Below are 57,671 nucleotides of genomic sequence, written 5' to 3'. Positions count from 1 at the left end.
CCAAGGAGTCGCCGCTCTATCAGCGCGGCCGAGCCTGGGTGAGCGAACACAAACAGGGCCCGGACCGTACCCGGTCGGACGGCGAACAGCTGGTCGAGGCGTTCCGCCGCGACGTCGCCGCCGGCACGCTGCCGCAGATCTCGTGGATCGTCACCGCCGCCGATCTTTCCGAACACCCGACCGCCGCGCCGGCCAAGGGCGAACATGTCACCGCCAGGCTGATCGAGGCATTGGTCGATCACCCGGAGGTATTCGCCAGCACCGTGTTCATCCTCAACTATGACGAAGCCGGCGGCTTCTTCGATCACATGCCGCCGCCGGTGCCGCCGGTGGGGCGCTATCGCGGCCATTCGACCGTGCCGGTGGACGGCGAGGCCAAGGACTATGCCGGCACCGCCCAGGCGGGCGGCGAGGCGCATCCGATCGGTCTCGGCATCCGCACGCCGGCGGTGCTGGTCTCGCCGTGGAGCCGGGGCGGGCAGGTCTGCTCGGAGCTGTTCGATCACACCTCGGTGCTCCGGTTCATGGAGCGCTGCTTCGGCGTCGCCGAGCCCAATATCAGCCCGTGGCGCCGCGCCGTATGCGGGGATCTTACCAGCGCGTTCGATTTCGCCCATCCCCAGGACGACCTGCGCCGCCTGCGCCTGCCGGGGACCGGCGATTTCCGCCAGCGTGTCGCGCGGTCGCACGCAGGGGCCGCCACCGCCATTCCCGCCAGCCAGCGGCCGACCGCGCAGATGCCGGCCCAGCGGGCCCACCGCCCCCTGCCCTATGCCGTGGACCTGCGCGTCGGCGCCACGCCCGCGGGCCTGTTGCGGCTCGAATTCGTCAACAACGGCGGCACCGGCGCCACCTTCACCGTCCACGACAATCGCGATGTCGAGGAACCCTGGCACTTCACGATCGGCGCCGGCCATCGCCACGCGCAGGAGGATTGGCGCGCCGACCGCCCCCATGACCTCACCGTGCGCGGACCGAACGGCTTCTGGCGGCGACTGGCGGGCGCGGCGGCGCCGACGCTGGACGTCGCACTGCTCCAGCTGCCGGCGCGCGGCGCGGCGGAACTGGTGCTGCACAACCGGGGGCCCGCGCCGGCGCAGCTCACCATCGCGATGGACGCGCGCTATCCGGTCAGCGGCGCCCGTACCCGGATGCTGACCCTCGCACCTGGCGAAACCGCCCGCGATCGCTGGCCGCTCGCCGCTAGCGACCACTGGTACGATCTCAGCGTGATGCTGGTCGGGGACGACGCCTTTCTGCGCCGCTTCGCCGGCAAGATCGAAACCGGGCAGGTCGGCCGCACCGATCCCGGCATCGGCGCGATGCAGGTGACGGCATGATCCGCGCACCGCTCGCAGCCGCCGCCCTGATGCTCGCCGCACCGGCGGTGCAGGACCAGGGCCCCTATCTCACGCCGGCGCAATATCCGGACGGAATGGCGATCCTGCCGCCCCCGCCGGCACCGGACAGCCCCGCCGCCGCGCTCGACCTACAGGTCTTCCGCGACACCCGCAGGCTGGAAGGCTCGCCGCGCTGGAAGATCGCGACCGAAGACGTCACCAACGACCCGCTCCGCCGCAACGCCTGCGCGCTCGGGCTGGCGCTCGATGCCGGCCGCGCGCCCGCGCTCGCCCGGCTGCTCGATCGCGCCGGCACCGGCCCGGTGGTGGGCCGGGTCAAGGCCGCCTATCAGGTGCCGCGCCCCTATCTCCGCGTCGAAGGACCGATCTGCGAACCGAAGACCGCGCACCTCGCGGGCAATGGCGATTATCCCTCCGGCCACACCGCCAATGGCTGGCTGGAAGCGCTGATCCTTGCCGAGGTGGCACCCGATCGCGCCACCGCGCTGCTCGCCCGTGGCCGCGCCTTTGGCGAAAGCCGGGCGATCTGCGGATCGCACAGCAAAAGCGCCGTCGAAGCGGGCTATCTCGCCGGCGCGGCAATCTTCGCGGTGCTGCACCGCGCGCCCGCCTTCCAGCACGATCTCGCCGCCGCGCGCAGCGAGGTCGATCGGCTGCGCAGCACCGCTCCCCGCCCCGATCCGGCGCAGTGCAAGGCCGAGGACGAAGTGCTGAAGGTGCGGCCATGGTGACGCGCGCCGCCCGCGACACTGCCTCCACGCCGGCCGTCCCGCTGTTCCTCGGCGGGCTGGCGGCGTTCGGCGCCTATTTCGCGATGTACGCCTTTCGCAAACCGTTCGCCGCGGCCACCTACGCCGATGTCGCCGGCTGGCATATCGCGATCGACTATAAATCCGCGCTGCTGATCGCCCAGGTGATCGGCTATGCCCTGTCGAAGCTGATCGGCGTGCGGATGATCGCCGAGGCTGGCCGCCAGGGTCGCGCGCGGAGCATCCTGGCGCTGATCGGCCTGTCCTGGCTCGCGCTGGTCGCCTTCGCGCTCCTGCCGGCGCCTTGGAACGTCGCCTGCATGTTCCTCAACGGCCTGCCGCTGGGGCTGATCTGGGGGCTGGTATTCAGCTATGTCGAGGGGCGACGCGTCTCCGAACTGCTCGGTTCGATGCTCTGCGCCAGCTTCATCCTCGCGTCCGGCGTGGTGAAATCGGTGGCGATGCTGCTGATGCAGGCGGGCGTGGCGGAGCGCTGGATGCCGGCCGCCACCGGCCTCGCCTTCGTGCCGCTGCTGCTGCTCGCCCTGTGGCACCTCGAACGCCTGCCCCCGCCCGACGCCCGCGACGAAGCCGAACGCGTCGTCCGCGTGCCGATGCGCGCCGCCGACCGCGCCGCCTTCCTACGGGCGCACGGATATACGCTAACGCTACTCATTATCGGATATGTCCTGCTCACCGCCCTGCGTGACATTCGCGACAATTTCGCCGCGGAGATCTGGGCCGCGCTCGGCCATGGCGGCGACGCCGCGATCTTTTCGGCCAGCGAGCTGCCCGTGGCGACGCTGGTGCTCGCGGCGCTCGCGCTGCTGATGCTGGTGCGCGACAATCTCCGCGCGCTGCTGGCGATGCACGGGCTGATCCTGCTCGGTGCGCTGCTGCTCGGCCTGTCGACGCTCGCCTTCCAGGCCGGTCTGCTCGTGCCCTTGCCGTGGATGGTCGTCACCGGTGCCGGGCTGTACCTTGCCTATACCCCGTTCAACGCGATGCTGTTCGATCGCATGATCGCCACCATCGGCACCGCCGCCAATGCCGGCTTCCTGATCTATATCGCCGATGCCTCTGGCTATGCCGGCAGCGTCGCGCTGCTGCTGGTGCACAGCCTGGGTACGCCGCAACTGGCCTGGCTGCCCTTCTTCACGACCTGCTGCTATCTGACCGCGCTCGCCGTCGCCCTCTGCACGGCCGTCTCCGCGTGGCACTTCCTGCGCGGCCGCCGGGCCGGAGCGTCGCATGTCGCGGCATGATATCGTCATCGTCGGCGCCGGCATTGTCGGCCTTGCCCATGCGCTGGCGGCGGCGCGACGGGGCCGCCGCGTGCTGGTGGTCGATCGCGATGCCGCCGCCAACGGCGCGTCGATCCGCAATTTCGGATTCGTCACGGTTACCGGACAAGAAGCCGGCGCGGTGTGGGGCCTGGCCCGCCGCAGCGCGCAAATCTGGGCGGAGATCGCGCCCGCGGCCGGTATCGCGATCGAGCAGCGCGGCCTGTTGCTCGCCGCGCACCGGCGGGAAGCGGAAGCCGTGCTCGACGCGTTTCTCGCCACGCCGATGGGCAGCGACTGCCGACGCCTGCCCCCCGCCGATCTTGCCCGGCACTGGCCGATGCTCGTGCCGCCGCGCGCAGCCTTGTGGAGCCCGCACGATCTGCGCGTCGAATCGCGCACCGCGATTCCCCGTCTCGCCGGCTGGCTGGCGGCGGCCCATGGCGTCGCCTTCGCGTATGGCACCGCCGTCCATGCCGTCGAAACCGGACGCGTCGAAACCAGCCGCGGCCCGATCTTCGCCGATCAGGTGATCGTCTGCCCCGGCGACGATTGGGCGACGCTGTTCCCCGATTGCTATGCCGAAGCCGGCATCACCCGCTGCAAGCTCCAGATGCTGCGACTTGCCGCCCCGGGCTGGCACCTCGCCTCGCCGGTGATGGGGGATCTCAGCATGGTACGCTATCTCGGCTATGCCGCGCTGCCCGAAGCCGCCGCCCTCCGCGCGCGGCTGGAGGCCGAACCCGCCGCCGCCGCCGCGCTCGCCCACGGGGTACATCTGATCGCGGTGCAGAGCGCCGATGGCAGCCTGGTCGTCGGCGACAGCCACCATTATGCGCCCACGCCCGACCCATTCGCCGCCGACGCCGTCGATGCACATATCCTTGCCGCCTATACCGAACTGCTGGGGCCGCCGCCGCCGGTGCTCGCCCGCTGGACCGGCACCTACGCCTCGGCCGCCGGCCACAGCATCGTCCGCGCGCCTGCGCGCGACGTGCGGCTGGTGGTGGTGACGAGCGGCACCGGCGCCTCGACCAGCTTCGCGCTGGCCGAACAGGTTCTCGATACGATGATGGGGGAGACGGCATGACGCAGCCGCTAAAGGCCGTGGTGTTCGATTGGGCCGGAACGATGATCGATTTCGGCAGTCGCGCGCCCGTGGTGGCGCTGTGCCGCGCCTTCGCCGCCGAAGGCGTGCCGGTGGAAGAGGCGGAGGCCCGCGCCGATATGGGCCTTGCCAAGCGCGACCATATCCGCGCCCTGCTCGCCCAGCCGCGCATCGCCGCCGCATGGGCCGATCGTCACGGCGCGGCGCCTTGCGAGGCGGCGGGCGACCGGATCTTCGCCGCGATCGAACCGATGATGCGCGAAGCCGCCCGCGCATGCACCGCGTTGATCCCCGGCGCCGCCGCGATCGCCGGCCGCCTTCAGGCCGCCGGGGTGCCGGTCGGCTCCTGCACCGGCTATACAAGGGCGATGATGGCCGACATCCTGCCCCGCGCCGCCGAACAGGGCTATCGGCCCGATATGCTCGTCTGCGCTGGCGATACGCCGATGGGTCGGCCTTCGCCGCTGATGCTGTGGAAGAACCTGGTCGAACTCGGCGCCTGGCCGGCCGATGCCTGCGTCAAGGTCGATGATGCCGAAGTGGGCATTGCGGAAGGACGCGCTGCGGGGGTGTGGACGATCGGAGTCGCGGCGAGCGGCAATGGCGTCGGCTTGTCCCAAAGCGCGCTTGCCGCGCTCTCGGCCGAGGATCGGGCGGCGCGAATCGCTGCCGCACGCGCGGCGCTGCGCGCGGCCGGCGCGCATGTCGTGATCGACAGCGTCGCCGATCTTCCCGCCGCGCTCCGCCAACTGCCGATCGACGCCCCCGCGCTGGACGGCTGACGCCAACGGCGGTCGGAGGGGGCGGCAGCGCGGGGACTTCCGATCCGCCGAGTGCGCCGGATATCGCCGCGTTCGCGAAACGGCGGCGTCGCCCCAGGCGTAGCCAATCCGTCGAGCCGGCCCGGCTCATCGCCCGGCGCGTACGTCGCTCCCGCCGACATCGGCCCGTGTGCACCGCGGCATCGGCCCGTGTGCCAACCGTGTCATAGACAATGAAGACCCGGCAAAGGCGGCAGCGCGCCGATCGCGAAACCGCGCCTGCCGCGGATTGCTGGTGGCCGCACCTCATCGTTCCTCGCCCGCCCAATCGTCCCATATTGGGACGACGACCGCCAGATAGCTGCCGCGGCAGGCCGCCGAACGTGGGAAAATCAAACAGATCATCCCCGAATGGCGGGGTGATGAAATCGATTTCTCTCATTGTGAGTAATAGAGATCGCGCCTCGGGCAGCGGACGCCGGCTGCCACGTGGCCACCAAGTCCTCGGTCATTTCCCGGCAAATGCAGGCGATTGCTGCCAATATCCGCCCCTGCCGCCAACCGTCGATAGCTCGCAACCGCAGCACGACAGATATCCCGCCCCGCCGATGCTTAACGTTTTCACCGGAAGACGATTTTGCGGCGGTCCGCCTATTATATAAATTCTCCAACACCAAAAAGAAATCTACGATTTACTATTATTCGGAAGAATAAATACCTCCGATCAAAGTGCGGAATCGAGAATGCCGCACATTGCAGGCGGGTCAACTCCGTACATTCCGAAAGGCTGAAGTTATGCGCATCAATACAACTGGAGATTAACAGCACATAACCCCCTTCACCCGCATTCCGGGCTATGATAGGGGTTGCTATACGTAACAGCCACTATTGATACTAAATTTGCAAACGATCTATATTGACATCATTGGAGTCGTTTGATGAACAACGAGATAAAATCGGGTTCCGTGGAGTTGGCCGCCCAGCTCACCATCGCCTGGCTTGGAAATGAGAATAATCGCGTGGCAGCGGATGAGGTTCCCGCCTTTCTGCGCAGCATGCACGCCACGCTGAACGATCTGTCGGAAGAGGCTGGATCCGGCCTTATCGACGACGAGGACGAAGCCGAAGGGGCACGGGGTGCGCACGCACCGGCAGTCTCGGTACGCAAGTCCCTCGCGTCGCGCGATCACATCATTTCGCTGATCGATGGCAAGCCTTACCGCACGCTGCGGCGCCATCTTGCCGCGCACGGGCTCACGCCGGAAGCATATCGCCAGCGCTACAATCTACGCGCCGATTATCCCATGGTGGCCGAAAGCTATTCGGAGCGCCGCCGCGCCTTGGCACAGGAAATCGGCTTGGGGCAACGCGGCCGCGCCGCACGTGCCCAAACCGGCGCGCGCAACGCACGGCGGCACAAGGGGGATTGATCCCTCGGCGCATCGCCGGCGGCTCGCTGCGATCAGGCTGCAGGTGCAACGAATACCCCGTTCGCCAAGCAGCGCGCTTTCGCAATCCGCGAAAGCGCGCTAGCCGCCTTCAAGGTCGGTACCCGGCCCCTGGCTATTGCAGCAGCGCCATGATCTCCGGCACGGCGCCTTCCGACAGATAATAACCTTCGCGGACCTTCAGGCCGATCGCGTCCTCGATGCCGAAACGGGCGACGACGCCGCGCAGTTCGTGCACGAACACCTTCACGCTCGATGTATTGACCGATTTGGTGCAGACGAGCGGCGCCAGGTCGCGTGCGCGGCGCGGCACACCGGGGCGAGCAAGCAATTCAAGCAGCAGCAGCGCACTGCCGCGATGGCGCAACCCCAGTTTGGTGCGGACATAATCCGCGCAGAGCTGCGATTCGGGCACCGGGCCGAGCAGCAGATCGAGCTTGAGCAGTTCGTGCGCAGCTTCGCGCAGCAGCGGCGCGCTGCCGACCGCCTGCACCGCCTCTTCCAGCAACCTGCGCGCGATGTCGCGCGTCCCGCGGAAGCGCTCCGTCGGGGGCAGGTCCGTGTCCAGTGGCCGCGCCATGGTTGCAACGGCGCTCTGCTGAACGACATGCGCCAGCGACGAATACATCATGGATTGATAACCTCGTTCGAAGTCGGGAAAGCGCGCGCGCCGGGCGCCCGGGAACAGGGGGCGGCGCTGCCGAGCGTTGCGCGCGCGTATGTCTCCCGCACAACCATCAGAACAGCTTGAAAGCCAGGAACGCGACCGCCCAGATCGGCACGCTGAGCACCAGGCCCACCAGCACGCCCTTCAGCGGCTCCGCATCGCCCTGCCGCGAGGTAGTGCCCTGGCCGTCGATCATCGGCCCGATTTCGGCCATCTGCGCATTTCGCAGATCGATCTTCTCGGCAGAATAATCCACTAGCTACCCTTTCCCACCTGAAATTGACGAAAATTCCCGAGCCGACTGCGCTGCCAGCGGCGTCGCAACGCCGCCGCCGCTCCTCGCCGCATGGCCCCCGCGCCACTGGCGACAGGCGGACGCCGCGCCCCGGAAATGCCCTTGCCGCCAGCACAGCCCGCCCGTCCCTCGGCCCGCCGCACCACCGCAGCGGGCACGACCTCGCCCGCCTGCCGCGCACCGGCAGGCCCGAAGGCATGGGCGATCGCGTCACTATTTCCGAAACGGCATGTGAATTTGGCATCAATCTCGGCAGGTACCGGGGCGGGGCGCACCGCCTTCGAAACGTTTACGCTGCTTGTATTGGATGTATATCCCTCTGCCAGCACGACGCACATCGCCCCTATCCAATGCAGGACGAACTTGACTCGTCGCCCTGTTACCCTTTAGCCAATAGTGTATCAGCGCAGAGAGCGATCATCGCTTTCAGTATAGCGGCGGATACTCCTGATGCGTGCCAATATGTTCTAGTAGGATATGCGTAATGGAATTGATGGTTTTCACGACCTGCGGTCACCGCAAGTATCTAACAAGCAAAGAACTTCAAAGCTTTGCTGAAACGGCGCGGCGGGCGCCGCTGGATGTGCGAACCTTCTGCTTAACCATCGCCAATACGGGATGCCGGATTTCCGAAGCGCTTGCCATGACGGCCGAAAATGTCGATTTCGAAGCCCAGACTCTAGTTATCAAGTGCCTCAAAAAGCGTGGTAAAACCATATATCGTGCGATTCCGCTTTCGCAGGGGCTGCTCCAGCAGCTGCGCCGGCTCGTCGATCAGATTGGCAGCGCATCGCAGCGGCTCTGGCCCTGGTCGCGCATGACCGGCTATCGCCGCATCTGCGAAATCATGGCGCAGGCGGGCATCGTCGGCGAGCATGCGAGCCCCAAGGGGTTGCGACACGGCTTTGCCGTCCAGGCGATCCAGGCCAACGTACCGCTGACGCTGGTGCAGCGCTGGCTGGGGCACGCCAATCTGAAGACGACGGCGATCTACACCGCCGCGATGGGCGCCGAGGAGCGCAAGCTGGCCGAGCGCATGTGGCTCGGCGATAATGCCGCGGAAACAAGCGCTTCCAACGAGCCGGCGGCGCCATCGCCGCTACGGGCTACGGGCGGGGCGGCCGCACGATGTGGGTCGCTGGCGCAGGATGCCGCATTTTTTCACCGGCCGAACTATCGTTTCTCCGTCAGTATTCCCGGCTCTATTCTGAAGCAGGGCGAACAGGGCCTTCCGCCCCAACGCCGCGCGACGGACGCGATCCCCAAAAAATCGCTGCTTGGCCAATTGCTCGATTGCGCGCTGTTACGCTTTTGGCTAAATCGTAACAGTAAAAATACTGATAATTCCTACACTTAGGATTTTCACCTAGATGTAGCCGCCAACCCCCGATGCCGTTGTATAAGCGATCAACCCGACTCTCGTTCCGCAACTGCTCACAGTTTGCCGCATTGCACACAAGACTCAGCGAACCACGCTAGCGACATCAGCCCTGTACCCGATCGCTGCATTCGCCTTATGGCGAAAAAAGCCTCTTTCCAACGGCGGCATCCTCGCGCAACGAGCGCGCATGGTCGAACGCATCCTGGGCATTCTTGCCACCTTCACCATCGGCGTCATTTCGAGCGGTGGCTATCTCGGCATCGCGCTGCTGATGGCGATCGAATCGGCCTGCATCCCGCTGCCGTCGGAAATCATCATGCCGTTCGCGGGCTATCTGGTCTCCACCGGCCGGTTCGATCTCTATCTGGCGGCCACCGCCGGGGCGATCGGCTGCAATCTCGGCTCGATCGTCGCCTATGAGATCGGCAAGCGCGGCGGCCGGCCGCTGGCGCTGCGCTGGGGCAAATATGTGCTGATCGGCCCGGGCGAGATCGACGCGGCGGATCGCTTCTTCGAACGCTGGGGCAGCATGGCCGTGCTGATCGGCCGCCTCCTCCCCGTCATCCGCTCGTTCATCGCCTTCCCCGCCGGCGTCGCACGGATGAAGCTGGTGCCGTTCCACGTCTATACCTTTATCGGTAGCTGGCCGTGGTGTTTCGGCCTTGCCTGGGTGGGCATGGTGCTGGGCGACAAGTGGAACAGCGATCCGCGGGTGAAGGCGGCATTCCACAGCGCCGATGCGCTGATCGGCGTGGTGCTGGTGGCACTCGTCGCCTTCTATATCTGGCACCGGGTGCGCGGCATGAAGCGCGGCTGAGCACGCTGCCCGCCGCGGCTTGCACAAGCCGCGGCGATCCTCTAGATACGATCCCCTAGCCAAAAGCGTGGGTGGGTTTGCACCGGTTCCTGGAAGGATCGGGCAGCGGACCCATGTCCGGCGGCGATTGACAGTTTCAAGCGAGGATGCCGCCCGTGGCGAAGACCAGTCCCGTCGAATTCGTGAAGCAGGTCCAGACCGAGACCCGCAAGATCAGCTGGCCCAGCCGGCGCGAGACGATCATGACCGGCGTGATGGTGATGATCATGACGACGCTGCTCGGGCTGTTCTTCCTCGGCATCGATTCGGCGTTTGACCTGATCGTCAACAGCCTCCTCCGCCTCGCGCAGTAAGGGACACAGCAACAACATGTCGCGCTGGTACATCATCCACGCCTATTCCGGTTTCGAGGGCAAGGTCCGCGATCAGATTCTGGCGGACGCCACCCGCCTGGGCCTGGATCGCCTCGTCGAAGCGGTCGAAGTGCCGACCGAAACCGTCACCGAGGTTCGCCGCGGCAAGAAGATCCAGTCGGAGCGGAAGTTCTTCCCCGGCTATGTCCTCGCCAAGCTGGAAATGAACGACGACGTCTATCACCTGGTGAAGAACACGCCGAAGGTGACGGGCTTCCTCGGCAGCTCGGGCAAGCCGCAGCCGATCAGCGAGGCGGAAGCCGCGCGCATCCTGAACACCAAGGAGGAGGCCGCGACGGCGGCGCCCAAGGCCAAGCTCAAGGTCGATTACGATATCGGCGATACGGTCAAGGTCATCAGCGGCAACTTCGCGACCTTCTCGGGCGTGGTGGAAGAGCTGGACTACGACAAGAACCGCGTGAAGGTGTCGATCTCGATCTTCGGCCGCGCGACTCCGCTGGAGCTGGGCTTCGAGGACGTCGAACGAATCAAGTGATGCGGGGGCTCCACCGGAGCCGACCAGATGGAGAACGAAAGAGCCGGGGTGGAAGCCCCGGCTTTTTTGTTGGCCGGTCCTCGCGCACAAGTCCGCCGCCTCCCACGCAACGTGCGCGCGGAAGGGCGCCCTTGGCCCCTGCCGCTGCCGACAGAGTGCCCGCGCCCCCATCTTCGCCCCCCCGGCCTTGCCCGGAAGCGGCAATACATGCCTGCCATACCAAGCTGCATGGACATGGGCTCATCCGGCTCCACGCCGTCACCCCGGCGGAAGCCGGGATCTATGCGCCTGTGGGGGTCAGCAAGAGCCGATAGCGAGACCTCAATGGCCCCCGGCTTTCGCCGGGGTGACCATGTGCAGCGCAGCGATGGGTTCTGATCAACGCAACACGGTGTCAGCTGCGCGGAGAAACGCCACGGGCAGGATTGCAATTCTCGTGGGGGAACTTAGCTTGTAAGCAAGGTGAGGAGGCAGCGATGAGTTTGTTCGTGAAGCTCGGTTTGGCTCCCAGCGAGCGCGATAAAAGGCTGAAGCGCCTTATCGATAACAGCTATCCCTCGATCCGCGTCGTTGGGCGTGGCACCATCAAGATCGATCCCAATGAAGTGCGCAGCACGCCCGAGTTCAAGACCGCGCGTGCCAGGGCAGAGCAGATCGTCAAACCCTGACCGCAGGCGGGGGGTATGCTTTTTCTGCTGATTTTTCCCGTACTCGTTGCGGGTTTCTTCGCCTGCCATATCCATCCGGTCGATTCCTACCGCCTACACCGGTACGAGGGGCAATATCTTTATCTGAAGAGCGCCGAACTCGGCATCAAGTGCTTCTTCATCGCCGGCCTGGTCGCGCTCACAATGCACCATGCACTTCCCGACGACATATCTCTATGCGGCCACCGCTTTTCCTGGAGGCTCTTGGATTGGCTGACCGAGCAGATGACGATGATCGGCGCGTCCCAACAAGGCGAAGCGCGCAAAATGGCTTGGTTCGTCGCGCTCTCCTTCCTGACCTTTTTCGCAGCCTTCGTACTCAAGTTCTGGGCGCATCTACAACTCTGGCTGCGGTTCCGGAGTTGGCAAACGAAGCTCTATGTTATTGGCGAGATCCTCGAAGACAGCCCGCTCGACAATCTCCTTTTCAACTTGTCACTCGACAAGGAGAAGAATGTGATGCTGACGATGGAAGATCGGAAGGTCTATGTCGGACGCGTCGTCGATCTTGGGGAGCCGACCGCCACTGGCGGCATGGACCAGGATATTCTCCTGATCCCGGTAATGAGCGGCTTTCGAAACAAGGATGATCTCAAGGTTACGTTCACCACCTTCTACAGCGAGGTGAAAGCCGATATTCTAATCTCGCTCCGGCAGGATAACATCGTCTCCGCGACCGAGTTTGATTTCGACGCGTATCACAAATGGAATCCGCCCGAGGCCAAGAAGCCCGAGGAATCGGATGCTGAATCCGCCGAGCAGGCGAAAACGACGGCGGATAGATCGCAGCGGAGCAAAGGCGAAGCAAAGCAAGGCCTGATTTCTCGCTTCTGGCGATGGATCTCAAACCAACCGCATTGATTGCGCCGACACGAAAAAAGCCGGGGCAACCACCCCGGCTTTTTCCTTTGTGTCCGGCTTCGCGTGCTCAGAGCACCGTCGGCTCGCGATAGGCGCGGCGCTCCCGCTCGATCTCGTCGCGGCTATAGGCCGGCGCGTCGCTGTCGAAGCGGGTCCAGCCCGTCTCCCGATAGGCCGCGCCACGCGTGCCGGCATCGACGCCGCGATGGCGGTGCAGCACCGCTTCCGCTTCGTCCGCCAGGCTGTCCGACACGCGGGCGCTCACCAGCGTGCCGCCGCGACGGACGCCTTCGGAATAGACGTTCGCCTCGTCCTCGCTGTGTCCGGCATTCTTCAGCGCGCCGACCATGCCGCCGGTGGCGGCGCCGCCGACCCCGCCGATCGCCGCACCCGCCGCCGTCGATGCCAGCCAGCCCGCCGCCACGATCGGCCCCAGGCCCGGTATCGCCAGCAGGCCCAACCCGGCGAGCAGGCCGCCCACGCCGCCCAACGCCGCCCCGGTCGAGGCGCCACGGGTCACGTCGCCATGGGCGTTCACATCGGTCACATCGTGGTCGCCATGCGCATTATTGGCGACGATGCTCAGATCGTCGTGCGGCACGCCCAGCCGCTCAAGGTCGTTCACGGCCGTCTTGGCGTCCGCATAATCGTCGAAAAGTCGCGTGATGGTCCGGCTCATGCTCTTGCTCCTGATAATGGGTTGGTCGCGGTGCCGGGGCGTCAACGGGCGGTGACGTTGCCCTTATAGTCCAGCGTCACCGTCACGCGCTTGCCGTCCTTCATCGCCGTACCGCGCCAGGCGCCGCCGTCCGTGCCCTTCAGGTCGCTGACCTGGGTATAGCCGGCCTTTTCGATCCGGCCCCTGGCCTGCCCTTCGGTGAACGAGCTGCGGCCCTCCGCCGGCCGTTTCACCATATGGGTGCTGCTATCCTTGACCGCGGGGTTATGGTCCTGCGCGGCAGCCACGCCCGTCGTCGCCAACAAGGCCGTCGCGGCCAATAGGGTCAGCTTCATCGTGCATCCTCTCATATCGTTCTGGTGCTCGCTGGTCGGCCCATCCGGCGCGACCAATAATAACTAAACCATTGAAAATCCTAATAGTTCATATCGATAGCGTATCGAGGTGAAAGTATCGCGCCGGACCGCGCTTGCCTGGCGCGCGCGGCCCGGCCACAGTCGGCGGATGATCGATCCGCAACGCACCCCCACCACCCCTGCCCAGACCCGTGCCCGCGTCGTCCTTGCCGTCGCCATCGCCGCCGCGGCGCTCTGGATCGGCATGGCGTTCGTGCCGGCGATCCTGTGGGCCGGCGTGCTGGCGATCGCGATCGATCCCGTGCGGCGCTGGCTGATCGATCGGATGCCCGGCCACGGCCTGGCCGTCGCGGCGTTGCTGACCCTGGCGGTGCTGCTGGTGGTGATCGTGCCGCTCAGCCTGGCGGTGTCGCAGGCGGTGGTGGAGGCGCAGACTGCCTTTGCCTGGATCGCCGACGCCCGCGCACACGGCGTGCCGGTGCCCGACTGGGTCGCGCGGCTGCCCTGGGGCTCGTCGGAGCTCACCGCCTGGTGGACACTCCACCTCGCCACGCCGGAGGCTGCCTCTGCCGAACTGGGCCGGCTGGATCACACGCTATGGCGCAGCCATTCGCAGGCGCTCACCCACAGCCTGGTCCGCCGGGTGGTGGTATTCGCCTTCACGCTGGTGGTGCTGTTCTTCCTTCTGCGCGACCGCGACGCGATCGTCCGCCAGCTCGAACGCGGGGCGACCCGGGCGTTCGGCGATGCCGGCGAGCGGCTTGGCCGCCAGATCTTCGCCGCGGTGCGCGGCGCGGTGGACGGCATGGTGCTGCTCGGGCTGGCGCAGGGCATATTGATGGCGATCCTCTATGCCGTGGGCGGCGTGCCGCATCCGATCCTGCTCGGCCTGTTCTCCGGCTTCGCCTCGATCATCCCGTTCGGGCTGGCGGTGGTGCTGGTGCTGGCGGTGCTGCTGTTGCTCGCCAAGGGCGCGGTGGTGGCGGCGATCACCGTCGGCGCGATCGGCTATGCGCTCAACTTCGTGATCGACCATTTCCTCCGCCCCGGCCTGATCGGCGGCACGACGCGCCTGCCCTTCGTGTGGGTGCTGATCGGCATCCTCGGCGGCGTCGAGACGATCGGTCTGCTCGGCCTGTTCGTCGGCCCGGCGGTGATGGCGGCGCTGGTGCTGCTGTGGCGCGAATGGGTGGCCGATGGCGATATCGGCGGCGCGGGGGCGGGGCAGACGGCGGAGCTGCACCCCTGACCCGCATGGCGTGCGAAGCCCAGCGGGCGCGATGCGGAGACAACGCCCCTAGCGCAGGCGCCGGGCTCGTCGAGCTTGCCTCGCGCGGCCCGGCCTGGAAAGGTCGTGGGAAACGGAAACCCGTGTCAGGAACCGTTCAGCTGATCGCAGCAAAGCTCCGCGGCAGCGACTGGACGGTCACTGCCGGGCCGGTGATTTGAGGAGAGTTGTACATGCTGAACCTCGCCTTGCTTCTCGCGCTGCAAGCCGTTTCGAACCCGCCGACGCCAAGCGCGCCCCAGCATGAGTTGAAAGTGGACATGCAACTGGATGCCGCCTTCTTCGCCGCAGCGGACAAGAATGGCGACGGCGGGCTGTCGCTCGATGAGTTTGTCGGTGGCATGGATCGCCGCATCGATGCCGCGATCGCCACGAACCCCGCGGCGCAGAAAAAGATCACCCCGGACCAGCGCGCGGCCATCCGAGAAAAGATGCTCGCGCCGGCGTTCCGAAGCTTCGACAAGAATTCCGACGGCATCCTCACCCTGGCGGAGATCACGGCTGCCGGTAAGGCGAACGAAGGTGCGGCGAACTAGCCCTTCCAGGCTTTGACGCTAAGACCACCCCTGGGGCGGTTGCCGACACCCAGCCCCCTTGCTTCCACGCCCCCTTTCCGCTAAGGCCGCGCGCTTCCAAGCAACCAGCTCGGGAACCATGCGGGAGGCGGCCGATGGCCGTCGCTTGTACCGCTCGACTTGAAAGAGAGTGACATGGCAAAGAAGATTACCGGCTATATCAAGCTGCAGGTGCCAGCCGGCGCTGCAAACCCCTCGCCGCCGATCGGCCCTGCTCTGGGTCAGCGCGGCGTGAACATCATGGAATTCTGCAAGACCTTCAACGCGCAGACCGGTGACGTCGAAAAGGGCACCCCCCTGCCGACCGTCATCACCGTCTATGCGGATCGTTCCTTCTCGTTCGTCACCAAGACGCCGCCGGCCACCTATCTGCTGAAGAAGGCCGTCAACCTGAAGTCGGGCTCGAAGGAGCCGGGCAAGGTCGTCGCGGGCAAGATCAAGCGTTCGCAGCTGGCCGAAATCGCCCAGGTGAAGATGAAGGATCTGAACGCCAACGACATCGACGCGGCGACCAAGATCATCGAAGGTTCGGCCCGCGCGATGGGCCTCGAAGTGGTGGAGGGCTGATTCCATGGCAAAGCTGACCAAGAAGCAGAAGGCATGGACCGTTCCGGCCGAGAAGCTGCACGGCGTTGACGAGGCAATCGCCGTCGTCAAGGCACACGCCACCGCCAAGTTCGACGAGACCATCGAAGTCGCGCTGAACCTCGGCGTCGATCCGCGCCACGCCGACCAGATGGTCCGTGGCGTCGTCACCCTGCCCGCCGGCACCGGCAAGACCGTCCGCGTCGGCGTGTTCGCTCGCGGCGCCAAGGCGGAAGAAGCCCTGGCCGCTGGTGCGGACGTCGTTGGCGCCGAAGACCTGATGGAAGCCATCCAGGGCGGCAAGATCGATTTCGATCGCTGCATCGCGACCCCGGACATGATGGGCCTGGTCGGCCGTCTCGGTAAGGTGCTGGGTCCGAAGGGCCTGATGCCGAACCCGAAGCTCGGCACCGTGACGATGAACGTCGGTGAAGCCGTCAAGGCTGCCAAGGGCGGCCAGGTGGAATACCGCGTCGAAAAGGCCGGCATCATCCATTCGGGTATCGGCAAGGTGAGCTTCTCGAACGAAGACCTGCGCCGCAACTTCGACGCGCTGGTCGATGCCGTCGTCAAGGCGAAGCCGGCCGGCGCGAAGGGCAAGTACCTCCGCAAGGTGGCGCTGTCCTCGTCTATGGGCCCGGGCGTGAAGGTGGACGTGGCCGAAGTCGCCACCGTCTGATCCCTTCGGGACCACGCACAGAAAAAGGGCCGGGGAGCGATCCCCGGCCCTTTTTGCTTGCCCGTCGTGCGGGCGGTACCCGAAGGCTGCGGCGGCGGGATGCCGCGCGCAGCCTCCCGGCCGTCAGAAGGTGGTCCAGTCGTCCGCGCTCGCCATCTGCGTCACCGGCACCGCGGCCACGCTCGCGGTCCGGACGGGGCTCGCAACGGCGGCACGGACGGTGCGCACCGCGGCCGCGGACCTGCTCGAACCGATGTTGAAGCGTTCCGCCTGCTCGGCCAGCGTCGCCACTTCCGAATTGAGCGTGCGCGCGGCTGCCGAGGTTTCCTCCACCATCGCCGCATTCTGCTGCGTTGCGGTGTCCATCGAGGAGATCGCGGCCGAGATCTGGGTAACCGCAGATGCCTGGGCCTGGTTGTCGCTGGCGATGCTGCTCAGCAGCGAATGCACCTCACCCACATCACCGCTGATATTGGCCAGCGCGCCGTCGACGCGCTGCACCATGCTCACCGCCGCGCCGATGTCGTTCTGCGTCGCGGTCAGCTGGTCGCGGGCACGGCCCGCTTCCTCTTCGGCGCGCATCGCCAGTGCAGAGACCAGGTCGGCGACCACCGCGAAGCCGCGGCCCGCCTCGCCGGCGCGGCCGGCTTCCACCGCCGCGTTCATTGCGAGGACGCGGGTCTGGAAGGCGATCTTGTCGAGACCTTCGATCACGCTGTCGATGCCCTTGGCGCTGTCCGCCACGCGGGTCATCGCCTGCACCGCTTCGTCGGCGATCCCGCGACCACCCGAAACGGTCGAGATAGCGCCGTCTGCACGGTCGAGCGTGCTGGTCGCGGCCATCGCGGTTGCCTTCAGTCGGTGATCCATCTGGGCGATCGCGGCGGAGGTTTCCTCCAGGCTCGCGGCATTCGCCTCGGTGCGGCGGGCCAGGTCCTCGGAGGCCTGGGCGATCTCGGTCGAGCCGGTGCGGATCGCGCCGGCGGATTCGATGACCGAGCCGATCAGCTCGCGCAGATTGGCGATCGCGTCGTTGAAGTTCTGACGCAGCGCCCCATAGGCTGACGGGAACGCCACCTGGATGCTCGCCGTCAGGTCACCCTGCGACACACGATCGAGGTTCTCGGAAATCGTCGCGGTGACGAAATTCTGCTCTTCCACCGCCTTGGCGGCTTCGGCATCGGCAACCTGCTTCTGGCGGGCGTTCTCGCGGAAGACGAGCACCGCCTTCGCCATCTCGCCCACCTCGTCGCTGCGCTCGGTAGCGGGCACATCGACCTGGGTATCGCCATTGGCCAGCCGGGTCATCGTGCCGGTCATGCCCACCAGCGGCCGCACGATCGCGCCCGAAAGCAGCCAGGCCATCACGCCCGCAATCGCCGCGGCGATCGCCCCGCCGAGCACCACCGCGATCATCGCACCGTTCTTGGCGGAAGCCATCTCAGCACGCTGTTCGGTGATCTTCTTCTGCTGCGCCTCGGCGATCTCGGCGATGATCGCCCGCACCTTGGGAAGCTGCTTCATGCCCGAAATTTCCTGCGCGCGCGCGCGCGTCGCCGGGTTGCGGGCAAGCTCGATCAGTTCGGCGAAGCGGCGGCCGTTCAGGTCCGCCACTTCGGCGCGGAGCTGGCGCAGCCGCTCCAGCTGGTCGGGCAGCTTGGTACCGGCTTCGAAGCTGTTCGACGCCCTTTCGAACGCCTTTACATTGTCCTTATACTCATCGAGCAGTTCCGCCCGGCCCAGCATCGCAAAGCCGCGCAGGGCATTTTCCTGCTGGATGATCGCGCCCAGCATCGCTTCGCCTTCCTGCGCCACGTGAATGCTGTTCACATTGGCGTCGGAAACCACGGCAAGCTTGCTCAGGCTCCGATAGGTAAAGGTCCCCGACGCGAGCACGACAAGGATCACCGCGGCGAAGGCGGCCATCAATTTTCCGGAAAGTTTCAGATTTTGTAGCACTGACATATACTTGACCCTCTCGTCAGTCGAATTTCAGAAAACGAATTGCGCGCGCAGCACCCAGGTGGTGCCGCGATCGGTGCGGGGCCCGATGCTGCCCGGCGTGTTCGCCGGGTTCAGCCGCCAGGCCGATACATTGGCCATCACCCGCATCATGCTGCTCAAATACCAGTTGACGCCGCCGGTCAGGGTCGTGCCCACGCCCCGCGCGCCCGGCGTCCGGACGATCAGTTCCTGATAGCGCGCGGTCAGTTCCACCGGCCCGGCGCCGCCCTGGAACACCGAGCGCTTCACCACCGGACGGCCGATGCCGCCGGTCGCCGCCGCATAGGGAAACGCGCCCGCGTTCACGAACCAGCCGGCGGAAAGGCTCTTGGCGTCGCTGCGGGCCTCGCCGCGCGGCAGATCCACGCTGCGGCGCCCTGCCTCGCCCATCACCCAGAAGCGGCCGAACACGCCGCCGGCTTCCACGCCCACGCCGCGATCACCGGTCACGCCGGTCAACACCGGCATCGGCAACACGGTGCGGGCGTTCAGGCCATGCGCCACATTGCCGCCCAGGCCCAACGTCCGCGTGCCGCCCCGAAAGCTCTCGTCGAACATCCATGCGCCCAGATGCAGAGTCGCCGCCGGGCCCTTGATCGGATTCCAGTGCGCGCGGGCCAGCAACGTGCGGTTGCCGCTCTGCGCCTGGCGCACGTCGATATCGTTGCCGGTCACCGCGAACGAAGCGTGCCAGCGCGCGCCGGTCAGCCGGGCCTGCGCGCCGAGTGCGAAGCCGCCGCGATCCGGCGCGATCGCGCTGGCGACGAAATTGGCTTCGACGAAGGGCAGCGCCTCGCCGCCGGAACTGCCTTCGATGCCGCGATCATTCTGCAGGTTGCCGGCGATCACGTCGCCGGTCACGCCTGCGCCCAGCTTGCCGCGCACGCCGGCATAGGCCCAGAGGATATCGGCACGCCCGCCGACAAACTCGGTTTCGAGCTGGTAGAAGAAGCGGTTCGCCACCGTGCCCGCGAAGCCCAGATGCGCGGTGCGGAAATCGGTATTGCGGGTGTTACGCGATGCAACCCGCGCGCCGCTGGTGCCGGTGGTATCGACGATCGCCTGGCCGAGCAGGCGAAAGGTGGTGCCCCCATCGGGCGAAACGAGCACGGGCGAGCCGTTACGCCATTCGATCTGGGTCCGCCGCACCTGATCCTTCTCTGCCCGCGCCGCTTCGGCCAAGCCGACGGGGGCGGCCGGCGGCGCCGCCCTTGCAGTCGTGGTCGCATCGGCGGAGTCAAGGATGCTAGGAGCCGGCCCGCTGGCAAGCAGCAGGACAGCGCCGAAAGGCGCAAGAACCATGATTACGTTCCCGGACGCGGGCTGAGCCCTCTGCCCAGAAGAAACGACACGTCCCAGACATATTCTAGGAAGAAACCCGGTCGATCGGGCCATTATGGGCGCGAATATGTAAAGATACGAGGTTGGGATACGGGCTGGATTCCCACGCCTTCTGCGGAGGTTTTATCACCTCCGATTCCCCTGCCGGCATCGATCCCGAGCGCAATGAACGACAAAATTCGATCGAGAATGCATCGACTTGCCGACCGTCGACACAGCTCGGCACGCGATGGAGTGCCGCCGGTATCCGGACACATCTAGCGGCGATCGTGCACGATCGGCCGTTCGGCGAAAGCGGAACAGGAGGCCATGCCAGCCTTATTCCCCAGGCCAGAACGCGCTATCGCCATCCCTCTTTTACCGCCATTCGAGCGTCTCGAGGTCGCGCCCCAGCCGGGTCGGGGCCGTGCGCTGTCGACAGCCAGGGACTCGAGGGCGTCGGCCCTTGTGTCCCACCTCGGCCTGCACGATTAGGCGCCTCTGCGCCCCCGCCCCCTCCGCCCCCTCTCCCATTGACTCCTACCCCGAATCCGCTATGTGCGCGCTTCCTCCTTCGGGAGGAATCCGTCCGAGACAGCGAGTGACCGGAATTTGCCGGTCTTAATCTCTCGCCTAGACGGGGAACGATTTTTCCGATGCGGCCCGCCGATGCGCGGGTGCGGCGTTCGGGTCACGCCCAGGGACTTCCCCGGCCGCTGACGATCCACCCCCTCGGACATTTGAGAGCCTGGCCCGCTTCGGTGGGCCGTAACCGGGGCTTCCTGTCACAGGGGAGCCTCATGTATGAGGAAACCGGCATGGATCGTTCCCAGAAGGCCGACGCCGTTGCCGAGCTGAACCGCACTTTCAACGAGGTCGGCGTGGTGGTCATCACCCGCAACCTCGGGATGACCGTCAAGCAGTCGACGGACCTCCGCAACAAGATGCGCGAAGCCGGTGCGAGCTACAAGGTCTCGAAGAACAAGCTCGCCAAGATCGCTGCCCAGGGCACCGATTATGCGGTGCTCGCGGATCTGCTGACGGGTCCGACGGCGCTCGCCACTTCCGTGGATCCCGTGGCTGCGGCCAAGGTGGTCGCGGACTTCGCCAAGACGAACGACAAGATCGAAATCGTCGGCGGGGCCATGGGCGGGCTGCTGCTGGATGCCGCTGGCGTTCAGGCACTGGCTTCGCTGCCGTCGCTGGACGAGCTGCGCGGCAAGCTTGTGGGGCTCATCGTGGCACCCGCTACCAAGCTCGCCACGATCGCGCAGGCGCCCGCGGCACAGATCGCACGCGTGCTTGCTGCCCACAGCGAGAAGCAGGCGGCCTGATCCTCGTGATCGGGTCTTCGCGACTTTTTCTATCCCTTAATTCTGCATTTATTGGAGTGTATCATGGCTGACCTTAACGCAATCGTCGAACAGCTTTCCGCGCTGACCGTTCTCGAAGCAGCTGAGCTGTCGAAGCTGCTCGAAGAGAAGTGGGGCGTCTCGGCCGCCGCTGCCGTCGCCGTTGCCGGCCCGGCTGCTGGTGGCGCCGCTGCCCCGGCCGTCGAAGAGAAGACCGAATTCGACGTGATCCTCACCGGCGACGGTGGCAAGAAGATCAACGTCATCAAGGAAGTCCGCGCCATCACCAGCCTCGGCCTCACCGAAGCCAAGGCGCTGGTCGAAGGCGCTCCGAAGCCGGTCAAGGAAGGCGTCTCCAAGGACGAAGCCGAGAAGATCAAGAAGCAGCTTGAAGAAGCCGGCGCGACCGTCGAAATCAAGTAAGCTTCCTGGCCGGTATTCAGGCCTGGAAACAAGGAAAGGGCGGCCCGGAAACGGGTCGCCCTTTTTCTTTGCCTGTAAGAAGCGCCCGCGCCCCCAGCCTGTCGGCAGCGGAAGGGTTACTGGCGCTCCCGCACCTTCCGCTCGGCTTCGGCACGAATGCGGGCGCTGCGGGCGCGCTCGAGCCGCTCGCGATCGACAGCCTCGCGCAACTCCCGCTCTTCCTCCCTCCGCTCGCGATCTTCCCGCGCCATGCGTTCGGCAATCCGCAGCCGGATCGCCTCCAGTTCGGGAGACGCCTCTTCGGGGGCCATGTCGGAACGGAACAGATCCTGCCGGCTCAGCCGCTCCGTCGCGGCGATGCGATCGGACCAATGGCGGGGCCTCGCCTTCGGCTTCATGCGGGCAAGGCGCGCGCGGCGCAGCGCGGCACGATAGACCTGGAACATCCGTGCCGAATGCAGCCCCGTGAACAGCGCCGCGACGAGGCCGACCGAAATATATACCGAACTGCCCGGCTGCGGCGCTCTGAGAACGACGAGCACCATCAGATAACTGAGGAGCATCATCAACGCGCAATAGGCACCGAACTCGATGGACACCAAAAGATATCGGCGAACAGTTTCATATTTCATTGAACGCAAGCCCCCGCGGCCGGACGTACAACAGGCCACGGGTGCACGCGGCATCGCCCAACTCACGCGGACATCATCGGCCAGAGATGTTAACGAACCCCTATCGGAAGATGCGGCGCGCCTCTTCCTCCTCGATATCCTCGCGCGCCATCCGGTCTGCGATGCGCTGGCGGATCGCGTCGAGCGACATGCTCGGATCGATCTCGAAATCGCGATCCTCGGCATCCGGGTCTTCGCCGAGCGACAGGCGCTTGGCGCGATACACCCGCTCCACCGCCTCGAGCTCCTCAAGCAGGCGAACACGCGCCGGATCGCCGCCCTTGGCTTCGAGCCGCTCCGCCGCAATCCTCTCCGACCACCGCAGCGTCCGGCGCTCCTCGGCCGTCATTGCCGACGCAGGCGCGGCCTCTTCCTCTTTCAGCAACCCGGCCGCCCGCGCCCTTTGCCGGGCCCGGCGGTAGCGCGCATACATCCGTAGCGCATAGAAGCCCGTAAACGCCGAAACGCCGATACAGGTATTGATGTACCACTGCGAATGCGCCTGGGGTGCATATTCCACCAGGATATACATCGCCGCGCCCAGGATCGTCATGAACAGGAAATAGGCGAGGAATTCGATCGCCTCGTAGAAATATCTTCGAATGGCTGCGATATTCATTGCCTGCTCCACGGCGCCCGGACAACGCCGGGGCTGTCGCCATCGAGCCCCAATCACGTCCCGACCGACGCCCATGGACTCAACAGCATCAGCCTTAATGAAGTATGCAAAATTTACGGTTACCGCATCGGGAATATTACTTATCGGCCAGATTGCCGCCGCACGACGCGCAAAGAGCGGGCTGCGGCATTCGCACCGCAGCCCGCCCCCACGGAACGGCAAAGATCAGAATTTGCCGGTCAGTTGCACACCGTAGAAGCGCGGCTCTGCGGGGATATAGGTGGGGTTGTTGAAGCCGCCGCCCGTGTTTCCGGCATCGAGCAGGTAACGTTCATTGGTGGCATTGCGGAGATAACCGGCGATTTCATACCGACCTTCGGCAAAGCTCAGCCCCGCCTTCACGTTGATCAACGTCACCTTGTTCTGCGAAATCGCCTCCTTGTTCGGGATTTCGAAGAAGATCTTGCTCCGATAGGTCACGCTCGGGGTGGCGAATACGCGCACGCCGTTGCCCACCGGCGCATCGACGGTGAAGCCGGCAGACCATTGCAGCCGCGGCTGCAGGCGGAAGCGGTTGCCGGCATAGATGCCGTTCGACTTCTTCTTGTCGATGCCGCCATCGATGAAGCCGGCGTTGCCGAACAGGGTAAGCCAGTTGGTCGGACGCAATTGCCCTTCCGCCTCGAAGCCGAGGTTGCTCGCGGTGCCGGCGCTTTCGGTGATGCTGGAACCGACGGGGCGCCCCGAGGGATCGTTCGGATCGGTGACGGTACGGCTGATCTGGAAGTTCTTGTACTTCTGGTAATAGACGCCGAGCGATCCGCTGAACATGCCACGGACCAGCTTCACGCCGCCTTCATAATTCCAGACCGTTTCCTCCGGGATGATCGAAAGCGACGTCGCGCCCTGGTTCACGGTCGGCGAGCGACGGCCCTTGGAAATGGTGCCGTACAGGTTGATCGCGCTGGTGAGGCGATACAGGAAGTTGAAGCGCGGCAGGAACGCCTGGAAGCTGTCCTGGCTCCACAGCGTGCCCTTGGTCGTTGCCTGCCCCGGAATCAGCGGCGCACCGCTCAGCACCGATTTCGGCGCCACCGAGACGAAACCCGATTTGCGCTGCTCGATCAGCGAACGGATGCCCGCGGTCAGCTCCAGGCGGGTCGTGGGCATCCAGGTCACTTCGCCGAACACCGAATATTGATCGTTGATGCCCTTGTTGGTGAAGATCGATTGATAGGGGATCTGCGTCGCCGCGCCCCTTGTCAGGATTGCCGTCGCCTGCGCCGCCGTCACCACCCCGGTCGACGAAACGCACCCAAGGTTCGGAACAAGGTTCGCCGCGCACTGGAGATAGATGCCTTCCTCCGTCGAGAACGGCACTTCCTGGCGATTGTTTTCATGGAACACATTCCAGCCGAAGCTGGTGCGGACATGATCGTCCGAATAGGCGAAACGCGATTCATGGCTGAGCTGCGAGCCATAGGCACCCTCGGCGAATTCGAGCCACCACGCCGCCGAGCCGTCGGCATCGAACACTTCGAGCGAATTGAACGCACGATAGCCGTTGACGGTCGTGAAGTTCCAGCCATCGGCAAAGTCGTAGCTGGCGGTGAGGTTCACGTCATATACGTCGCGGGTAAGGCCCAGCTTGTCGGCGCCCAGCACCTTGCCGGAAAGCGGCGAGCCGGAAAGGTTCGCGGCACCGAACGGGTCCGCCGGGCCGGCGGACGTGGCGAAGCGCTTCGAAATGAAGGGCGTGCCGCTGTTGCGCTGCCGATCATAGGTGCCGATCAGGTCGACGGTAAGCGCCTCGCTGGGCGTGTAGCGCACCGAAGCGCGCAGCCCGAGCTGGTTCTGCGCATAGAGATCGCCCTGCGTCGTCGACAGGTTCTTCACATAGCCGTCGCGCTTCTTCCACTCGCCCGCGACGCGTGCGGCGATCACATCGTTGCCGATGTTGAGATGGCCGCCGAGGAGATAGGCGTTGTAGTTGCCATAGCCGGCGGTCAGTTCGCCGGAAACACCCGGCTTGGGACGCGCGGAGATGATGCTGACCGCACCGATCGTCGAGGCGGTGCCGAACAGCGTCGCCTGCGGCCCCTTCACCACTTCGATCCGATCGACGTCGTAGATCGCCTGATAGGCGCCGCGCGAGCGCGAGATATCGATGCCGTTATAGTATAGCGTAACGCGCGCCGCCTGCTGGGCCGAGCCGCTGTCCGAGGTGATGCCGCGGATCACGATGCCCGGATTGTTCGCGCTCTGCTCCTGGATATTCAGGCCCGGCACGTAATTGGAAAGTTCGTCGAGATCGTCGACGCCAAGGCGCTTCATCTGCTCCTGGGTGACGGCCGTGATCGTGATCGGCACCTCGCTCAGCTTCTGCTCGACCTTCTGGGCCGTCACGATGATGTCGCCGCCCGAGACATCGTTCTGGCCGGCATCCTGCGCATGGACGGCGGTTGCCGAAACGGTTGCGAGCAGCACGGCGATAAGACCCGATTTCTTGTAGTTCATGGTTTGCCTCCCTGGTACGGGCAGGTCGGTTGGCCGCCGATTGTTAAGCCTTCGCGGCGCACCCGCGACAGATTTGTTGCGGGCGCTTTCAACTCCGATTTCGACCCCGCACGCAGCGGCGACACCGCACGTTCCTCGGCCGGCACCCCTTTGACATCCCCCGCCCACCCCCCTATATCCCCGCTCTGGCCCTTCGATCGGGAAATGGTACGCCGTCGCGCAGCGTACCGCACGCATGGATCGGAACGGCTTGCCAGACGCCTCGAAGCTGCCGAATCCCGGAACCGGGGGTCGTGCGGCCTTTCGGCGTCGCTTTGCACGTCCTGGCTCCCGGACAGGGGCACCGAGTTTACGGCTGACGAGGCAACACACACCTATGGCTACCAAGGCAATCGAGGGCGGCACGCTGAAGCGCCGCATCCGCAAGGTGTTCGGCGACATCCACGAAGTGGTGCAGATGCCGAACCTGATCGAGGTTCAGCGCGAATCCTACGAACAGTTCCTGCGGTCCGATCCCTCGATCGGCTATGTCTCCGGCCTCGAGAAGACGCTCCGCAGCGTGTTCCCGATCCGCGACTTCGCCGGCACCGCCGAGCTCGACTTCGTGACCTACGAGCTCGAGGATCCGAAGTTCGACGTGGACGAGTGCCGCCAGCGCGGCATCACCTATGCGGCGCCGATGCGCGTTACCCTCCGCCTCATCGTGTTCGAGGTCGATCCCGATACGGAAGCCCGGTCGGTGCTCGATATCAAGGAGCAGGACGTGTACATGGGCGACATGCCGCTCATGACCGAGAACGGCACCTTCTTCATCAACGGCACCGAGCGCGTCATCGTCAGCCAGATGCACCGCTCGCCGGGCGTGCTGTTCGACCATGACCGCGGCAAGACGCACGCTTCGGGCAAGTATCTCTTCGCCGCCCGCGTGATCCCGTATCGTGGTTCGTGGCTGGACTTCGAGTTCGACGCGAAGGACATCGTCAACGTCCGTATCGACCGCAAGCGCAAGCTGCCGGTCACCAGCCTGCTCTATGCGCTGGGCCTGAATTCGGAAGAGATCCTCAACCAGTTCTACAACCGCGTGACCTATGTCCGCGGCCCGAACGGCTGGCAGATCCCGTTCCAGGCGGAAAACTGGCGCGGCCAGAAGCCGATGTTCGACATCGTCGATGCGGCATCGGGCGAAGTCGTGTTCCCCGCCGGCCAGAAGATCAGCCCGCGCGCCGCGAACAAGGCCGCGAAGGACGGTCTGGCAACGCTGCTGATCCCGACCGAGGAAATCTTCGGCCGCTACAGCGCCTATGACCTGATCAACGAGGCGACCGGCGAAATCTACATCGAAGCCGGCGACGAAGTCTCGGCCGAGAATCTCGAAAAGCTCGACAAGGCGGGCATCGACCGCCTCGAACTGCTCGACATCGATCACGTCACCACCGGTCCGTGGATCCGCAACACGCTCAAGGTCGACAAGGCCGAAGAGCGCGAACAGGCACTGTCCGACATCTATCGCGTGATGCGCCCCGGCGAACCGCCGACGCTCGAGACCGCGGAATCGCTGTTCGCCGGCCTGTTCTTCGATCCGGAGCGCTACGACCTCTCGGCCGTGGGCCGCGTGAAGCTGAACATGCGCCTCGGCCTCGACACGCCCGACACCGTGACGACGCTGCGCACCGAGGACATTCTCGAGGTCGTCAAGACGCTCGTGAACCTGAAGGACGGCAAGGGCGAAGTCGACGACATCGACAATCTCGGCAACCGCCGCGTCCGTTCGGTGGGCGAGCTGCTGGAGAACCAGTATCGCGTCGGCCTGCTCCGCATGGAGCGCGCCGTGAAGGAGCGCATGTCGTCGGTCGACGTGTCGACGGTGATGCCGAACGACCTGATCAACGCCAAGCCCGCGGTCGCCGCGGTGCGCGAGTTCTTCGGTTCGTCGCAGCTGTCGCAGTTCATGGACCAGACCAACCCGCTCTCCGAAGTGACGCACAAGCGTCGCGTCTCGGCGCTCGGGCCGGGCGGTCTCACCCGTGAGCGCGCAGGCTTCGAAGTCCGCGACGTTCACCCGACCCATTATGGCCGTATCTGCCCGATCGAAACGCCGGAAGGCCCGAACATCGGTCTGATCAACTCGCTGGCTACCTTCAGCCGCGTCAACAAGTACGGCTTCATCGAGACGCCGTACCGCAAGATCATCGACGGCAAGGTGACCAACGAGGTCGTCTATCTGTCGGCGATGGAAGAGCAGAAGCACACGATCGCGCAGGCATCGGCCGAGCTCGACGAGACCGGCGCGTTCGTCGACGATCTCGTCTCGGCCCGCCAAGGCGGCGAATTCCTGATGGCACTGCGCGATCAGGTGACGCTGATGGACGTGTCGCCGAAGCAGCTCGTTTCGGTCGCCGCGTCGCTGATCCCCTTCCTCGAGAAGGACGACGCGAACCGCGCGCTGATGGGCTCGAACATGCAGCGCCAGGCCGTGCCGCTGGTGAAGGCGGAAGCGCCCTTCGTCGGCACCGGCATGGAAGCGACCGTGGCCCGCGACTCCGGCGCCGCGATCGCCGCCAAGCGTTCGGGCGTGGTCGACCAGGTCGACGCGACCCGTATCGTGGTCCGCGCGACGGGTGACGTCGATGCCAGCGAGAGCGGCGTCGACATCTATACGCTGATGAAGTTCCAGCGCTCGAACCAGTCGACCTGCATCAACCAGCGTCCGCTGGTGAAGGTGGGCGACATCGTGCAGGCCGGCGACGTGATCGCCGACGGCCCGTCGACCGAGTTCGGCGAGCTGGCGCTGGGCCGCAACGTGCTCGTCGCGTTCATGCCCTGGAACGGCTACAACTACGAGGACTCGATCCTGATCAACGAGCGCATCGTGAAGGACGACGTGTTCACGTCGATCCACATCGATGAGTTCGAAGTGATGGCGCGCGACACCAAGCTCGGGCCGGAAGACATCACCCGCGACATCCCGAATGTCGGCGAGGAAGCGCTGCGCAACCTCGACGAAGCGGGCATCGTCTATGTCGGTGCCGAAGTGGAGCCGGGCGACATCCTGGTCGGCAAGATCACGCCCAAGGGCGAAAGCCCGATGACGCCGGAAGAAAAGCTCCTCCGCGCCATCTTCGGCGAAAAGGCCAGCGACGTGCGCGACACCTCGCTGCGTCTGCCGCCGGGCGTTTCGGGCACGATCGTCGACGTGCGCGTGTTCAACCGTCACGGCATCGACAAGGACGAGCGTGCCCTGGCGATCGAGCGCGAGGAAATCGAGCGTCTGCGCAAGGACGCCGACGACGAACGCAACATCCTCAACCGCGCGACCTGGTCGCGTCTGCGCGAGATGCTGCTGGGTCAGGTCGCGACGGCTGCACCGAAGGGCCTGAAGAAGGGCGTCACGATCGACGAGGAACTGCTCGACAGCGTCGACCGCCACGAATGGTGGCGCTTCGCGGTGCAGGACGATGCCATGCAGGGCAACCTGGAAGCGGTGAAGGGCCAGTATGACGAGGCCGTGAAGCGCATCAAGGACAAGTTCGAAGACCGCCGCGAGAAGCTGGAGCGGGGCGACGAGCTGCCGCCGGGCGTGCTGAAGATGGTCAAGGTGTTCGTCGCGGTGAAGCGCAAGCTGCAGCCGGGCGACAAGATGGCCGGCCGCCACGGCAACAAGGGCATCATCAGCCGCATCCTGCCGCAGGAAGACATGCCGTTCCTCGAGGACGGTACGCCGGTCGACTTCGTGCTCAACCCGCTGGGCGTGCCGAGCCGCATGAACGTCGGGCAGATCTTCGAGACCCATCTGGGCTGGGCCGCGCGCGGCCTGGGCCGGAAGATCGGCGACGCGCTCGATGCGTGGCGTGCAGCCAACCCGAACCCGCAGGCCGGCGAAGCGCCGGAAGCGGTGAAGGAGCTGCTCGGCACCGTCTATGGCGACAACTACAAGGCCGAGCTGGATCGCCGCTCGACCGAGCAGCTGGTCGACCTGGCGCAGAACGTCCGCTCGGGCGTGCCGATGGCCACCCCGGTGTTCGACGGCGCGGTGGAAGCCGACGTTTCGGCGATGCTGCGGATGGCGGGCCTGGACGAATCCGGCCAGGTGACGCTGTTCGACGGCCGCACGGGCGAGGCGTTCGATCGCAAGGTGACGGTGGGGTACAAGTACGTCCTCAAGCTACACCACCTGGTCGACGACAAGATCCACGCGCGTTCGATCGGGCCGTACAGCCTCGTCACCCAGCAGCCGCTGGGCGGTAAGGCGCAGTTCGGTGGCCAGCGCTTCGGTGAAATGGAAGTGTGGGCGCTCCAGGCCTATGGCGCGGCGTACACGCTCCAGGAAATGCTGACGGTGAAGTCCGACGACGTGGTCGGCCGCACCAAGGTCTACGAAGCGATCGTCAAGGGCGACGACACCTTCGAGGCCGGCATCCCGGAGAGCTTCAACGTGCTCGTCAAGGAAATGCGCTCGCTGGGCCTGAACGTCGAGTTGAAGACAGCCGAACTCGGCTTCGACGACGACGGCGTGCAGATCGCCGCGGAGTAAGGGACCGGCGCCCCTCCTTCCCCCGGGATGGAGGGGCGGCCAGCCGCCTTCCGATGAGAGACATCCCCTCCCCTAGCCCCTTCCGTACGCGGAAGGGCGATGGAGTGAAGAAATGAACGAACTTACCAACTTCGCGAACCCGCTCGCCAAGCCGGAAACCTTCGACCAGATCCAGATCGGGATCGCGTCGCCGGACCGTATCCGCAGCTGGTCGTTCGGCGAGATCAAGAAGCCCGAGACGATCAACTATCGCACGTTCAAGCCCGAGCGTGACGGCCTGTTCTGCGCGCGCATCTTCGGTCCGATCAAGGATTACGAGTGCCTGTGCGGCAAGTACAAGCGCATGAAGTACAAGGGCATCGTCTGCGAAAAGTGCGGCGTGGAAGTGACCGTCTCGAAGGTCCGCCGCGAGCGCATGGGCCATATCGAACTGGCCGCGCCGGTTGCGCACATCTGGTTCCTGAAGTCGCTGCCGAGCCGCATCGGCCTGCTGCTCGACATGCAGCTGAAGCAGCTCGAGCGCGTGCTGTACTTCGAGAGCTACATCGTCACCGAGCCGGGCCTCACCCCGCTCGAGAAGTTCCAGCTCCTCACCGAGGACGAACTGCTCGACGCGCAGGATGAATATGGCGAGGACGCCTTCTCGGCCGGCATCGGCGCCGAAGCGGTCAAGATCATGCTCATGGATCTCGACCTCGAAGGCGAGCGCAAGGAGCTGCTGGAAGAACTGGCGGTCACCAAGTCCGAGCTGAAGCCGAAGAAGATCATCAAACGCCTGAAGGTCGTCGAGAGCTTCATCGAATCCGGCAACCGCCCGGAATGGATGATCCTGGACGTCGTGCCGGTGATCCCGCCCGAGCTGCGCCCGCTGGTGCCGCTGGACGGCGGCCGCTTCGCGACCTCGGATCTGAACGATCTGTATCGCCGCGTGATCAACCGTAACAACCGCCTCAAGCGGCTGATGGAACTGCGCGCGCCGGACATCATCGTCCGCAACGAAAAGCGCATGCTGCAGGAAGCCGTCGACGCGCTGTTCGACAATGGCCGCCGCGGCCGCACCATCACCGGTGCGAACAAGCGTCCGCTCAAGTCGCTGTCCGACATGCTCAAGGGCAAGCAGGGCCGCTTCCGTCAGAACCTGCTCGGCAAGCGCGTCGACTATTCGGGCCGTTCGGTCATCGTGACCGGTCCGGAACTCAAGCTGCACCAGTGCGGCCTGCCGAAGAAGATGGCGCTCGAGCTGTTCAAGCCGTTCATCTATGCCCGTCTCGACGCCAAGGGTCTCTCGATGACCCTGAAGCAGGCGAAGAAGTGGGTCGAGAAGGAGCGCAAGGAAGTCTGGGACATCCTGGACGAAGTGATCCGCGAGCACCCGGTGCTGCTGAACCGCGCGCCGACGCTCCACCGTCTGGGCATCCAGGCGTTCGAGCCGGTGCTGATCGAAGGCAAGGCGATCCAGCTCCACCCGCTGGTCTGCTCGGCGTTCAACGCCGACTTCGACGGTGACCAGATGGCCGTCCACGTTCCGCTGAGCCTCGAGGCGCAGCTGGAAGCGCGCGTCCTGATGATGTCGACCAACAACATCCTGAGCCCCGCGAACGGCAAGCCGATCATCGTGCCGTCGCAGGACATGGTCCTCGGTCTCTACTACATCACGATGGAGAAGGAGAACGAGCCGGGCCAGGGGATGCTGCTGGCCGACATGGCGGAGGTGCACCAGGCCCTCAACGCCGGCGCGGTGACGCTGCACACCAAGATCACCAGCCGCGTGCCGCAGACCGACGAGAACGGCAACCAATACCTCAAGCGTTACCAGACCACGCCGGGCCGCATGCTGCTCGGCGAGTGCCTGCCGAAGAGCCACAAGGTGCCGTTCGACGTCGTCAATCGCCTGCTCACCAAGAAGGACGTGGGCGACGTGATCGACGAGGTCTATCGTCACACCGGCCAGAAGGAGACGGTGCTGTTCGCCGACGCGATCATGAGCCTCGGCTTCCGCAACGCGTTCAAGGCCGGCATCTCGTTCGGCAAGGACGACATGATCATCCCGGACGCCAAGATCGGCCTGGTCGACGAGACCCGTGCGCTCGTGAAGGATTATGAGCAGCAGTATCAGGACGGCCTGATCACCCAGCAGGAAAAGTACAACAAGGTGATCGACGCCTGGAGCCGTTGCGGCGACCAGGTGGCCGCGGCGATGATGGACGAGATCAAGTCCGTGAAGTTCGACGAGGCGACCGGACGGCAGATGCCCGACAACGCCATCTACATGATGGCCCATTCGGGTGCCCGTGGTTCGGCGGCGCAGATCAAGCAGCTTGCCGGCATGCGCGGCCTGATGGCCAAGCCGTCGGGCGAGATCATCGAAACGCCGATCATCTCGAACTTCAAGGAAGGTCTGACCGTTCTTGAATACTTCAACTCGACCCACGGCGCGCGTAAGGGCCTCGCGGATACCGCGTTGAAGACGGCGAACTCGGGCTACCTCACCCGTCGTCTGGTCGACGTGTCGCAGGACTGCGTCGTCATGGAGATCGATTGCGGCACCGAGCGCGCGCTCGAGATGAAGGCGATCGTCCAGGGCGGTTCGGTGATCGCGTCGCTCGGCGAACGCATCCTGGGCCGCACCACGGCCGAGGACATCATCGATGCCAAAACGGGCGAGGTGGCGATTCCGATCGGCACGCTGCTCGACGAAGCGATGATCGCCCAGATCGAAGCGCTCAGCGTGCCGGCGGTGAAGATCCGCAGCCCGCTGGTCTGCGAAGCCAAGCTCGGCGTGTGCGCCAAGTGCTACGGGCGTGACCTCGCCCGCGGTACCCCGGTGAACATCGGCGAAGCGGTGGGCGTCATCGCGGCGCAGTCGATCGGCGAGCCGGGCACGCAGCTGACCATGCGTACCTTCCACATCGGCGGCGCGGCGCAGCTCAACGAGCAGTCGAACCTCGAAGCCCCCGTGGACGGCAAGGCCGAGTTCCGCGATCTGCGCCTGATCGAGGATCAGCGCGGCCGTCGCGTGGTGCTCAGCCGCTCGGGCGAGATCGCGATCATGGACATGGATGGCCGCGAGCTGGCCGTGCACAAGATCCCGTACGGCGCCTATGTGATGTTCGACGATGGCCATCTGGTCAGCGCGGGCGATCGCATGGCCGAATGGGATCCGTTCACCATGCCGGTGATCACCGAAACCGGTGGTGTCGTGAAGTATCAGGACGTCATCGAAGGCAAGACCATGACCGAGCAGGTCGACGAAGCGACGGGCATCGCCCAGCGCGTCGTCACCGAATATCGCGGTGCGGGCAAGAAGGAGGATCTCCGTCCTCGCCTGACCCTCACCGGCGAAGCTGCCGCCGAAGCCGCCCGCTACATGCTGGCGCCGGGCGCGGTGATCTCGGTCGAGGATGGTGCGACGGTGCAGGGCGGTGACGTGCTTGCCCGTGTGGCGCGCGAGTCCGCCAAGACCCGCGACATCACCGGCGGTCTGCCGCGCGTCGCCGAGCTGTTCGAAGCGCGCAAGCCCAAGGAAAATGCCATCATCGCGAAGGTCTCGGGCCGCGTGGTGTTCGGCAAGGACTATAAGGCCAAGCGCAAGATCGGCATCCAGCCGGAGGACGGCGGCGAGGTCGTGGAATATCTGGTCCCGAAGTCGAAGGTGATCGACGTTCAGGAAGGCGACTACGTCAAGCGTGGCGACAACCTGATCGGCGGTTCGCCGGATCCGCACGACATTCTGGAAGTGCTCGGCATCGAGCCGCTGGCCGAATATCTGGTCAGCGAAATCCAGGAAGTCTATCGACTGCAGGGCGTGAAGATCAACGACAAGCACATCGAGGTGATCGTTCGCCAGATGCTGCAGAAGGTCGAGATCACCGACGGCGGCGACACCACGCTGCTGGCGGGCGAACAGGTCGATCGCGACGAGATGGACGAGCACAACGCGAAGCTCCAGCCGGGCCAGCAGCCCGCGATGGGCAAGCCGATCCTGCTCGGCATCACCAAGGCGTCGCTGCAGACCCGCAGCTTCATCTCGGCGGCGTCGTTCCAGGAAACCACCCGCGTGCTCACCGAGGCAGCCGTCCAGGGCAAGATGGACACGCTGCAGGGCCTGAAGGAGAATGTGATCGTCGGCCGTCTCATCCCCGCCGGTACCGGCGCGGGCATGAACCGTCTGCGCGTCGCCGCCTCCTCGCGCGATGCGGCGCTCCGCGTCGCCCAGCGCCGGATGCAGGAAGTGTCGCTGATTGCACCGGCCAGCGCTGCGGAAGAGCATGCCGCCGAACTGGCTCGCAGCCCGCGCGACGCGGCCGGCACCGGCAGCGATCCGCTGGCGGAAGTGACCCCTTCGGGCCACGGCACCGACGCGGATGCCGGCGAGTATCTGAACGAGGCGGAGTGATCCGCCCCGTTTGGGGGCTCTCCGCCTGACCGGACCTAGCAACAGAAAAGCCGCCGCTCGGCATGCCGGGCGGCGGCTTTTTCTTTCCATGGGAACCGTCGGTGGCTGCGGCGCCCTTCCGGGTGGTTGCGGCGATCAGAAGGCGATGCGGGTTCGCAGCGCGGCCACCATGGTCGTCGGCGCCTTACGCACCCCGCCGCGGTCGAAGACCAGCTGCAGGTCCGGCTGCACCGTCAGCCAGCGGGCGATCCGATCCGAATAGGTGACTTCCAGCGCACTCTCCGCCCGCGCTGCCGGCAACCCCTCGCCTGCGAGGACGGAGCGATAGCCGCGGGTCGTCACCGCCTGGTTGACGCCGATGGACAGGGCCGAATCCGGCCGCCCCGGCAGCAGTCGCTCGATCAGGACGCCGGCCTGCCAGCCTCCCTGATAGGGTGTGGTCTTGCCCTCCGAGATGCCTGCCCGCCCGAACAGCGTCAGCGTCCGCCGGTCCTCGCCACCGGTCAGCCGCAGTTCGGCCACCACATAGGCGCCATGGCTCCGCCGGAGCAGCGGATTACCTTCCGCATCCGTCTCGGTGAAATCCTCCTGCCGCTTGCTGTAGCGCCAGTAACCGAATGCCAGCTTCGCCCCGTCCGGCTCCAAGCCCACTTCCCCGATGCCGATCACGCCATTGCGCAAGTGAAAAGCCACGCCTGCCGGCTCGCCTGGGCAACCCGCCGTGGCATTGAGCAGGGCGGCACGGACATAGCCGGCCTTGCCCACGCGATGTTCCACCCGCACCGTCAGCGACGTCGAGGGGAAGATGGACGGCCCGTTTACGCCGGTTGCCGAAAGTTCGGAGCCGACGCCGAAGGCCGGCCCGATCAGCAAGCCCGCCGCCCCGTTCACGTAGAACTCGCTGTTCAGATCGTACAGGCCCGCGCGCACGCTGGTCCGCGCGCCGAGCGGGTGCTCCACCCATGCCTCGTACAGGCGGAAGCGGTGGCTGGTCACTTCGATATTGTCCACCCCCTGCAAGGTGCCGATGCTGTTGTTGGGCGACCCGCCGAGATTGTTCATCACTTGCACATGCGCGCTCGCCCCCCGCCAGCCGAGCAGCCTTTCCAGGTCCAGGTCCGCCGTAACCCGAAGATCGTCGAACAAATAGGCGCGGTTGTCCACGCTGCCGCGCACGGCAGAAAGCAGGTCAATCGTTTCGGAGGCGTGCAATTCCACCGCCGACTGCGCATGGGCGGAGGTCGCACCCAATAGAGCCGACGTCAGGGCAAGCAGAACTCGCTTCATCACAAAGCATCCCATCACCCCTTGCATTCATATTTAGGCGTCCACGCCCGCCTAAGGGATTCTTTGCTATAATTTTGCTGGAGGATTGGATTTTTGGTTGGGGGGAAACCGCGTACCAGGAGCATCACCTTGTCGTCGATTTCTCAGTCAAGTCGTAAGCTAACAGGCGCGGTCATCGCACTTTTCTTCCTCAGCGGCGGCACCGGCATCGTCGCCGCATGGCAATTGTCCGGTGCACTGGATCGCCAGGCAGAGGCCGCCGCCCTGCTCCGCAACCATATGGAAGCGGATATGATGCACGATGCGGTCCGCAGCGATGTGCTTGCCGCGCTCGCCGCAGCCGATCCGTCGATGGGGCTCCGTCGCGAGGACGCCGAGAAGGATCTCGGCGAACATCTCGATCTGCTGCGATCGATGATCGCGGAGAATTCCGGCTTTCGGGGGAATGCGGCGGTGGAGGCGACGGTGACGGGGATCGCTGCGCCGCTGACCGCCTATGCCAATGCCGCCAAGCAGATCGTGGCGACCGCCGGGCCCAACCCCGACGCGGCCAAGCGCAGCCTGCCCGATTTCATGACGCAGTTTTCAGCCCTTGAGCAATCGATGAGCAAGGCCTCGGACGCGATCGAGACCTATTCCCAACGCACCGCGCGAAACGGCGCGTGGCTTGGCCTCATCGCCATCGGCCTGCTCGTCGCCACGCTCGCCATGGCGGTGGGCGGCGCAATGTTCCTTGCCCGCATAGTCCGCCGCAAGCTCGTCGCGCCCCTGGCCTGCCTGGCGGATATAGTGAAGGGCATGGAACCCGGCGCCCCCGCCGCCCTGCCCGAAACCGAGCGTCAGGACGAACTTGGCGAACTGGCCCGCGCGATCGACAAGTTCAACGAACATGTCGTCCGCGCCGAAGAGGCGAAGAACGCCAACACCGACCTCATCGTGCAGACGATCGGCAGCGGCCTGCAACGGCTTGCCGAAGGCGACGTCACCACCAGCATCGATGCTGAATTGATCGGGCCGTTCGACCGGCTGAAGCGCGACTTCAATGCGGCGATCGACAGCCTGCGCGGGCTGATCGGCTCGGTTCGCAGCGGCGCAGCCGCGCTGCGCCAGGGATCGAGCGAGATCGCCGCCGCCTCGGAGGATCTGGCGAAGCGCACCGAATGCAATGCAGCCAGCCTGGAAAGCACCGCCCATGCCGTGGGCGAGATCGACAGCCGGCTCAAGACGTCGCTGGACGCGACCGCCGGAACGGTCACCCGCGCCAACCAGACGATGGATGCCGTCACCGCCGGTCGCAGCCGGGTGAGCAATGCCGTCACCGCGATGAGCCGCGTCTCGGATAGCGCCAAGGGTATCGACGCGGTCATCGAAGGCCTCGACAAGATCGCCTTCCAGACGCGCGTGCTCGCGATGAACGCGGCCGTCGAGGCCGGCCGGGCCGGGGAAGCCGGTCGCGGCTTTGCCGTCGTTGCCGATCTCGTCTCGGCATTGGCGATGCGGGCCGAGGAGGAGGCCGGTCGCGCCCGCGATCAGTTGACCGTCACCCAGGTCGAAATCGGTACGGCGGTCTCGGCGGTCGAGGATGTCGACGGCGCCTTCACCGAAATCTCGGAAAATGCCCAGTCGGTCCACCATCTGCTCGCCAAGGTCGCCGACGACAATCGGATGCAGTCGGAAGCGCTCTCGCGCCTGACCGATTCCATTCGCACCATGGACCTGTCGACCCAGCAGAATGCGGCGATGGTGGAAGAGACATCGGCTGCTGCCCGCAACCTGATGGCGGAGGTCGCCGAGCTCGCCGATCGCGCCGAGAAGTTCCGCACCGAGCATGGGGCGGAACGGTACCCATCCCCCACTCCCCGCAGCCGCGCCCGCAGCGCGGCCGTCCTGGAGCAAGATGCCATGTGGGCCTGACCGGGAGCCGGCCGCCGGCCCATCAGCCGAAGGCGACGATGCGATCCCCCAGCCGTTCCGCCTCGCCGCGATCGTGCGTCACCAGCAGGATCGGCAGGCGCAGCTGATCGCGAAGCCGCTCCAGCAGCACTAGAATCTCCTCCCCCCGCTTCCGATCGAGCGAGGCAAGCGGCTCATCGAGCAGGAGAAAGCGGGGATCCGCCAGAAGCGCCCGGCCGATGGCGACACGCTTCGCCTCGCCGCCGGAAAGGGTGCGCGGCCAACGATCCAGCAGGGCGGCGATGCCGAGCAGCTGGATCACGCCGTCCACGTCCATCACCGCTCCCTTGCGGCGGCCATAGAGAAGGTTGGCGCGGACGCTGAGGTGCGGGAACAGGCGTGGTTCCTGGAACACATATCCGGCGCGCCGCGTCTCCGGGCGCAGATCGATCCCCGCGCGGGAATCAAACAGCGTGCATCCATCGACGCCGATATGCCCCGCGTCCGGCCGAAGCAGCCCGGCGACCATGTTGAGCACGCTCGTCTTGCCGGCACCGGATGGCCCGAACAGCACGGTCACGCCCGCGCCAGGGGCGATCCGGCAGGCAATCTCCACCTCGCCCAGCTGCCGGCGGATATCCACGTCAAAGGACATGGGTGCCCCGCCCCGCCCGTCGCGCCATCCCCTCGGATGCCAGCAGCGCGACGAACGCGATCGCCACCGAAATGCCGGCGAGGCGCAGCACCTGCCCCTCCGCACCCGGCACCTGCAACGCGGCATAGATGGCGAGCGGCAACGTCTGCGTCTCGCCCGGCACATTGGACACGAAGGTGATTGTCGCGCCGAACTCGCCCAACGCGCGGGCGAACCCCAGCATCAGGCCGGCGATCACCCCCGGCAGTGCCAACGGCACCGTGATCGTGGCAAAGGCCCGCATCGGCGAAGCGCCCAGGCTGCGCGCCGCCTGCTCCAGCCGCCGGTCCACGCCCTCCAGCGACAGCCGGATCGCGCGAACCATCAGGGGCAGCGCCATCACCGCAGCGGCGATCGCCGCCCCGCTCCAATGGAACAGCACGGTCGTGCCGAACCACCGCCCCAGAACATGTCCGATCGGCCCGGCCGGGGCGAAGGCGAGCAGCAGCAGCCACCCCGTCACCACCGGCGGGACGACCAGCGGCAGATGCACCACCGCATCCAGCAGCACCTTTCCGGGAAAGCGCACGCGCGCGAGCAGCCAGGCCAGCGCGAACGCGATCGGCAACATCGCGAGCACCGCCACGCCCCCCACCTTCAGCGAGAGGAGGACGATGCTCCATTCGCCCGTCGTCAGCATCGCCGCCCCCTCATCGCGGGGTGAAGCCAAAGGATGCGAAGATCGCCTTGCCCGCCGGGCTCAGCAGGAAGCGGCGAAAGGCCTCGGCATCGGCGCTCCGCCCCTGGGACAGACGAGCGACCGGATAGAGGATCGGCGGATGGCTGCCGGCCGGGAACATGCCGGCCACCCGCACCGCTGTGGATGCCCGCGCGTCGGTTGCATAAACGATGCCGAAGGGCACCGCGCCGCGCTCCACCAGGGCCAGTGCGGCCCGAACATTTTCGGCGCGCACCAGCTGCGGCGCGATCCGGTCCCACGCGCCGATCTTCTGCAGCGCGGCCTTGCCATAGATGCCGGCCGGCACGGCATCCGGATCGGCCATTGCCAGCCGCCCGCCACCGATCGCCGCGAGCAGCGGCCCGGCCTGATCGAGCGGCACGGTGCGCGGGTTCCCCGCCGCAGCCACGAGCACCAGCCGATTGCCCAGCAGCACGGCGCGGCTGCCCGGCACGATCCGGCCGGCCTTCTCCACTGCGTCCATCCACGGCATGTCGGCAGACACGAAGAGATCCGCCGGCGCGCCGGCCACGATCTGCCGCGCCAGAGCGGAAGAGGCGGCGAACGACAGGGTCGGGCGAAGATGCCCCATCCGCGCCCAGGCATCGGCCGCGGCGCGCATCGCCTCCTGCAGGCTGGCGGCTGCCAGTACCAGCGGCGGCGGCGCGGCCGTGCAGGCCGGCAGCGCGAGCGGCACCGCGGCAAGCACCCCGATCAGCGCACGGCGGCTCAGGGCGGGGATCTGGCGAGACATGGGCGAAGGCACCTGTTGCAGCGGATGCCTCCGGGTTCGCGAGTTGCAGCCGGGGTGTCAAGCGCGCCGGGCACGCGGCCCCGAAACGGAAAAGGGCCGGCGCGATTGCCCCCGGCCGGCCCTTCCCCCGTTAGCCAGAAAGCGGATCAGGCGGCGCGCAACGCCATCGTCACCCCGCCACGACGCCGGATCACCGCACCGGCGATCCCGAAGCCGAACAGCATCGTCAGCCAGCTCATCGGTTCCGGCACCGCCGTCATCGCCCGATAGATCTGAGTGGAATTGATGGTGTAGTTGCTGTTGCTCAGCACATCGAGGTTGAGGTTCCACCCGATCGCATCGAACGCGGCGAGATCGGTCGAGGTGATGACGCCCATTTCGCCGTAACAGAAGGTCGGATCCATCACGCCGATCTGGCTATACCCGTTGCAGCCATCCTGGTTGCTGGGCGTATCCTTGAAATGCGACGCCTGCCGGCCATCGCCATTATAGGCACCAGTGGCCATCAGCGAACGACCGTTGAACTGGGTCAGGCCGCCATCCAGCGAGAAATAGGCGGCCGTGCCTACCGACCAGTCGAGCACCGGCCCCGTGCCGGGCGCAACGTTGCGCGGATCGCTGCTGTAGCGGAACAGATCCAGGACCGAGCCCGCCGTCTGGTTGTTCCAGTTGAGCGCGTTGCCGATGGTCGCGTTCGGGCCGACGCCGGAATATTGGTCGTACACGTCGACACCGCTGGTGAAGCCCAGCGCGTGCCCGATTTCATGGATCGCGACGCCGATAAAATCCATCCTGTCGGCGGAGATGCCGTTCATCGGGTTGAAATCGAACGCGAACGCGGAGCTGAAGGTGATGTTCGCATCATTGCCCGCGCCGAAGCCGGTATAGCCCAGGGCCTTCAGATTGGCCTCGGTCACGGACAGGCGGACATTGTTCGTCCCGATCGACGTATCATATTGCGAGGCGTTGAGATTGATCCCCGTATTGCCGGTGCGCGCCGCGTTGCGCACCATGGAAATGCCGCGCACCGCGCCGAAGACGCTATCGTTGAACGTGGTTTGCGAAAGGCCCGGCAGCACCGCCGCCGCATCCAGCGCAGAACTTCCCACGTCGCGCAACGCGCCGATCACATCTTCGGTCGCCACGCTGTAGCGGGTGCTGCCGGTCGAACCGATGATGCCGGTGCCGAGCGCGCTGTATCCCACGCCCAGGTTCACCGTGACATTGGTCGAGATCACGCTTTCCCAATAGGCCGCAGCGATCTTGAAGCCGAGTTCCGCCTGGCTTCCCGTAACGCCGCCATTGTCGATAAGGTTGATCTTGAGTTGTGCCTGCGCAGGGACCGCACCAATGGCACAGCCGAGCGCTGCGCTCGCGGCCAGAATTCGCAAAACCTTACGTAATGCCATGAATTCCCCCATTTCCGTGCAGCACCGCGTACCGGTGGCACTTGGAAGAATTAACGGTTTATTACCTGTTAACGTCAATACCGCCGGAAAACGGGACGGAAATTTTACAAAACATCAGCAAAAATGTCACACTTTGAAACGGACACGATATGGCCTGATCCGCGCGCTGCTACACCGCGCCGGGGTCGGTGCAGGGTCGCACGCTGGCGGCCTCGGCGCGCTTCAACTTCTGACCCCTGCCCCCCCGCCGGAGAGGCCGGCAGCCATCACAGCTCGCCACCCGTGGCATGGACCGGCCGAAACAGGCTCCCGCGCCGACCCTGGCTATCGCCCATCGTCAAGGGGCGACAGGTTTCAAACATCCCCAATGTACAGGTAGATTATTTCTAGAATCTACCGCAATCGATGCACCGAAAATGCAGCAACGCGTGGTCTAAAATCATACTGCATTACGCAGTATCGATCCACTTTTCCTGCATTTTCCAGTTGTATGATCGTGCGTCCTTTGCACCAACAACGCCCTGACCCCGGAATCCTGCGTTCTGAGGGTGTATTTCGGTACTGTCAGAGCGACGACAGGAGAGTTTCTGATGGAAACCGCAATCGTTTCGCCCTTCCAATATTCGCTCATTTACAATGCATTTTCGTTCACGTTCGCCACGATGGCAGCGACCACGATCTTCCTGTGGTTCGGCCGATCCCAGGTTTCGGCGGCGTACAAGAATGCCGTGACGATATCGGGCTTGGTGACCGCGATCGCGGCCTATCATTACTTGCGGATCTTCGAGAGTTGGGAATCCGCCTATCACTATGTGAACGGCGTCGTATCGGCGACCGGGATCGCCTTCAACGATGCCTATCGCTATGTCGACTGGCTGCTGACGGTGCCGCTGCTGCTGATCGAACTGGTGCTCGTGATGCGCCTCACCCGCGAGGAAACGGTACAGAAAGGCTGGCGACTGGGGCTCGCCGCGGCGCTGATGATCGTGCTCGGTTATCCCGGCGAGATCGCCAGTGACATTCCGACCCGCGCACTGTGGGGCACGCTGTCGGCAATCCCGTTCGTCTATATCGTCTGGGAACTGTTCAGCGGTCTCGGCAAGTCGATCGAGCGCCAGCCAGAGGCCGTGCGCGGACTGGTGAAGCAGGCCCGCCTGCTGACCTTCGCCTCCTGGGGCTTCTACCCGATCGTCTATATGGCGCCCTATGCCAACCTTGCCGGCCCGGACGTGGAGACGGTGATCCAGATCGGATACACCATCGCCGATCTTATCGCCAAGGCGGGCGTGGGCCTGCTGGTCTTCGCGATCGCCGCGCGCAAGTCCGAAGTCGAAGCACACGGCACGCCGCACGCCGCCTGAGGCGATGCGCGGCATCAGCCCTCTCGCGCTGCCCTCCCCCGCGGGTGCCGCCCGATCCTCCGCACATGCGCAGGATCGGGCGGTGCCTGCCGCGTTCTGGCTGGCGGCGCTATGTATTGTCCTGCCGCTGGCATCCGGGCTGGATCTGGAGACACCGCTCGTCACCCAGGCCGGCATGGTGCTGATGCTGGCCGGTGGATTGCCGCATGGCGGGCATGACCTGCTTGTCGCGCGCCGCCTGTTCCGGATGCACGGCCCCGGGCTGGTGTTGTTCGTCCTGGCATATATGGCGGCGGCCGGCGTGATGGCGCTGGCATGGTGGCTGATGCCGCTCGCGGCGATGCTGGGCTTTCTGGCGCTCGCCGCCTGGCATTTCTCCGAAGACTGGCAAGTGCCGCAGGATCGGCTGCTGCGGACAGCGGCCGGCCTCGCGCCGATCGCGGCGGCGGTGCTGGGGCAACCTGCGGCGGTTTCGCGCCTGTTCGCGACGATGACCGATCCGGGGACCGGCGCCCTTGCCCTTGCGCTGGTGACGCTGGTGGCGCCCGTGGCCCTGCTGGTGGCGGCCGTCGCGATCGCGATGGCATGGCAGAGCGGATCGCCGCGATGGGCCTCCGCGCAGGGCACTGCGTTGGCGCTGCTGGCGGTAGCGCCGCCCACCATCGCCTTTCCCGTCTATTTCGCCCTGCTCCACTCCCGGCGGCATGTCATCGCTATCCTCGATGCATTCGGGACCGCCGGCATCGGACATGCGCATCCACGGGTCGCCGCGACGACGCTTGCGCTGATCGCCTGTGCCGCTTGGGCGCTGCTCAGCCCCCGCTTCGTCGACCTGGTACACGGCATCGATCCGGCGCTGGCCTTTCAGCTGCTCTCGGTCGTCGCGGTGCCGCACCTGATCTTCGATGCGATCGGCATGAAGTTCCGTCCGGCGCGGGGAGACGCAGTGCCCGTCGACGCGTAGAAGGACGCCATGACTCAGCCATCCTCCCCAGCCGCCCGGCCTGCCGCCGAGAGCGGCGCCCAGGCGACTCTCCGCATCGGCACCGGCACGGCGCTGGAGGCACGCATCACCACCAGCGGCCTGATCGCCGTCGCGGCGATCGTCGGCACCGCGTTGCTCGGCTCCGCCGCCATCGTGCTGGCAGCCAGGCGCGCGCGCGAGGCTGCACCGCCCCGCCGGGCGGGCTGAGCCGGCTTACTCCTCGCCCATCCGCAGCGCAGCGATAAAGGCCTCCTGCGGGATCTGCACGCTGCCATATTCGCGCATCCGCTTCTTGCCTTCCTTCTGCTTTTCCAGAAGCTTGCGCTTGCGGCTGGCGTCGCCGCCATAGCATTTCGCGGTCACGTCCTTGCGCAGCGCGGCGATCGTCTCGCGCGCGATCACCTTACCGCCGATCGCCGCCTGGATCGGGATCTTGAACAGATGGCGCGGGATCAGGTCCTTCAGCCGCTCGCACATGCCGCGGCCGCGGCTCTCGGCGGTCGAGCGGTGGACGATCATGCTCAGCGCGTCGACGGGCTCGTTGTTGACGAGGATGCTCATCTTGACGAGGTCGCCGGCGCGGTGGCCGATCTGCTCATAGTCGAAGCTCGCATAGCCGCGGCTGATCGACTTGAGGCGATCATAGAAGTCGAACACCACTTCGTTGAGCGGCAGCTCATAGGTCACCTGGGCGCGGCCGCCGACATAGGTGAGGTTCTTCTGGATGCCGCGGCGATCCTGGCACAGCTTGAGGATGGGCCCGAGATATTCGTCAGGCACGTAGATGACCGCCTGGATCCACGGTTCCTCGATCTCCTCGATCCGGTTGGGATCGGGCATGTCCGCCGGATTGTGGAGCTCGATCTCCTGCCCCACCGCCTCGCCGGCAGCCTTGGTCAGGCGCATCTTGTACACCACGCTCGGCGCGGTGGTGATGAGGTCGAGGTCATACTCGCGCATCAGCCGCTCCTGGATGATCTCCAGGTGCAACAGGCCGAGGAAGCCGCAGCGGAAGCCGAAGCCGAGCGCGGCCGAGGTTTCCATCTCGAAGCTGAACGACGCGTCGTTGAGCCGCAGCTTGGAGATGCTCTCGCGCAGCTTCTCGAAATCGGCGGCGTCGACCGGGAACAGGCCGCAGAAGACAACCGGCTGGACTTCCTTGAAGCCCGGCAGCGCCTCGGCGGCGGGTTTCTTGGCGTCGGTCAGCGTGTCGCCGACGCGCGCCTGCGCCACTTCCTTGATCTGCGCGGTGATGAAGCCGATCTCGCCCGGGCCAAGATCGGGCAGTTGCTCGATCTTGGGGCGGAAGGCGCCGACGCGGTCGACCAGATGGGTCGTGCCGGTCTGCATGAACTTGACCTGCTGGCCCTTCCGGATCGAACCGTCGATCACGCGGACGAGGATGACGACGCCGAGATACGGATCGTACCAGCTATCGACCAGCATCGCCTTGAGCGGCGCATCGGGATCGCCCTTGGGTGAGGGGATCCGCTCGACGATCGCGTCGAGGATTTCGTCGATGCCGATGCCGGCCTTGGCGCTGGCCAGCACCGCGTTCGATGCATCGAGGCCGATCACGTCCTCGATCTCGGCGCGGACCTTCTCCGGCTCGGCCGAGGGCAGATCGATCTTGTTGATCACGGGAATGATCTCGTGGTCATGCTCGATCGACTGGTAGACATTGGCGAGCGTCTGCGCTTCGACGCCCTGCGCCGCGTCCACCACCAGCAGCGCGCCCTCGCAGGCGGCGAGGCTGCGGCTCACCTCATAGGCGAAGTCGACATGGCCCGGCGTGTCCATCAGGTTGAGGACATGGCCCTTCCACTCCAGGCGCACCGTCTGCGCCTTGATGGTGATGCCGCGCTCCTTCTCGATGTCCATATTGTCCAGGACTTGTTCGGACATCTCCCGCGCGGTCAGGCCGCCGGTGCGCTGGATCAACCGATCGGCAAGCGTGGACTTGCCATGATCGATGTGCGCGATGATGGAGAAATTGCGGATCTTGGTGATGTCGGTTGCCATGATTCCGCGCGCGTTAGCAGCTTGGTGAGAAAAGCCAAAGTACCCGATTGTACGGTGCCGCACGCTCGCTAGGCCGCGGGGCTGGATTCTGTTACGCACGCGGCCGGGGTGCGGTGTTGCCAAAAACATGCGCCCGCTGGTTGTTCAGGGAGGAAAGAGTACGATGATGAAGCAGTTGCTCGGCGCGGCCGGCGCGATGGCGTTGTGCGTGGGCGCGGTCCCCGCCTTTGCCCAGAGCAAGCCGTCCAAGACGCAGCGCACCCAGGAACAGGCGGTGCGGGACGTGCCGCATTGCGCGCGCAAGCTCGGCACGCTCTCGATCGTCGATGGCGACGATCCCCGTGGCTGGACGCAATATTCGCTGGCGCCGCCGCAGAAACTGCTGAAGGTGCTGGTGCAGCGTTCGGGTTGCTTCAACCTCGTCGATCGCGGCTCGGGCCTGCAGGCGGCGGAAAAGGAACGCAACATCGGCGGCAATCTCGGCCTCCAGCGCGGCTCGAACGTCGGCCAGGGCCAGATCAAGGCGGCCGACTATGTGCTCGTCGCCGAAGTGCAGGCCGCGAACCGCGACTCGGGCGGCAGCGGCGTGGCGGGTGCGGCCGGCGGCATCATTGGCGGACCGATCGGCGGCCTGCTGGGCGGCATCAAGTCGCGCAAGATGGAGGCGAACACCGTCCTCTCGCTCACCAACGTCCGCACGACCGAGACGATCGCGACGCAGGAAGGCTATGCCTCGAAGAACAGCGTCTCCTGGGGCGCCGGCGGCGGCGTCGGCTTCATCGGCGGCGGCCTGGGTGCGGTCGGCGGCGGCTATGACAATACCGATATCGGCCGCATCGTGACGCTGGCGTTCATCGATGCCTATTCGAAGATGGTCAACGAACTCGGCCTGGTGCAGCCGGGCGATGCTGGCACCGCGCAGGCGGCACCGGCCAAGACCTTCACCGCGCAGGCGCCGGTGGCGATGCACACCACCCCCGCTGCCGCCGGCAAGGTGATCCGCACCCTGCCCGTCGGCGCGATCGTCTATCCCACCGGCAACAAGAACGGCCTGTGGTGGGAAGTCGCCGACGAGAACGACAATGTCGGCTGGGTGCTGAACACCAAGCTGGCGCCGTCGAACTGATCGGGCGCGGGTAAAAGAAAAAGGGCCGTCGCGGAGACCCGCGGCGGCCCTTTTCTGTTGGCGTTTCGTCGGGGAAGCCTCATCCCATCCCAGCCAACCCGATCGTCATCCCCGCGAAGGCGGGGATCCATTGGCGCTGATGCCGCGGTTCCTGCCCCCGGCGCACAGGGCAATGGACTCCCGCCTTCGCGGGAATGACGGAGGTTTTGGACCGCGATCGCCCCAACACAAAGCCAGTGGCCCTCTCCGAACGGGAGAGAGCCGCCGGCCTGATCCGCTTACTTGAACTTGCCGCTCAGCGAGACGCCGAACACCCGCGGCTCGTTGAGCACGGCAGCACGATAATTCTCGATGACCCCCTTCAGGTTCATCTCGTTGGTGATGTTGCGCACGAACCCGGCCAGTTCCCACGCATCGTTCGGGGCGGCGTACCCGATCTTCAGGCCGCCTTCGAAATTGCCGTTCGCGGTGAACTCCTTGGTCTCGTAGAGTACGAAGTTGGTGTAGCCCTGCAGGTTCCAGTCGGTCGCAACGAAGACCCGGCCGCTGTTGGCGAGCGGGATATCGTAGCGCGCATTAAGGCTCAGATTATATTCCGGCGCGTTCGGCAGCGGATTGCCGTCGATCTTGGCGAGGAACAGCGAGCCCTGCTTGCGCAGCGGATCGAGCACGGTGCAGGTCACCGCGCCGCCGAACGCGCACACCTGGGCCTCGAGGTTCTTGTCGTCGATCTCGCTGTGCAGCAGGCTCAGGCCCGCCTGGATCGAAAGGTTGCGCACCGGCCGCCAGTCGAGATCGGCTTCCATGCCATAGGCCTTGGCCTTGTTGGCATTGAGCAGCACGCCGTTGCCGTTCGCGTCGTTGCCGTTCAGCTGGATGTCGTCGACCGTGTAGTAGAAGCCCGACAGGTTGAAGCGCAGCGTGCGGCCGATCTGGCTCTTCACCCCGGCTTCCCACGACAGGATCTTCTCGGAATTCGCGGTGGTGAAGTCCGCGTTGAACACCGCCGATCGGCCCTGGATCGTAGGCCCACGGAAGCCCTTGGCGACGCGGGCATAGACGCTGACGTCCGGGTTGATCTCATAGCGCGCGCTCAGATCCCAGCTCGGCTGGGTGTCGGACAGGCGCACATGGCGACGGCCGGTATAGGTAACGACGCCTGCCGCCGTGTCGGCGGTCTTCAGCAGGTCGGTGGTCTTGGTATCCTCGGTCACGCGCCCGCCGGCGGTGATCGTCAGCTTCGGCGCGATTTCATAGCTGACCTGCCCGAACAGCGCCCAGCTGGTGTTCATGTTGTGCAGCCGTACCCAGTTGTTCGGGTTCCGCGCCGTACCGGTCAGGAAATAGCCGCGCTGGTAGAAATCGGTGATGTCGCGCGAATCGAAATACATCGCGCCCACCTGCCACTTGAGCGGCCCTGCGCCGTTGCTGGCGACACGGAATTCCTCCGTCCACTGATCGAGCCCCTTCACGCGCCCCATCGACTCGCCGAAGCCGGCATTGCCGAAATCGGCAGCCGCGCCACCATCGGTGTCGCCGCGGCTGCGGCCCGACAGCGTTTCATATCCCGTGATCGAGGTCAGCGTAACGCCCCCCAGATCCCAGTTGACGTGCAGCGAGCCGCCGGCGGTGTCATAGCGTTGCGGGTTGTCTGCGCCTTCGTCCCACCGCGCGCTGGTGAACTGCACGCCGGTGATCTTGTTCGAACCCAGGTTCAGCGCGCCGCGGCGGAACACGGTGGCGGTGCCGTCATACCAGCGGGCATGGCCCGATGCGAGGATCGACAGCGTCTCCGTGGGCGTCGCGAGCAGTTGCAGGCGCACGTCCCGCTCGTTGAAGCCGCCGGCCGCATTCTTCTTCGGCACCGTCGTGCCGTCGGCACTGGGGCCGGCATAGCTGTTGTCGATATAGTCGTCGCGGTGCTGGTACAGCGCGGAAATGCGGAAGGCGAGCTTGTCCTGGATGATCGGGCCGCCCACGCCCGCATCGATATTGACGCTGTTGTAGCTGCCATAGCTGGCGGTCGCCCGGCCTTCATAGGTCTGCGAAGGGCGGATCGTGTCGAACTTGATGATGCCGGCAGTGGTGTTGCGGCCGAACAGCGAGCCCTGCGGGCCGCGCAGCACTTCGATCTGGTTCACGTCGAACACCGGGTTCGACTTCAGCACGACATGCTCCAGCACGATATCGTCCTGGATGATCGATACCGGCTGCGATGCGCCGAGGTAGAAATCGACGTTGCCCAGGCCGCGGATGTAGAAGCGCGGGAAGATGCGGCCGGTGGACGACTCGACATACAGCCCCGGCACCTTGCCGGAAAGCGCGAGCAGCGTGTCGTCGCCCGAGGCGGTATAGTCGCGGGCCTGGCTCGCCGGGATCACGGCTACGGAAACCGGCACGTCCTGCTGGTTCTCCGGGCGGCGTTCCGCGGTAACGACGATTTCGTTCAGCCCGTCATTGCCGTCGGCCTGCTGGGCCATGGCGATGTTGGTAGTGAACAGGGCGCCAATGGCGGCGCCGATCAGCAGGCAGCGCTTGGTGCGCGCAAGATGCAGCATGGATTTTCCCCGAATGGATTCTTTTGCTTGGTTATGGCGGACGGAGGCGTGCAATCCGCAGCAATGCGCGGTGCAAGATATTGAATTCCGGTTCCCCCTACGGCCGCCGCGGGGACGCAGCTAGGCGCGGATTATGAACTTCCTGTGACCGAAAGGGGGCGTGTGAGGGCCCAAGCCGGTCGCCCCTCGCCCGCGGCACCGACACCCCGTCCGCGCCGCGCCGCGAAAAAAATCATCACCGTCCCGCATTCCCCGCAAGGAGACGCTTGACGGCTCGCCCAACCCGCCCTTATAGGCGCGCCTCCAAGCTCAAGCCGGTCTGCTCCCGAAAGCATTGTAGACCGGACTCCGTCGGGGAGTAGCTCAGCCTGGTAGAGCACTGTCTTCGGGAGGCAGGGGCCGGAGGTTCGAATCCTCTCTCCCCGACCACTTTCTTGAATAGATGAAGATTCCGCGTCCCGGCGCGGTTTCTGCCCTTTGCCTGCTGTCCCGGCGCTGGGCTATGCCCGGCAATCGGCGCGACCAGCGGGAAGATGCTCCGCCGCGCCCAGAAACCGTTCACCCACACGCCACGATCGCGGCATCGCCGGCACCATGGTGCCAGCAGATCGCGCTCGTCGATCGGCGATGCTGCAGCCGCGACACTTGTCTTTATACCGCGCGCAGAATCGCTGCAGCGGCGATGCCCAGCGCTAATACTTGCGAACGCCTCGATCCTGGCCCAGGTACGCGTCTTCTTGGCAGGATATGGGAAAGGGGGAGCGGAAAGCATGATTTCGCACGCGCGGCGTTCGTCGCTTGCCCTTCTCGGCTTTGGCGTCATCGTCGGCGGCGCGGGAGCGGCATTGCTGCTTTCCTCCTTCGGGCCTGCCGAATTGCTGGCACCGGTGCCGGAATCGCTCCCCGCAACCGGGCAGACGGGCGCCGAGTCCCTTCCGGCGATCGAATCGTTTCTACCGGATCAGAACCTGGCCCTCGATCCGGATGCCGCACGAGCGCGCAACCAGGCCCTGCCCTTCGATCGAGGGCCCAATCCGCCGGCCCAGCCCTTTCAGGCGAATTGGCTCGCTCCTGCGGAACTGGAGCAGGGGTTGGAATGCCTTACCGCCGCGATTTACTATGAAGCCACCACCGAATCCGTGGCGGGGCAGCGGGCCGTCGCCCAGGTGGTGCTCAATCGCCTGCGCCACCCCCGCTTTCCCAAGCGGATCTGCGACGTGGTGTATCAGGGTGCCGAACGCCACACCGGCTGCCAATTCACCTTCGCGTGCGATGGGTCGCTCGCGCGCCCCCACATCCCGAGGCGCTGGCTGATCGCAAAGGCGATCGCAAATGCGGCATTGCATGGTGCGATTTCCGCATCGGTAGGACAGGCCACGCATTATCATGCCGCCTATGTCTTCGCGCGCTGGGCGCCGGAGCTGCGCAAGGTGGCGATGATCGGCACGCATATCTTCTATGCGCCGCACCAGCGATATGGCGCATTCCCGTTGACGGTAACGGCACCGGCACCCATTCCCACCGCCACGCCCGGCCCCGTACCGACGCTGTCGCTGCCGCCCGTCGCCGCGCCCGCCATCGCGACAAGCACTGCCCCTCGCGCGGAGCCTAGCCCGCAGGCGGCCCGCGCCGGCGGCACTCCGCCCATGGCCGCGGCATCCCCGGCGGCAGCCCCCTCGCCGATCCCCTCCCCCAAGGCGCAATCGGCAGCCCCCGCATTCCCGATCCGCCGAGCGCCCCGCAGACTGCCACTTCCCGGCCAGGATTGAAGCGCGCTTCCGGCGCATGCGTGTCGCATAGCGGCCATTCGACACTGCTGCAGCGCACAATCGCGGGAGGCCATCTTGGTGCTGCGCGAGCATAAGTTTATTACTGTTTACAAACGAAAGCCTTAAATCGGGGAAACGTTAAGAATCATCTTTTTATTGAACACATTTTTTACTATTATTGCTCCGCAACATGATTCGACGACGCGCCGTCGGGGGACTGGCGAGAGGGGGAACTGTGTACCTGTCGAAGATTGATCGAGCGCCGATGGTACGACGTCAGGCGACCTCCATGCAGATAGCGATACGCGCTACGGATATAGTTATATCGATCGTAGCGCTGGTGCTTCTTTCACCCATGCTGCTCATCCTGGCGCTGGTCATACTCGCCACCGATCCGGGACCAATTCTGTTCGCCCATCGACGGGTTGGCCAGGGCGGCGCCTATTTTCGGTGCTTCAAGTTCCGCACGATGGTCGTGAATGCGGAAGCCCGGCTCACGGAACTGCTGGAGGCCGATCCGGAAGCACGCGCGGAATGGATGATGCATCACAAATTACTTAAGGACCCCCGCATCACGCCGTTCGGCCGCTTCCTGCGCAAGAGCAGCCTGGATGAGCTTCCCCAGTTCGTGAACGTTCTTCTTGGGAATATGAGCTTGGTTGGCCCGCGGCCGATCGTGGCCGCCGAAGTCCCGCGTTATGGGCGGCATTTCATCGCCTATTGCAGCGTGAAGCCGGGTATTACGGGTCTTTGGCAGGTCAGCGGGCGGAACAATACCGGCTATGGCCGGCGCGTGGCGATGGATCGTCTCTATCTGCGTCGTCGCAGCCTGGTGCTTAACCTGCGCATTCTGTTCCTGACCGTACCGGCGGTGGTGTTCGCCAGCGGCTCATGCTGATGCGGTCGAGCGCGGGCAGCGCAACCATGCGGGTCGCCGTCATCCATTACTGGCTTGTCGCGATGCGCGGCGGCGAGCGTGTGCTGGAACAGATACTCGATCTCTATCCGCAAGCGGATATCTTCACCCACGTCTATGATCCGGAACGGATTTCGGCAAAGATCCGCGCGCATAAGGTAACGACCACCTTTATCGGCCGCCTGCCTTTTGCGACGCGGCATTATCAGAAATACCTGCCGCTGATGCCGCAGGCGCTCGAACTGCTGGATCTGAGCGCATATGATCTGGTGATAAGCTGCGAAGCCGGGCCCGCAAAGGGCGTCATCACCCGGCCGGATGCCATCCATGTCACCTATTGCCATTCGCCGATGCGATATATCTGGGACCAATATGGCCAGTATCGCGATGCCGGGGGCCCGCTGACACGGCTGTCGATGCCGTTGCTCGCGCCGGGCCTGCGCCGCTGGGATATGGCGAGCGCCTCGCGCAGCGATGCGATCATGGCCAACAGCCATTTCGTGCGCAAGCGCGTGGCCAAATTCTGGGGTCGCGCGGCCAGCGTGGTGCACCCGCCGGTGGAGGCAAGCCTGTTCTCCCCGTCGACACCCGGCGACGAATATCTTTGGGCCGGGCAGCTGGTACCCTATAAGCGCCCGGACCTGGTGGTCGAGGCATTCCGGCGAAACGGTCTGCCGCTTCACATCGTTGGCGACGGCCCGATGCGCGCCCAGCTGGAACGCGCTGCCTCGCCGAATATCCGCTTCACGGAACGGCTCGATTTCGATGCGCTTCGACACGCTTATGCCAAGGCCCGCGCCCTGGTGTTCACGGCGGAAGAGGATTTCGGCATGATCCCGGTGGAAGTACAGGCCAGCGGTCGACCGGTGATCGCCTATGGCCGGGGCGGCGCATTGGAAACCGTGGTCGAGGGGCGAACCGGCCTGTTCTATCGCGAGCAGACCGCCGCGGCGATCGACGAAGCGGTGATCGCGCTGGAGAACTGGCTGCCCAGCTTCGATCCCGCCGAGGCGGTGGCGCAGGCAGGCAAGTTCAGCGTGGCCAATTTCCGCGCCGGTTTCCTCGCCAGTGTCGACGCAGCACGGCAGCGACTGGAGCAATTCGCGCCGTCGGAAACCATGGCGTGAACGCCGTCGGCCGTTCGCGGGCCGGCTACACGGCGATCCCGGGAGCCTCCGGCGGCGTCCTGCTCCAGCAGCGTGCGCCGTCGGGCGAATATGGCAGGCGGGTGGCAGCCTTCACGATTGCCGTGCTGGTCATTTCCGAACTGGCGCTCCATGGCGCGAATAGTTCGGGCTATGGTGCCGCCGCCGCGATGGCGAATCTGTGTTTCGCGTTCGCCATGTTCGCGTTCGGACGCATCAATCCGCTGTTCTGGCGGCGCACCGCCCTCTCCTTCGCATTCTTGGCGGCGGCGGCGGGATGGGCGGCCTTTGGCATCACCTTCACCCGCGCCGAAGCGACGGCACCGGATCTGTTCGACGGCGCGATGTTGCTGCTGTTGTCGCAGATCGGCCTGTTCATCGCGGCAGCGGCGCTCGGGTATCGCCGCAATGCAGTCCGCCAGACGCTCACCTGGCTGGTGGTCGCAGGTGGCGCCTATGTCGTCCTGCTGCTCGTCCTGCGCGAGACCGGGATGCTGACGGAACTCGGCTTTCTCGATACCCGCGGCCAGGCGCGCTTCGCCGCGACGATCGGTAACTGGAACGCAGCCGGCGCGGCGCTGGGCATGATCGCCCTTCTCGCCGCCGGCAATGCCGGGGACCGGCTGGAAACGCTATGGCTACGCCGCGGCGATGCACGCACCGGCTATGCCGCCGCCTTCTATCTGATGGTATTGTTTTGCGCGACGGTCCTCTGCGCACAGACCCAGTCGCGGCTGTCCACCGGGCTGACCATCGTGGCACTGCTCGTGCTGCTGTTCGTCGCGCTAGGCCGCAACGCCAGCCGCTGGCCACGCGCCGCACGCACGCTCGCGCTCGTCGCGATCGGAACGGGTTTCCTGGCGGCCCTGGCGATGCTGGCGGGACCGGCCATTCTGGGGCGTACCAGCCTGATCGCCGACGATCTTGACGGCCGGATGCAGGTGCTCGCCCATTATGGCGCGGCCTCGATGCAGGCGCCGCTATGGGGCCATGGGCTCGGCAGCTTCGCCGAATGGAACCAGCAGCAATTGCAGCCCGACGACGCGGCCGCCTATTGGATGTTCGGCGCGGCGCATAATGTGGCGCTGCAACTGGCGATCGAAGCCGGCTGGCCATGCGTGGCGTTGCTGGGCATCGGCCTGGCGCTGCCCGCGATCCGGATCATCCGCGCCGCCTGGCACGCCGGCATCGACCTACCGGGACTTTCGGCGCTGCTGGCGGTGGCGCTGGTTGCTGGCTGCTCGATGTTGGACATCGCGCTGAACGTGCCGGCGATCGCGGCGCTTGCCGCGCTGCTATTCGGTCTCTGCTGGGGCCGTGCGCTGCGGACCGACCTGTCGGGCCGCGGCGAGGCGTAGCTGAAACCGGACTGCAGCCGGACTGTCGCCCAGAATCGCTTCGATCTGCGGCCGCAACCCACCATCCATCTGTGTCAGAAGAACCGCCTCTTCCACCATGCTCGACCGGGTCTCGGCACGAAGTTGCTGCCAGTGACGCGCACCGAAGGCGACGCGCCAAAGCCCCTCGCGCGGCAGGAACCGGCCGCCGGTGAAGCTGGCGGCATAGGCGGCCAGCGCTGCGGCGTCCCGCCCGGGCATCAGCATGGCATGATAAGCCTCCGCCACCCGCAATGACGGCCAGACCGGTCGGGCAGACCGTGCCTGATCGAGAAACTGGCCGGCATTGACGAGCGCCAGCATCCGGCGATCCGTGTCCTGCGCGGTTGCTGCGGATCGCGTCCATGCCGCAGCCAGCGCCAAAGCGAGGCGCGGCGGCACGCGTTCACCGGCATCTTCATAGCGGGCGGCAAGCCGTTCGGACGCCTCCCGATCGCCGGCGATCGCCTGCGCCGCCTGATCGATACGCCAGGACTGGACCGCGATCGGCGCGCCCCAGGCGATCACCGCCGCCACCACCGCGGCCATTCCCCACGCCGGCAGGCGCGGCGAGACGATGCGCCGGATCGGCCGCGGCTCAGCTCTGATAATAGTGGCCATAGCGATGCGAATAATAGAGCGCGCCCATCGCCTCCGCCCGGTGGTCGACCATGGACAGCACGACGCCACCGACATTGGTGCCGTCCTGCTCCACCGCGGCCAGGCATGCATCGATCGCCGCGACCGAGGTGGCGTTCCATTTCACCAGCAACAGCGCAGTATCGGCAAGCGACACCAGTGCACGCGCATCGGCGACGCCCAGCAGCGGCGGCGTATCGAGCAGGACATAATCATAGTCCCGACGAACCGCGGCGAGCAGCGCATCCATCTCCGGCCCGTGGAACAGATCGACCGGGGTGAACGAGGCGTGCGCCACGGGCAATAGGTTGAGGCGTTCGACGGTATCTGGCAGCAATGCCTCTTCCAGGGTGCAATTGCCCTGCAGCAGCTCGACAAGGCCGTTGACGACCGGGCGCTCGATCAGGGACTGCAGGCTGGCGCGCCGGACGTCGCAATCGATCAGCAGCACCCGATCACCGCTCATCGCCATCACCCGCGCCAGCGACAATGCCGATGTCGTCTTGCCTTCCGCCGGGAGGGTAGAGGTGATCGCGATCACCCGCGGCCGCACCCCTTCCTTTGCCTGCAGCGCACGCCGGATCGTACGGAAGCTCTCCGCATAGGCCGAAGCAGGCTTCTCGATCAGCGAGACGGTGGGAGAGACGCGCCGGCCGGCAAAGCCCCAGCGCCGACGACCGAGATCGGGAACGGAGGCCAGGAAGGGCAGCCCGAGCAGCAGCTCGACATCCTCGGGCGTGCGCACGCGCGACTGGGTGCCTTCGGCCACCAGCACGCCGCCAAAGCCGACCAGCAGCCCCACGAGCAGGCCCGCGGCCAGCATCGCCTTCTTGTTGGGGAAGCTGGGGCTCCCCGAAACTGTCGCACGTTCGATGATCCGGGCCTGGGCCTGGCTGTCGTCGCTGCGCTTCGCCTGGTTGTTCTGCTGGTTCGCCTGCGACAGCCGTTCATAGGCCGCGCGCTTGGCCGTGGCATCGCGCTCAAGGCTGGCCGCCTGCACCGACGCGCGGTTGTTCTGCGAGATTTCGCCCCGCAGCTCCGCCAATTGGGCACGCAAGCTGGCCACCCCTGCATCCGCGGCGCGCGCCTCGCCACGCAGGTTTTCGATGATCCGCGCCTGTTCCTGGCGCACCTGCTGATCCAGTGCCAGGATACGATCATTGGCGCCGATCACCAGCGGATGCTTGGCGCCATAGCGCGAATTGGCAACCGCCCAGTCCTTCTGCGCCTCGCTGCGCTGGCGCCGCAGATCGGTGATCACCTGCGATCCGAGCACGGCGCCCACCGCATCGCTGCCGCCGCCGCTCGACTGGCGCTCGGCAACCGCGAGATCAGATCGTTTCCGCGCGGCATCGGCCTCGGCCGTCGCGAGCTGGGCGGCAAGCGGCGCCACCTGCTGATCGCTTACGGTGCCGCTGCCGCCTTCGACGATTCCGGTCTGCGCGCGATATTGGGCCACCTTGGCTTCGGCATCGCGCACTTCGTTGCCGAGTTCCGCCAGCCGCTTGCCCAGCGACGCCGACTGCTGCGAAGCCGTTTCGACGATCGTTTCGACACTGCGGTTGATATAGGCGTTCGCCAGCGCATTGGCGATCTTCGCAGCCTTCACCGGATTTTGCGAGGCGACGGAGAGCTCGACGACATAGCTCTTGCCCTGCCGGCTGACTTGCACGCGATCCAGCAGCGCGCTCGTCGCATGTTCCACCCGCGCCGCTTCCTGCGCCGGCCCGTTGTCGCGCCCCCGCTTCTGCCACGCGGCCGAAAGAAATTCGGGATCATGCTGAAGCCCCAGCTCGCGAACGACCACGCGGGCGATATCCCGAGATCCGATCGCGGCGACTTCGGTTTCGATGATCGATTGATCCAACGGCGTATCGCCGCGCGTATCGAAATCGAGCGGCGACATGCTGCGCGGCACGATACGCAGCCGCGTGGACGAGGAATAGAGCGGCGTAACCAGCGACGAAACCACCGCCGCGCCCACCAGCGCCAGCAGCACCGCACCGACCAGGATGGGCAAGCGGCGACGCAGCGCATCGCCGATGCCCGAAAGCGTGATCGGCTTGCGGCCGATATGCCGGGTCTGATCGAACCGGCTTTCGATTCGCACGGGCGGAAGGGGCGTTACGCTGTTCATCACATCTCGATCTGGTGCACGGCGCCGTCAGCGCTGAAGGATGAGGGAAATCAGTCCGCGATTTTCGGTATAGGCATTCGCAACGGCGTTCGATGTCCGCGAATCGTGCGCATAGGAAACGCCGATGCCGATCGTGCGGTTCATGAAATACCGCGCCCCCGCGCCCAGGCGCCAGACCTTCACGTCCGGCACGGTCGCGCCGCGCCCCTGATAGGTATCGATCTCATACCCCGCCTGTGCGTAGAGCAGCAGGTTGCGAAGCAGTTCGTGATCGGCACGCAGATTGGCAGATGTCGCGAAGAAGCCGCTGGTATCCTGAAAGGACGCATCTTCCACGGTTCGGCGAAGGTTCAGCGTCACGGTCGTGAGCGGACTGACGAAATACTGGATACGCCCTTCGGCCGCCCAGCCGGAAATATCCGGGTAGATCGCCGCATTGTAGCTGCGGCGGACATAGCCGGCAGACAGCGCGCCGCGGATCAACGACGTGACATCGAAGCTGGCACCGACCAGCGCGCGCAGCTGCTCCGAAGTTCGATTGGGCACGCCCAGCGCCAGCGGCGTGCGATAATCGCTTTT

Annotated in this window: 49 protein-coding genes and 1 tRNA gene (2 of these 50 running past the window's edge); 31 read left to right on the top strand and 19 right to left on the bottom strand. The window is 65.6% G+C overall.

What is annotated here, in order from left to right; translation table 11 throughout:
* The 7 genes from DD559_RS15145 to DD559_RS15120 all read left to right on the top strand — a co-directional run.
* A protein-coding gene (locus DD559_RS15145) for a phosphocholine-specific phospholipase C (RefSeq protein WP_116469926.1) crosses the window boundary here: on the top strand, positions 1-1,340 show its 3' portion. It extends 787 nt beyond the left edge of the window; the window shows 1,340 of its 2,127 coding nt (coding positions 788-2,127); the start codon falls outside the window, past its left edge; the stop codon is at positions 1,338-1,340.
* On the top strand, positions 1,337-2,092 hold the full coding sequence (locus tag DD559_RS15140) for an acid phosphatase (protein WP_116469925.1): 756 nt from the start codon (positions 1,337-1,339) through the stop codon (positions 2,090-2,092). Before DD559_RS15145 ends, DD559_RS15140 begins: the two co-directional genes overlap by 4 nt.
* Positions 2,086-3,375: a DUF5690 family protein gene (locus DD559_RS15135; protein WP_116469924.1), complete on the top strand. Its 1,290-nt coding sequence runs from the start codon at positions 2,086-2,088 to the stop codon at positions 3,373-3,375. Before DD559_RS15140 ends, DD559_RS15135 begins: the two co-directional genes overlap by 7 nt.
* A complete protein-coding gene (locus DD559_RS15130; RefSeq protein WP_116469923.1) occupies positions 3,362-4,483 on the top strand; it encodes a TIGR03364 family FAD-dependent oxidoreductase in 1,122 nt (373 codons plus the stop codon). The genes DD559_RS15135 and DD559_RS15130 overlap by 14 nt, the downstream gene beginning before the upstream one ends.
* Positions 4,480-5,283, top strand: coding sequence for a phosphonoacetaldehyde hydrolase (gene phnX, locus DD559_RS15125; RefSeq protein WP_116469922.1), 804 nt, complete (start codon positions 4,480-4,482; stop codon positions 5,281-5,283). The genes DD559_RS15130 and phnX overlap by 4 nt, the downstream gene beginning before the upstream one ends.
* A gap of 468 nt (positions 5,284-5,751) precedes the next feature.
* Positions 5,752-5,976: a hypothetical protein gene (locus DD559_RS19975; protein ID WP_206364510.1), complete on the top strand. Its 225-nt coding sequence runs from the start codon at positions 5,752-5,754 to the stop codon at positions 5,974-5,976.
* Between the two features lie 224 nt (positions 5,977-6,200).
* The gene (locus tag DD559_RS15120) at positions 6,201-6,692 is read left to right on the top strand and encodes a Ros/MucR family transcriptional regulator (protein WP_116469921.1); all 492 of its coding nucleotides are present in this window, start codon (positions 6,201-6,203) and stop codon (positions 6,690-6,692) included.
* Between the two features lie 133 nt (positions 6,693-6,825).
* Here the strand turns inward: DD559_RS15120 and DD559_RS15115 are convergent, their stop codons facing one another.
* Both DD559_RS15115 and DD559_RS15110 read right to left on the bottom strand, forming a co-directional pair.
* Positions 6,826-7,341, bottom strand: coding sequence for a hypothetical protein (locus DD559_RS15115; protein WP_133243832.1), 516 nt, complete (start codon positions 7,339-7,341; stop codon positions 6,826-6,828).
* 106 nt (positions 7,342-7,447) lie between these two features.
* Positions 7,448-7,633, bottom strand: coding sequence for a hypothetical protein (locus DD559_RS15110; RefSeq protein ID WP_116469919.1), 186 nt, complete (start codon positions 7,631-7,633; stop codon positions 7,448-7,450).
* 523 nt (positions 7,634-8,156) lie between these two features.
* Here DD559_RS15110 and DD559_RS15105 point away from each other — a divergent pair.
* From DD559_RS15105 to DD559_RS15080, 6 genes are all read left to right on the top strand, one after another.
* Positions 8,157-9,029 carry a tyrosine-type recombinase/integrase gene (locus DD559_RS15105; protein WP_165831109.1) on the top strand — a complete coding sequence of 291 codons (873 nt, stop codon included), beginning with the start codon at positions 8,157-8,159 and terminating at the stop codon, positions 9,027-9,029.
* A gap of 211 nt (positions 9,030-9,240) precedes the next feature.
* Positions 9,241-9,870, top strand: a complete 630-nt coding sequence (locus tag DD559_RS15100; protein WP_116469918.1) for a DedA family protein — start codon at positions 9,241-9,243, stop codon at positions 9,868-9,870.
* A 155-nt stretch (positions 9,871-10,025) separates the two neighbouring features.
* Positions 10,026-10,223, top strand: a complete 198-nt coding sequence (gene secE, locus DD559_RS15095; RefSeq protein ID WP_116470938.1) for a preprotein translocase subunit SecE — start codon at positions 10,026-10,028, stop codon at positions 10,221-10,223.
* 16 nt (positions 10,224-10,239) lie between these two features.
* The gene (gene nusG, locus DD559_RS15090) at positions 10,240-10,779 is read left to right on the top strand and encodes a transcription termination/antitermination protein NusG (protein ID WP_116469917.1); all 540 of its coding nucleotides are present in this window, start codon (positions 10,240-10,242) and stop codon (positions 10,777-10,779) included.
* A gap of 476 nt (positions 10,780-11,255) precedes the next feature.
* The gene (locus DD559_RS15085) at positions 11,256-11,447 is read left to right on the top strand and encodes a hypothetical protein (protein WP_116469916.1); all 192 of its coding nucleotides are present in this window, start codon (positions 11,256-11,258) and stop codon (positions 11,445-11,447) included.
* Positions 11,448-11,462: 15 nt separating this feature from the next.
* Entirely contained in the window at positions 11,463-12,347 is an 885-nt protein-coding gene (locus tag DD559_RS15080) for a hypothetical protein (RefSeq protein WP_206364509.1), read from the top strand.
* Positions 12,348-12,414: 67 nt separating this feature from the next.
* On the opposite strand, the gene DD559_RS15075 is transcribed toward DD559_RS15080, so the two are convergent.
* Together DD559_RS15075 and DD559_RS15070 are read right to left on the bottom strand one after the other, a co-directional pair.
* Positions 12,415-13,026: a general stress protein gene (locus tag DD559_RS15075; protein ID WP_116469915.1), complete on the bottom strand. Its 612-nt coding sequence runs from the start codon at positions 13,024-13,026 to the stop codon at positions 12,415-12,417.
* 41 nt (positions 13,027-13,067) lie between these two features.
* Positions 13,068-13,361 carry a PepSY domain-containing protein gene (locus DD559_RS15070; protein ID WP_116469914.1) on the bottom strand — a complete coding sequence of 98 codons (294 nt, stop codon included), beginning with the start codon at positions 13,359-13,361 and terminating at the stop codon, positions 13,068-13,070.
* A gap of 169 nt (positions 13,362-13,530) precedes the next feature.
* Between DD559_RS15070 and DD559_RS15065 the strand changes: the two genes are divergently transcribed.
* The 4 genes from DD559_RS15065 to rplA all read left to right on the top strand — a co-directional run bounded on the left by DD559_RS15065 (position 13,531) and on the right by rplA (position 16,509).
* The gene (locus DD559_RS15065) at positions 13,531-14,631 is read left to right on the top strand and encodes an AI-2E family transporter (protein WP_116469913.1); all 1,101 of its coding nucleotides are present in this window, start codon (positions 13,531-13,533) and stop codon (positions 14,629-14,631) included.
* A 212-nt stretch (positions 14,632-14,843) separates the two neighbouring features.
* On the top strand, positions 14,844-15,206 hold the full coding sequence (locus DD559_RS15060; RefSeq protein WP_116469912.1) for an EF-hand domain-containing protein: 363 nt from the start codon (positions 14,844-14,846) through the stop codon (positions 15,204-15,206).
* A gap of 174 nt (positions 15,207-15,380) precedes the next feature.
* On the top strand, positions 15,381-15,812 hold the full coding sequence (gene rplK / locus DD559_RS15055; RefSeq protein ID WP_116469911.1) for a 50S ribosomal protein L11: 432 nt from the start codon (positions 15,381-15,383) through the stop codon (positions 15,810-15,812).
* A gap of 4 nt (positions 15,813-15,816) precedes the next feature.
* Positions 15,817-16,509, top strand: a complete 693-nt coding sequence (gene rplA / locus DD559_RS15050; protein ID WP_116469910.1) for a 50S ribosomal protein L1 — start codon at positions 15,817-15,819, stop codon at positions 16,507-16,509.
* Positions 16,510-16,632: 123 nt separating this feature from the next.
* Here rplA and DD559_RS15045 read toward each other — a convergent pair whose 3' ends face one another.
* Both DD559_RS15045 and DD559_RS15040 read right to left on the bottom strand, forming a co-directional pair.
* A complete protein-coding gene (locus DD559_RS15045; RefSeq protein WP_116469909.1) occupies positions 16,633-18,435 on the bottom strand; it encodes a methyl-accepting chemotaxis protein in 1,803 nt (600 codons plus the stop codon).
* Between the two features lie 66 nt (positions 18,436-18,501).
* Positions 18,502-19,815: an OprO/OprP family phosphate-selective porin gene (locus DD559_RS15040; RefSeq protein WP_165831108.1), complete on the bottom strand. Its 1,314-nt coding sequence runs from the start codon at positions 19,813-19,815 to the stop codon at positions 18,502-18,504.
* An 836-nt stretch (positions 19,816-20,651) separates the two neighbouring features.
* Between DD559_RS15040 and rplJ the strand changes: the two genes are divergently transcribed.
* Together rplJ and rplL are read left to right on the top strand one after the other, a co-directional pair.
* Positions 20,652-21,167: a 50S ribosomal protein L10 gene (gene rplJ / locus DD559_RS15035; RefSeq protein ID WP_116470937.1), complete on the top strand. Its 516-nt coding sequence runs from the start codon at positions 20,652-20,654 to the stop codon at positions 21,165-21,167.
* A 63-nt stretch (positions 21,168-21,230) separates the two neighbouring features.
* Positions 21,231-21,608 carry a 50S ribosomal protein L7/L12 gene (rplL, locus tag DD559_RS15030; protein WP_116469907.1) on the top strand — a complete coding sequence of 126 codons (378 nt, stop codon included), beginning with the start codon at positions 21,231-21,233 and terminating at the stop codon, positions 21,606-21,608.
* Between the two features lie 116 nt (positions 21,609-21,724).
* Here the strand turns inward: rplL and DD559_RS15025 are convergent, their stop codons facing one another.
* From DD559_RS15025 to DD559_RS15015, 3 genes are all read right to left on the bottom strand, one after another.
* Complete coding sequence (locus DD559_RS15025; RefSeq protein ID WP_240610283.1) at positions 21,725-22,174, bottom strand: hypothetical protein; 450 nt, start codon at positions 22,172-22,174, stop codon at positions 21,725-21,727.
* Positions 22,175-22,340: 166 nt separating this feature from the next.
* Complete coding sequence (locus DD559_RS15020; protein WP_116469905.1) at positions 22,341-22,898, bottom strand: hypothetical protein; 558 nt, start codon at positions 22,896-22,898, stop codon at positions 22,341-22,343.
* Between the two features lie 225 nt (positions 22,899-23,123).
* A complete protein-coding gene (locus tag DD559_RS15015; RefSeq protein WP_116469904.1) occupies positions 23,124-25,415 on the bottom strand; it encodes a TonB-dependent receptor in 2,292 nt (763 codons plus the stop codon).
* Between the two features lie 376 nt (positions 25,416-25,791).
* Between DD559_RS15015 and rpoB the strand changes: the two genes are divergently transcribed.
* Together rpoB and rpoC are read left to right on the top strand one after the other, a co-directional pair.
* Positions 25,792-29,946, top strand: a complete 4,155-nt coding sequence (gene rpoB / locus DD559_RS15010) for a DNA-directed RNA polymerase subunit beta (protein WP_116469903.1) — start codon at positions 25,792-25,794, stop codon at positions 29,944-29,946.
* A 112-nt stretch (positions 29,947-30,058) separates the two neighbouring features.
* Positions 30,059-34,342, top strand: a complete 4,284-nt coding sequence (gene rpoC, locus DD559_RS15005; RefSeq protein ID WP_116469902.1) for a DNA-directed RNA polymerase subunit beta' — start codon at positions 30,059-30,061, stop codon at positions 34,340-34,342.
* Positions 34,343-34,477: 135 nt separating this feature from the next.
* Here the strand turns inward: rpoC and DD559_RS15000 are convergent, their stop codons facing one another.
* The gene (locus tag DD559_RS15000; RefSeq protein ID WP_240610282.1) at positions 34,478-35,629 is read right to left on the bottom strand and encodes a carbohydrate porin; all 1,152 of its coding nucleotides are present in this window, start codon (positions 35,627-35,629) and stop codon (positions 34,478-34,480) included.
* A gap of 279 nt (positions 35,630-35,908) precedes the next feature.
* On the opposite strand from DD559_RS15000, the gene DD559_RS14995 reads away from it, so the two are divergent.
* A complete protein-coding gene (locus DD559_RS14995; RefSeq protein WP_438270423.1) occupies positions 35,909-37,543 on the top strand; it encodes a methyl-accepting chemotaxis protein in 1,635 nt (544 codons plus the stop codon).
* Positions 37,544-37,565: 22 nt separating this feature from the next.
* Here the strand turns inward: DD559_RS14995 and DD559_RS14990 are convergent, their stop codons facing one another.
* The 4 genes from DD559_RS14990 to DD559_RS14975 form a co-directional block, all read right to left on the bottom strand.
* Positions 37,566-38,177: an ATP-binding cassette domain-containing protein gene (locus DD559_RS14990; RefSeq protein ID WP_116469900.1), complete on the bottom strand. Its 612-nt coding sequence runs from the start codon at positions 38,175-38,177 to the stop codon at positions 37,566-37,568.
* Positions 38,167-38,856, bottom strand: a complete 690-nt coding sequence (modB, locus tag DD559_RS14985) for a molybdate ABC transporter permease subunit (RefSeq protein ID WP_116469899.1) — start codon at positions 38,854-38,856, stop codon at positions 38,167-38,169. The genes DD559_RS14990 and modB overlap by 11 nt, the downstream gene beginning before the upstream one ends.
* A 10-nt stretch (positions 38,857-38,866) precedes the next feature.
* The gene (gene modA / locus DD559_RS14980; RefSeq protein ID WP_116469898.1) at positions 38,867-39,649 is read right to left on the bottom strand and encodes a molybdate ABC transporter substrate-binding protein; all 783 of its coding nucleotides are present in this window, start codon (positions 39,647-39,649) and stop codon (positions 38,867-38,869) included.
* A gap of 146 nt (positions 39,650-39,795) precedes the next feature.
* On the bottom strand, positions 39,796-41,058 hold the full coding sequence (locus DD559_RS14975; RefSeq protein ID WP_206364508.1) for an NF038122 family metalloprotease: 1,263 nt from the start codon (positions 41,056-41,058) through the stop codon (positions 39,796-39,798).
* Positions 41,059-41,648: 590 nt separating this feature from the next.
* On the opposite strand from DD559_RS14975, the gene DD559_RS14970 reads away from it, so the two are divergent.
* The 3 genes from DD559_RS14970 (at position 41,649) to DD559_RS14960 (ending at position 43,611) form a co-directional block, all read left to right on the top strand.
* Positions 41,649-42,419 carry a bacteriorhodopsin-like gene (locus tag DD559_RS14970; RefSeq protein ID WP_116469897.1) on the top strand — a complete coding sequence of 257 codons (771 nt, stop codon included), beginning with the start codon at positions 41,649-41,651 and terminating at the stop codon, positions 42,417-42,419.
* Between the two features lie 82 nt (positions 42,420-42,501).
* Positions 42,502-43,383, top strand: a complete 882-nt coding sequence (locus DD559_RS14965; RefSeq protein ID WP_240610280.1) for a Brp/Blh family beta-carotene 15,15'-dioxygenase — start codon at positions 42,502-42,504, stop codon at positions 43,381-43,383.
* Positions 43,384-43,392: 9 nt separating this feature from the next.
* Positions 43,393-43,611, top strand: coding sequence for a hypothetical protein (locus DD559_RS14960; RefSeq protein ID WP_116469895.1), 219 nt, complete (start codon positions 43,393-43,395; stop codon positions 43,609-43,611).
* 6 nt (positions 43,612-43,617) lie between these two features.
* Here DD559_RS14960 and lepA read toward each other — a convergent pair whose 3' ends face one another.
* Positions 43,618-45,426, bottom strand: coding sequence for a translation elongation factor 4 (gene lepA, locus DD559_RS14955; protein WP_116469894.1), 1,809 nt, complete (start codon positions 45,424-45,426; stop codon positions 43,618-43,620).
* Positions 45,427-45,589: 163 nt separating this feature from the next.
* Between lepA and DD559_RS14950 the strand changes: the two genes are divergently transcribed.
* Complete coding sequence (locus tag DD559_RS14950) at positions 45,590-46,552, top strand: CsgG/HfaB family protein (protein ID WP_116469893.1); 963 nt, start codon at positions 45,590-45,592, stop codon at positions 46,550-46,552.
* A gap of 278 nt (positions 46,553-46,830) precedes the next feature.
* Here the strand turns inward: DD559_RS14950 and DD559_RS14945 are convergent, their stop codons facing one another.
* Entirely contained in the window at positions 46,831-49,110 is a 2,280-nt protein-coding gene (locus tag DD559_RS14945; protein WP_116469892.1) for a TonB-dependent receptor, read from the bottom strand.
* A 352-nt stretch (positions 49,111-49,462) separates the two neighbouring features.
* On the opposite strand from DD559_RS14945, the gene DD559_RS14940 reads away from it, so the two are divergent.
* The 5 genes from DD559_RS14940 (at position 49,463) to DD559_RS14920 (ending at position 54,298) form a co-directional block, all read left to right on the top strand.
* Positions 49,463-49,539, top strand: a tRNA-Pro gene (locus tag DD559_RS14940).
* A gap of 341 nt (positions 49,540-49,880) precedes the next feature.
* Positions 49,881-50,879, top strand: a complete 999-nt coding sequence (locus DD559_RS14935) for a cell wall hydrolase (protein WP_116469891.1) — start codon at positions 49,881-49,883, stop codon at positions 50,877-50,879.
* Positions 50,880-51,144: 265 nt separating this feature from the next.
* The gene (locus tag DD559_RS14930) at positions 51,145-51,777 is read left to right on the top strand and encodes a sugar transferase (protein WP_116469890.1); all 633 of its coding nucleotides are present in this window, start codon (positions 51,145-51,147) and stop codon (positions 51,775-51,777) included.
* Between the two features lie 26 nt (positions 51,778-51,803).
* The gene (locus DD559_RS14925; protein WP_116470934.1) at positions 51,804-52,922 is read left to right on the top strand and encodes a glycosyltransferase; all 1,119 of its coding nucleotides are present in this window, start codon (positions 51,804-51,806) and stop codon (positions 52,920-52,922) included.
* Entirely contained in the window at positions 52,919-54,298 is a 1,380-nt protein-coding gene (locus tag DD559_RS14920; protein ID WP_116469889.1) for an O-antigen ligase family protein, read from the top strand. Before DD559_RS14925 ends, DD559_RS14920 begins: the two co-directional genes overlap by 4 nt.
* Here the strand turns inward: DD559_RS14920 and DD559_RS14915 are convergent.
* The 3 genes in view from DD559_RS14915 to DD559_RS14905 are tightly spaced (at most 54 nt apart) and all read right to left on the bottom strand, a layout consistent with a single transcriptional unit that may run on beyond the window.
* A complete protein-coding gene (locus tag DD559_RS14915) occupies positions 54,236-54,937 on the bottom strand; it encodes a hypothetical protein (protein WP_165831107.1) in 702 nt (233 codons plus the stop codon). The genes DD559_RS14920 and DD559_RS14915 overlap by 63 nt on opposite strands.
* Positions 54,915-57,065: a GumC family protein gene (locus DD559_RS14910; RefSeq protein WP_240610278.1), complete on the bottom strand. Its 2,151-nt coding sequence runs from the start codon at positions 57,063-57,065 to the stop codon at positions 54,915-54,917. Before DD559_RS14910 ends, DD559_RS14915 begins: the two co-directional genes overlap by 23 nt.
* Positions 57,066-57,119: 54 nt before the next feature.
* Positions 57,120-57,671: the final stretch of an outer membrane beta-barrel protein gene (locus tag DD559_RS14905; protein WP_165831106.1), read on the bottom strand. It continues 720 nt past the right edge of the window; the window shows 552 of its 1,272 coding nt (coding positions 721-1,272); its start codon lies off the right edge, out of view; the stop codon is at positions 57,120-57,122.

Origin of the sequence: Sphingomonas pokkalii (assembly GCF_003096275.1) — a bacterium.
In the GTDB taxonomy this organism is placed as follows: domain Bacteria; phylum Pseudomonadota; class Alphaproteobacteria; order Sphingomonadales; family Sphingomonadaceae; genus Sphingomonas; species Sphingomonas pokkalii.
This window is presented reverse-complemented; position numbering and strand designations above follow the sequence as displayed.

Bases quoted from the DNA above. Each gene is read 5' to 3' on its own strand.
- DD559_RS15140 (WP_116469925.1), top strand. From the start codon at position 1,337: ATGATCCGCGCACCGCTCGCAGCCGCCGCCCTGATGCTCGCCGCACCG.
- DD559_RS15135 (WP_116469924.1), top strand. From the start codon at position 2,086: ATGGTGACGCGCGCCGCCCGCGACACTGCCTCCACGCCGGCCGTCCCG.
- DD559_RS15130 (WP_116469923.1), top strand. From the start codon at position 3,362: ATGTCGCGGCATGATATCGTCATCGTCGGCGCCGGCATTGTCGGCCTT.
- phnX (WP_116469922.1), top strand. From the start codon at position 4,480: ATGACGCAGCCGCTAAAGGCCGTGGTGTTCGATTGGGCCGGAACGATG.
- DD559_RS15120 (WP_116469921.1), top strand. From the start codon at position 6,201: ATGAACAACGAGATAAAATCGGGTTCCGTGGAGTTGGCCGCCCAGCTC.
- DD559_RS15115 (WP_133243832.1), bottom strand. From the start codon at position 7,341: ATGATGTATTCGTCGCTGGCGCATGTCGTTCAGCAGAGCGCCGTTGCA.
- DD559_RS15105 (WP_165831109.1), top strand. From the start codon at position 8,157: ATGGAATTGATGGTTTTCACGACCTGCGGTCACCGCAAGTATCTAACA.
- DD559_RS15100 (WP_116469918.1), top strand. From the start codon at position 9,241: ATGGTCGAACGCATCCTGGGCATTCTTGCCACCTTCACCATCGGCGTC.
- nusG (WP_116469917.1), top strand. From the start codon at position 10,240: ATGTCGCGCTGGTACATCATCCACGCCTATTCCGGTTTCGAGGGCAAG.
- DD559_RS15085 (WP_116469916.1), top strand. From the start codon at position 11,256: ATGAGTTTGTTCGTGAAGCTCGGTTTGGCTCCCAGCGAGCGCGATAAA.
- DD559_RS15080 (WP_206364509.1), top strand. From the start codon at position 11,463: ATGCTTTTTCTGCTGATTTTTCCCGTACTCGTTGCGGGTTTCTTCGCC.
- DD559_RS15075 (WP_116469915.1), bottom strand. From the start codon at position 13,026: ATGAGCCGGACCATCACGCGACTTTTCGACGATTATGCGGACGCCAAG.
- DD559_RS15070 (WP_116469914.1), bottom strand. From the start codon at position 13,361: ATGAAGCTGACCCTATTGGCCGCGACGGCCTTGTTGGCGACGACGGGC.
- DD559_RS15065 (WP_116469913.1), top strand. From the start codon at position 13,531: ATGATCGATCCGCAACGCACCCCCACCACCCCTGCCCAGACCCGTGCC.
- DD559_RS15060 (WP_116469912.1), top strand. From the start codon at position 14,844: ATGCTGAACCTCGCCTTGCTTCTCGCGCTGCAAGCCGTTTCGAACCCG.
- rplK (WP_116469911.1), top strand. From the start codon at position 15,381: ATGGCAAAGAAGATTACCGGCTATATCAAGCTGCAGGTGCCAGCCGGC.
- rplA (WP_116469910.1), top strand. From the start codon at position 15,817: ATGGCAAAGCTGACCAAGAAGCAGAAGGCATGGACCGTTCCGGCCGAG.
- DD559_RS15045 (WP_116469909.1), bottom strand. From the start codon at position 18,435: ATGGCCGCCTTCGCCGCGGTGATCCTTGTCGTGCTCGCGTCGGGGACC.
- DD559_RS15040 (WP_165831108.1), bottom strand. From the start codon at position 19,815: ATGGTTCTTGCGCCTTTCGGCGCTGTCCTGCTGCTTGCCAGCGGGCCG.
- rplJ (WP_116470937.1), top strand. From the start codon at position 20,652: ATGGATCGTTCCCAGAAGGCCGACGCCGTTGCCGAGCTGAACCGCACT.
- rplL (WP_116469907.1), top strand. From the start codon at position 21,231: ATGGCTGACCTTAACGCAATCGTCGAACAGCTTTCCGCGCTGACCGTT.
- DD559_RS15025 (WP_240610283.1), bottom strand. From the start codon at position 22,174: ATGATGCTCCTCAGTTATCTGATGGTGCTCGTCGTTCTCAGAGCGCCG.
- DD559_RS15020 (WP_116469905.1), bottom strand. From the start codon at position 22,898: ATGAATATCGCAGCCATTCGAAGATATTTCTACGAGGCGATCGAATTC.
- DD559_RS15015 (WP_116469904.1), bottom strand. From the start codon at position 25,415: ATGAACTACAAGAAATCGGGTCTTATCGCCGTGCTGCTCGCAACCGTT.
- rpoB (WP_116469903.1), top strand. From the start codon at position 25,792: ATGGCTACCAAGGCAATCGAGGGCGGCACGCTGAAGCGCCGCATCCGC.
- rpoC (WP_116469902.1), top strand. From the start codon at position 30,059: ATGAACGAACTTACCAACTTCGCGAACCCGCTCGCCAAGCCGGAAACC.
- DD559_RS15000 (WP_240610282.1), bottom strand. From the start codon at position 35,629: ATGAAGCGAGTTCTGCTTGCCCTGACGTCGGCTCTATTGGGTGCGACC.
- DD559_RS14995 (WP_438270423.1), top strand. From the start codon at position 35,909: ATGGAAGCGGATATGATGCACGATGCGGTCCGCAGCGATGTGCTTGCC.
- DD559_RS14990 (WP_116469900.1), bottom strand. From the start codon at position 38,177: ATGTCCTTTGACGTGGATATCCGCCGGCAGCTGGGCGAGGTGGAGATT.
- modB (WP_116469899.1), bottom strand. From the start codon at position 38,856: ATGCTGACGACGGGCGAATGGAGCATCGTCCTCCTCTCGCTGAAGGTG.
- modA (WP_116469898.1), bottom strand. From the start codon at position 39,649: ATGTCTCGCCAGATCCCCGCCCTGAGCCGCCGTGCGCTGATCGGGGTG.
- DD559_RS14975 (WP_206364508.1), bottom strand. From the start codon at position 41,058: ATGGCATTACGTAAGGTTTTGCGAATTCTGGCCGCGAGCGCAGCGCTC.
- DD559_RS14970 (WP_116469897.1), top strand. From the start codon at position 41,649: ATGGAAACCGCAATCGTTTCGCCCTTCCAATATTCGCTCATTTACAAT.
- DD559_RS14960 (WP_116469895.1), top strand. From the start codon at position 43,393: ATGACTCAGCCATCCTCCCCAGCCGCCCGGCCTGCCGCCGAGAGCGGC.
- lepA (WP_116469894.1), bottom strand. From the start codon at position 45,426: ATGGCAACCGACATCACCAAGATCCGCAATTTCTCCATCATCGCGCAC.
- DD559_RS14950 (WP_116469893.1), top strand. From the start codon at position 45,590: ATGATGAAGCAGTTGCTCGGCGCGGCCGGCGCGATGGCGTTGTGCGTG.
- DD559_RS14945 (WP_116469892.1), bottom strand. From the start codon at position 49,110: ATGCTGCATCTTGCGCGCACCAAGCGCTGCCTGCTGATCGGCGCCGCC.
- DD559_RS14935 (WP_116469891.1), top strand. From the start codon at position 49,881: ATGATTTCGCACGCGCGGCGTTCGTCGCTTGCCCTTCTCGGCTTTGGC.
- DD559_RS14930 (WP_116469890.1), top strand. From the start codon at position 51,145: ATGGTACGACGTCAGGCGACCTCCATGCAGATAGCGATACGCGCTACG.
- DD559_RS14925 (WP_116470934.1), top strand. From the start codon at position 51,804: ATGCGGGTCGCCGTCATCCATTACTGGCTTGTCGCGATGCGCGGCGGC.
- DD559_RS14915 (WP_165831107.1), bottom strand. From the start codon at position 54,937: ATGGCCACTATTATCAGAGCTGAGCCGCGGCCGATCCGGCGCATCGTC.